The organism is Empedobacter sp. UBA3475 (assembly GCF_002378465.1).
GTDB classification, from domain to species: Bacteria; Bacteroidota; Bacteroidia; order Flavobacteriales; family Weeksellaceae; genus Empedobacter; species Empedobacter falsenii_B.
The window spans coordinates 7804-53875 of record NZ_DFRA01000001.1 but is presented as its reverse complement, the minus strand read 5'-3'; the positions used below and the strand labels follow the sequence as shown (position 1 = coordinate 53875).

The following is a 46072-nucleotide window of genomic DNA, read 5'->3' as shown; positions in this document are numbered from 1 at the left end:
ATCCACTCAATTGAGTGGATTTTTTTGTTATATCTAATCGATGATTATTTACCTTGTTGTGCTTGAGCTTCGAATTGTTTTTGTAATTCTTTAATTTGCTCTTCAGATAAACCTTGTCCTCCTTGCGCACCTGGTTGACCTTGTGGCGCTGGTTGACCTTCTTTAAAGTCTACTAATTCTACTTCGAACTCTAATGCTTGGTTTGGTCCAATTTGTCCTCCAGGAGCTCCCATTTCACCGTAACCTAAGTTAGCTGGAATATAGAATTTGTATTTAGATCCTTTAGACATTAATTGTAAACCTTCTGACCATCCTGGAATAACTTGGTTCAAAGGAAATTCTACACCTCCTTTAGCTTCAGGGTTTTTATCTGTACTGTCAAAAGTTTTACCAGTAGCTAAAATTTTACCAGTATATTTTACTTTAACAATACTATTAATGTTTGGTTTAGCACCTGTTCCTTCTTTTTCTACAACATAAACTAATCCAGAAGCAGTTGTTTTAGCACCAGAAGTTTTTTTCTTCTCGTCTACTAATTTTTTAGACTCGTCTGCATTTTTCTTAACCAAGTTTTGTTGGTGATTTTTTGCATACGTATCTAAAATTCCCATTCCCGCTTCTTGTGTAATCAACAATTTTTTGTGACGTACAACATCCATAATCCCTTGAACAATAATATCCTTGTCCATTTGATCTAATTGTTGTTGGTTAATAACCGTCTCAATTTGCTGACCAACTTGTTGACCAATCGCGTAAGATTCTCTACCTTCTTTACCTGCTTTTAAGTAATCGCGGATCCCTTTTTCTAATTGATCGTAGTTGATACTATCAGTTTCAACTAAACGTCCTCCAAGACCTTTGATTTGCTCACCAAGACCAGTTCCGAAAGCATAAGAAGCTTTTTGATCTTCGCTTTCTAATTTGTCTACAGATTTTCCTTTGTTACAAGACACTAACGACGCAACAACAAAAATCCCTAAAAGAACTTTTTTCATTATTTATAAAAATTTATTGCAAGTTTAATAAGAAACTTTCATTAATCATACAAATCTAAACCAAATTCTTCTTTTAATTTTAACAAAATCGGGTTTTTATCTGATAATTTCTCAAATTTTTCTTTGTTTGATAAGATATGATTCGTTGCTTCCTTCTCAGAAAACTTAATTTGAATACTAAAATAGTGATTCTTAAGGAATGCTCTCAAACTATTTCTGATTCGATCACGGTATTCCTCAAATTCTTGTTCCGATGAATGAGAAGTAAATTCGAAAATAATTTCATCACCTTCCAAGCCAAGTTCAGTTGTCATCAAAGCATTATAGGACGGAATATTATGTTCGATTTTTAATCGATCCAAAAATCTTTTCCAGCCTTCTTTTACTTGATCCAATGTAAACTTTTCTCGAGGCAAATCATTTCGTAAAATCTCCTCTTGATGTTCTTCTACTTTTGCTCCAGGCAAAGCCATCTTAAGACTAAACGACGAATTACCATTTGTTCTAATCGGTTTTGAAGCACGCGTATATTCTTTGACTTCTTCTGAAATCGAAGTTTTAACGTGTTGCGTATTTACCTGTTGTGAAGTTTGTCCATTTTGAGGAATAGAATTATTTTGCTGAATTTGAAGAACTTCAATTTTAGAAGTTTGTTGTTCAGAAAAATAAAACGTTGGCGGAACTATCCTATACTTTTTTTTTTAAGCCCGTTTTCTTCTGCCGTTAACGAAGCCAATTGCATCAATGCAATTTCAACTGTTAAACGAGGATTCTTACTCGATTTGTAGTTTAAATCGGCCTCATTACAAATTTCAATTGCTCCAAATAAAAACGTTGCTGAACATTTTTGTGCATGCTCCAAATATTTTGCTTTTATACGCTCACCAACTTCCAACAAACTTACTGTATTAGCTGTTTTCGCCATCAATAAATCTCGGAAATGAGCGCCCAAACCGCAAATAAATAAATGTGCATCAAAACCTTTGTTCAAAATATCATTCAATTGCAACATCGCTTGCGGAATATCATTTTCCAAACACGCGTCTGTCATCTTGAAGTAATAATCGTAATCTAATACATTCAAGTTTTCTGCTACTGAAGAATAGGTCAAATTTTTATTGGTAAAAGTTGACATTCTATCAAAGATTGATAAAGAATCGCGTAACGCACCATCTGCTTTTTGAGCAATCAAATGCAATGCATCATCTTCAAAAGTTACTTGTTCTTTTTCAGCAACATTTTTCAAATGCCCTTTGATGTCTTCAACTCCAATTCGTTTGAAATCATAAATCTGACAACGAGAAAGAATAGTAGGAATAATTTTATGTTTTTCTGTAGTTGCCAAAATGAAAATAGCGTGCGCTGGTGGCTCTTCTAAGGTTTTCAGAAACGCATTGAAAGCAGCTGTTGACAACATATGAACCTCATCAATAATGTAGACACGATATTTCCCAATTTGAGGAACAATACGTACTTGATCGATTAAATTTCTGATATCATCAACCGAATTATTAGATGCCGCATCCAACTCAAAAATATTGAAAGCAAAATCTTGATCGCCTTCTACTCCATTTTCTTCGTTGATTTTACGTGCTAAAATTCGAGCACATGTTGTTTTTCCAACACCTCTTGGTCCACAAAATAAAAGAGCTTGTGGCAATTGATTTGACTTTATCGCTTGCTCCAAAGTATTTGTAATAGACGCTTGTCCAACTACATCTTCAAAATTTAACGGGCGATATTTTCTGGCTGAAACAACAAAATTTTCCATACTATTGGCAAATATAATGGTTATAATTTTAAGAATTAAATCTATTCATTTTTTTTAATTTTTTTTCTGTCAAAACGAATGTTAAAAAACAAAAGGTAGTCATACAACCTAGTGAAATAATTGAAGCAAAGATGTAATTTATTTCAAATAAAAGTCCTGATAAGGCAATTAATAAAAAAATTACTCCAAAATAAAACATAATTTTTCTGGAATATTTTTGTGCAAAATTCCAATTCTCAATATTTTTCATTGATAAGTTTGACCTATAACCATATAATGGATTAATATTTTTTGCAGGAAAAATTAATTGTACAATTCCCATAATTATAAATATTAGACCAAATAATAAGGATAAAATAAAAAAAGGGCTTTCTGTATTCATCATAAAAAAAAATTAAATCATCTTAGTCTTTATCATTTTATATAAAATTAAATACTTTTCGTTAGATTCGTACTTTTAGATTTATTATTTTTGCTTCAATTATACTCAACCTTAAAATGGCTATAAAAAACACACAGGAAACACCAAAAACTCCTAAAAAACAAATCGTCAAAACAATTATAGGTATACTGTTTTTAGTAATCGGTTTATTACTATTAGCTTCGTTTATTTCTTATTTTTTTAATGGTTTTATGGATCAGAGCCAAATCTCTGATTTATTAGATAAAAGTCAAACCGCCGAAAATATTTTCGGGAAGTTTGGCGCATTATTAGGTGAAACATTCATTTTGCAAGGAATCGGAATTGTTTCATTTTTTGTCCCAGTCTTCTTTATTCTCTTAGGAGTTAAAGTTGCTACAAATTGGAAAAAAATTAAGCCTTTCACAACGCTTTATCAAAGCATTTTCTTCATGATTTGGTTGCCAATATTTTTTGGTTGTATTTTACCAACTCAACACATGTTTTCTGGCGTAATGGGATTTGAAATTAATGATTTCCTAAATAGCTTTATTGGTAAATGGGGTGTAATTTTATTGCTTTTCGTTAGTTTATTGATTTATTGTGTCATTCATTTCCGAATGACGTATCAATCTATCCAAGAAAAAATGGAAGAACGTGCGAAACAAAAAGAAATTGAGCGCATAGAAAAAGAGCAAGAAAAAATCAAGAGAGAACAGCTTGAATTAAGAAAACGTAAGGAAAAAGAAGAACAAGAAAAGATAAATAAATTCAATCAAGATGCTGAAAAGCAACAAGAAGATAGTTTATCGCAAGAATTAGAATTGATAGAACAACAAGAGAAAGAAGCAATTCAATCTCATAAAGTAAATCCAAACGAAGCATTTCATCAAGAATTTAAAATTAATCAACCAAAAGAGGAAGAAACAATCGAAGAAACTCCACTTAATATTACAGAATTAGTGGTTGAAGATTTGGCAGATGATGAGGAAGAAAATAATCAAGTAGATTTTTTATCAATTAATGATGAAGAAAATTTAGAAACAGAAATTCAACCAACTCAAAACTCTTCTGAAAATGGATTAGAATTAAAAGTTCAACACGTTGATGAAGAAGAAGAATTTGAAGCGACTTCTGCTCGATTGGTACAAGAGCAAGGTGAATACAATCAACGTTTAGATTTACCAAATTATCAATTTCCTCCTATTTCATTGTTAAAAAAATATGACAACGGAAATACCTTAATTGATCAAAAAGAATTAGAAACGAACAAAAATAGAATTGTCGAAACCTTAGGAAACTATGGAATCGGAATCGATGAAATTTCTGCAACAATCGGTCCTACAGTTACATTGTACGAAATTGTACCAAAAGCTGGTGTTCGTATTTCTAAAATCAAAAATCTTGAGGACGATATTGCCTTAAGTTTGGCTGCGCTTGGTATTCGTATTATTGCGCCGATTCCTGGAAAAGGAACAATTGGTATTGAGGTTCCAAATTCTAATCCTTCGATGGTTTCCATGCATTCGGTAATTGCTTCGCAAAAGTTCCAAAATGCTGATATGGAATTGCCAATTGCTTTCGGGAAAACAATTACGAACGAAACCTTTGTTGCCGATTTAGCAAAAATGCCTCATTTGTTGATGGCTGGTGCAACGGGACAAGGTAAATCGGTTGGTTTGAATGCAATTATCGCTTCGTTAATCTATAAAAAACATCCATCTGAATTAAAATTTGTGATGGTCGATCCAAAGAAAGTTGAGCTTACTTTATATTCTAAAATCGAGCGTCATTATTTAGCAAAATTACCAGATTCGGAAGAAGCAATTATCACAGATAATACAAAAGTAATTAACACGTTAAATTCACTTTGTATTGAAATGGATGATCGTTACGAATTATTGAAAAATGCTTTCGTTCGAAATATCAAAGAATATAACGCGAAGTTCAAACAACGTAAATTAAATCCAGAAGCTGGTCACAGATTCTTACCATATATTGTATTAATCGTGGATGAGTTTGCAGATTTGATTATGACAGCTGGTAAAGAAGTTGAATTACCGATTGCTCGTTTAGCTCAGTTGGCTCGTGCTGTTGGTATTCACTTGATTGTTGCAACTCAACGTCCGTCTGTAAATGTGATTACAGGAACAATTAAAGCCAATTTCCCAGGACGTGTCGCTTTCCGTGTAACGTCAAAAATCGATTCGAGAACGATTTTAGATTCGCAAGGAGCCGATCAATTAATTGGTAAAGGTGATATGTTGTACACCACTGGAAACGAATTAATTCGCTTACAATGTGCGTTTGTTGATACACCAGAAGTCGATAAAATCACCGAATTTATTGGTGAACAACGTGGTTATCCAGATGCAATGCATTTACCAGAATATGTTGGTGAAGAAGGTGGATCTAATTTAGATATTGATTTATCTGATCGTGATGTACTTTTTGAAGATGCTGCACGATTAATTGTAATGAATCAACAAGGTTCCGCGTCTTTATTACAACGAAAATTAAAATTAGGATATAATCGCGCCGGACGATTAATTGATCAATTGGAAGCTGCTGGAATTGTTGGTCCTTTCGAAGGAAGTAAAGCAAGACAGGTATTGATACAAGATGACATGAGTTTGGAACAGTTGTTGAATAATTTGAACTAAAATTTATTAAAAACAGATAGAAAATTAAATTGTATGAAAAAGATAATCTATTCTTTCATACTCTTATTAGTAGGGGTTGGAACATTAAACGCTCAATCAGCAAAACAAATCTTAGACAAAGTTTACGCTAAATATACCAACGCAAACTCGTATTACATCAAATTTGATTTTAGCCATAATGCAAATGGAAAATCAACAAGTCGTTCGGGAGAAGTTTTTGCAATGAAGCAAAAATTTAACTTGAATGTAGGCGATATCAACCAAATTTTTACAGGAACAAAATTATATACAATTGCAAAAGATGACAAAGAAGTAACTATTTCTGATGCATCTAACACAGATGATTTCTTAACACCAACTAAAGTTTTGAACACGTATCGTACTAATTTCACCTACGCTTTAACAGATAAAAAAACGGTTGGAGGAAAAACAATTCAGTATATAAAATTAACTCCAACTAAAACTTCAACAATCAAATATTCGGTTTTAGGAGTCAATACAGCGAATAATGAAATCTACGATTACAAGGAATATGGTAAAAATGGTGATACAACATCAATCATTGTAAAAGATTACGTTCAAAATTTACTTATTCACAAAAGTTACTTTAACTTTGACCAAAAGAAATATAAGTCGCAAGGCTATATGATTACTCAATTATAATCAATGTTAAAAAAACTTGACTGGTATATAATCAAGACCTTTTTAGGTCCATTTTTTTTCATATTTAGTGTTCTATTTTTCATCTTTATCGTGCAATTTGCATGGCAACAAATGGAAAAATTTGTTGGAAAAGGTTTAGAATGGTACACTATTACCGAATTACTTTTTTGGTTAGGAATTAACGTTATTCAGCTTGTATTACCGCTTACAATCCTTTTGGGGTCTATCATGACCATGGGAGGTTTTGGAGAACGATACGAATTAGCTGCAATGAAAGCGTCTGGAATTTCACTTACCAGAATCCTTGCACCATTGTTTACGTTAGTTGCTTTAATGTCTGTCGGATTGTATTTTTTCGGGGACAAAGTAATGCCTTATTCCCAACAAAAAGCGCGAACAATGTACTTCAATATCTTACAAACCAAACCAACGGTAAGTATGAAAGAAGGCGTTTTTATCGAAACCGTTCCAGGATTTCAAATGAAAATAAATAAAGTTTCGGGTGAAAATTCAGAAAAATTAGAAGATGTTTTTGTTCATCAAAATGCACCGTTTGGTGAAAATACGATGACAATTATTTCTAAAAGAGGAAATCTTGCGCCAGACAAAAACGATAATCATTATCTAAAAATGGAACTTTTTGATGGAATTGCTTATACCGATAATATCAAAAATAAAAACTTTGATCAACGCAAACGTCAAGAAAATCAATATACTAAATTTGATACATTAAACTATTATATTGACATTTCGGATATTTTAAATTCTGGTAAAGACGAAGACCCAGGAAACTCTTATAAATATTTGGACGGAAAAGGTTTAAGACATCTTATCGATTCATTAAACACAGATTATAAGAAGTATTACAAAGATTTGAAAACGAATATGTTTAATCAAAACTATTTCTATTCAATCAAAATAAAAGATATTGATACGGTAAAAACAAATATGATTTTTGACTTGAAAGAGCGAAATCGTCAAGAACAAGATCAAGTGCTTAATCAAGCTATACAAATGGTAAATCGTGATCAAGAAAATATGACGTTTTCTGAACAAGAAATTGTAAACAGAGAAAAGTTATATTCAAAAGTAAATATTCATTACCAACGAAATTTCTCGTATGCAGTAACATGTATTATTTTCTTTTTGATTGGATCATCATTAGGTGCAATCGTAAAAAAAGGAGGAATTGGAATGCCAGTTGTCATCTCAATTATCATTTTCGTTATTTATTTCATTCTTAATTTCTCGGCAGAAAATATGGCGAAAAACGGAAAATTAGATCCAACTTTTGCCGCTTGGGCAGCTAATATTATTGCGCTTCCGTTCTCTATTTTGTTTAGTTACAAAGCCAATCAAGATTCTGGATTATTTGATATCAGTATTTACGTTGATCCAATTGTAAAATACTTTAATAAGTTTAAGAAAACAAACAAAAACGAGGAGCATTCTCGTTATCAATAACATAAAACAATGGAAAATAGATCATCTCAATTAAACACAATTGAAGAAGCTTTAGAAGATTTAAAACAAGGAAAAGTTATCATTGTAGTTGACGATGAAGATCGTGAAAATGAAGGAGATTTCCTATGTATCGCCGAATTTGCAACGCCAGAAGTTATTAACTTTATGGTTACGCACGGACGCGGATTAGTTTGTACACCACTTACACAACAAAGATGTAAAGCATTAGGTTTGGACCTTATGGTTGGGCACAATACTGCAATTTACGAAACTAATTTTACGGTTTCTGTGGATCTACAAGGTCACGGATGTACGACAGGAATTTCGGCTTCTGATCGTTCTAAAACTATTCAAGCTTTAATTGACGAAAATACAAATCCAGATGATTTAGGAAAACCAGGACATATTTTCCCATTAATTGCAAAAGATGGTGGAGTTTTGGTTCGAATGGGACATACAGAAGCTGCTGTTGATTTGGCACGCATGGCAGGATATTATCCTGCTGGATGTATTGTCGAAATCTTGAAAGAAGATGGAGAAATGGCTCGCTTGCCAGAATTGTTAGAGATTGCAAAGAAATTTGATCTTAAAATTGTTTCGATTGAAGATTTGATTGCTTACCGATTAGAAAATGAATCCTTGGTAAAACGTATCGAGCAATTTCCTGCAAAAACAAGATTCGGAGAATATGAATTAATCGCTTATCAACAAACAACAAATAATCAAGTTCACTTCGCTTTGAAAAAAGGAAAATGGACAAAAGATGATGTAGTTCCAGTTCGTGTAAAATCGACAAATAGCTACTATGATTTGTTTAGCGCTTTACAAAACGGCGAAACACCATTGTTAGAAAAAACAATGAACATCATCAATGAAGAAGAAAAAGGTGTTGTAATTTTTATTAATAACATTCAAAGTTCTGAGTTGATTGAACAAAAATTAGAGATTTTCAAAAGTTTTTCTGAAGGAAAATCTAAATCAGGTGTTTTACCAGCCGATGAAAAAGATCACGGAATTGGCTCTCAAATCATCAAAGATTTAGGCATCCAAAAAATGAATTTGATTACACGCACTTTAGAAGAACCACATACGACGCAATACGGTTTGGAAATTGTAAAATGTACTAAATTGTAAGAAATAATTCATCACAATATACAAAAGCAGTTCTGAGAAGAGCTGCTTTTTTTTTTGAATCATTTTGTAACTTTTTGATTAAATTGACATCTCATATAAAAACACAATATGCAAAATAAAACTTTAGCTTTAATATTTTTTATTCTTACGAGTATTTCATTTGGACAAAATTCAATAGCTAATAAAATTTACACTTCTGATATAGATAATTTCTGGATAGCTTTTGATAGTATTCAAACTACAAATAATTATTCACAAAAAATAAAATTCATTAATACTTTATACATTGATAAAGGGACAAAAGGTTTAAAATCCTTTATGAAAGTAAGAGATTATAATGATACTCTTTATATTAAACTTATTGATAATTATCCTAAGTTTTGGAATTCTATTAGACCTAATACACTTACCATAAAAAATAAAACAAAAGAATTAACTAAAGCTGTAAAAAAACTAAAAAAACTATATCCTGAGCTAAAAGAAGGAGAAATGTATTTTACAATTGGTGGCTTGCGTTCAGGTGGAACTTTATATGAAAATATGGTTTTAGTTGGTTCTGAAATCGCTACAGGAATTCCAAAAACAGATGTTTCAGAATTTGAAAATGATTGGCTAAAAAATGTTTTTGCGAAGCAATCACTTGATAATATTATTTCACTAAATATTCATGAATATGTACACACACAACAAAAACCAAATGAAAACAACTCATTATTACACCATACCCTAAAAGAAGGTTCGTGCGATTTTATTACAGAGCTTGTTTTAGGAGAACCAATTGAAAAACAATATATTTTTTATGGAAAACAGCACTTCGATGATTTGAAAAAACAATTTAAAGAAGAGATGTTTATAGATGATTTTTCAAATTGGTTATACAATGGAGGACAAAAGGGTGAAGCTGCTGATCTGGGATATTTTATTGGATATGAAATATGTAAATCATATTACAATCAAGCTAAAAATAAAAAACAAGCGATAAAAGATATTATTGAACTGAATTATCAAGATGAAAAAGAAGTTGAAAATTTTCTAAGAAAATCTGGTTTTTACGAAGAAGGTTTTGATAAAGATCAATTAATAAAAGAATACGAAAAAAAACAACCTTATATCATAAAAATTGAGCCTTTCGAAAATGGTTCAACAAATATAGATTCATCTATCAAAGAATTTAAAATTATATTTTCTAAACCAATGAATCCAAAAGAATATTCAATAAGATTCTCAAAAAAAGGAAAAGAGTATAGTCCTAAGTTTACAAAAATCAATTTCTCTAATGATAACACTACATTCGTAATAACTATGGAATTAACTCCAACTAAAGAATATGAATTTGTAATTTCAAATGGTTTCAAATCAGAAGATGGCTACCCATTAAAATTAGACAACAATGAATTAATTATTAATTTTAAAACTCAATAATACAAAAAAAGCTTCTCGAAATCGAGAAGCTTTCTTATTAATAATCATCATAATATTTAATGCGCATAATGTTTACGAGAAACAAAATGCAGAATTTTTTGAACTAATTTCGTGTTTTTATAAAGATTCCAGTTCATTAATAAAACACTGAACAAAATTACTGCCAAACCGTAAATTTGCAAATGAGTTACGACATCATCTGTAAAAAAATAACTCAATGCAACGGCTACAATAGGGTTTACATACGCATAAGTAGAAACTTCCACAGCTGGTCGATATTGCAACAACCAAACGTAAGAACCAAAAGCAAGAATAGAGCCAAAAGTTGTTAAATAAGCCATTGCCAACCAATCTTCTATCGCAACATTCGCAAAATTGAAATTAGCATATTCTCCATTGAAGATTGCAACTGTATTAAACAAAACACCAGCAGTAATCATTTGCCAAGCCGTTTTGACCATGATGTTCAAATCTTCTTTTGGCTTTGTAACTTCTTTTTTCTGCTTTTCTGTTACATATTTTGAATACAAAGAACCTAACGTCCAAGCAATCGAACAAAAGATCAGAACAATCAACCCAATCATATTTAAGAACTGCTGATCTGCATCTGCGTGCACAGTGGTTGTTTGTTCATAGAATAACATCAGAACTCCAACAAAACCTAACAAAACACCTAAAATCGTAGGAATACTTGAAAAATTTTGTTTCCATTTCGGTTTATCTAAGACAATAAACCAAATTGCTGCCGATGCTGCCATAATTGCAACAATTCCACTTGGTAAAAATTGTTCGGACCAAATAATCCCAGCCATATCAATAAACAACAACATAAAACCTGTAAACATACATTGTTTCACAATTTGTTTATCCCACAGCTTGTAACCTTTCAACTTACAATATCCCATCAACATTGTGCTCGCCGCAATAAAGCGAAACGAACCCAAAATAAACGGACTAAAACCATGCAAAGCCTTATCTATAAAAAAATAAGTTGATCCCCAAACTACATAAACCACGAAATATGCTGCAATAATCAGCCACTTACTTGGTTGATTCCCTTTCATTCAATCTCTATTTTTTAAATCGTTGGTATAACGATATTTTGTTCTTCTTTTATTGTTTGTAAAACTATAGTTGTACGCGTAGAAGTGATTCCGCCAATTTTACTCAAATGTTTGCGCATCAATTCCACCAAACCTTCGTTATCAGAAGTTCTCACTTTGATTAGATAACCATCTTCTCCAGCAATATCATGAACCTCTAAAACTTCTGGAATTTCGGCAAGTTGTCTTCCTACTGTTTCATCACCGATAATATCTACGGTTTTGATAAACATATACGAAAGTAATTTTTGTCCAACTGCCACTGGATTTATTTTTGCGTGATAAGCCAAAATAACTTGTTTATTTTCAAGCTTTTTCACACGTTCTAATATTCCAGAAGGTGCCATTCTCAATTCTCTTGCGATATCTGCATTGTTAATACGTGCATTATCTTGCATTAATCGCATGATTTTCAAATCAGTAGCATCTAAATTAAATTCTATCTTTTCCATTTCGACTGCAAAATTAAGACTATTTTGAATAATATTCAAAAAATACATCAAAAATTGTACGTTATTCTTGATATGATTTTAAACCATAAATTAAATTCATTTTTATACTAAATATATTTAATCATTATTCATAAAAAAAGCTGCCCATTACTGGACAGCTTATGTTATTTAAAAATTTCGGTTAGAGAATTAGTTTCCTCCTTCTTCCATTTTCTTTTTCAATGCAGCTAATGAATCAATATCTCCTAATGTAGAAGTTTCGATCGTGTTAGATGAATTGTTGTTGTTGTTATTGTTGTTAGATGATCTCTCAGCTTTAACTTCTTCCTCACGGAAAGTTGCTGTGTGAGAAACTACTACACGACGGAATTCTTTGTTAAACTCGATAACTTTGAAAGATGTTTCTTCACCTTTTTTGATACGAGATCCGTCTTCTTTCTCTAATGTACGAGCTGGAGCGAAAGCTTCAACGTCAGCATCTTCAAATTGAACTGTAGCACCTTTGTCAAATACATCAACTGCAACTCCTGTGTGAACTGTACCTACTGCATATTTAGCTTCGTACTGATCCCATGGATTTTCAGTTAATTGTTTGTGACCTAAAGATAAACGACGAGCTTCTACGTCTAATTCTAAAACTACTACGTCTAAGATATCATCAACTGCACAGAATTCTGATGGGTGTTTGATTTTCTTAGTCCAAGATAAGTCAGAGATGTAGATTAATCCGTCAACACCTTCTTCTAATTCTACGAATACACCGAAGTTAGTGAAGTTACGAACTTTACCTTTGTGAGTAGAACCTACTGGGTATTTAGTTGTAATATCTGTCCAAGGATCTGGAGTTAATTGTTTGATACCTAAAGACATTTTTCTTTCTTCTCTATCTAAAGTTAAAACTACTGCTTCAACCTCATCACCTACTTTTACGAAATCTTGAGCAGAACGTAAGTGAGTAGACCATGACATTTCAGAAACGTGGATTAAACCTTCTACACCTGGAGCAACCTCAACGAATGCACCGTAGTCAGCTAAAACAACTACTTTTCCTTTAACTTTATCACCAACTTTGATATCAGCATCTAAAGCATCCCATGGATGAGCTTCTAATTGCTTAATACCTAATTGGATACGAGATTTATCTTCGTCGAAATCTAAGATTACAACGTTGATTTTTTGTCCATCTTCTAAGATTTCAGATGGGTGATTGATACGAGACCAAGATAAGTCAGTAATGTGGATTAAACCGTCAACACCTCCTAAGTCTACGAATACACCGTAAGATGTGATGTTTTTAACTTCACCTTCTAATACTTGTCCTTTCTCTAATTGAGCAACGATTTCTTTTTTCTGAACTTCGATATCAGCCTCGATTAACGCTTTGTGAGAAACTACTACGTTTTTGAATTCTGGGTTGATTTTAACAACTTTGAACTCCATAGTTTTTCCTACGAATTGTTCGTAATCACGGATTGGTTTAACATCGATTTGAGAACCTGGTAAGAAAGCTTCAATTCCGAATACGTCAACGATCATACCACCTTTAGTACGAGCTTTGATGTAACCGTTAACGATTTCTTGAGAATCGTGTGCTTTATTAACAGCATCCCATGCATTTAATGTACGAGCTTTTTTGTGAGATAAAATTAATTGACCATTTTTATCTTCACGTTGATCAACCATTACTTCAACAATATCCCCAACTTTCAAGTCTGAGTTGTAACGGAATTCGTTTAATGAAATAACACCTTCTGATTTGAAGTTGATATCTACGATAGCTTCTTTATCTGTAATACGTACAACTTGTCCTTTGAATACTTCATTCTCATGTAAGTCTTCTAAAGTTGTATCGTACATTTGCTCTAATTCAGCTTTTTCTTTACGATCTTCTTCGTTTAATCCTGATTCGAAAGATTCCCAATCAAATGATTCTGGCGCTACGTTTGCATTAGCAGACGCATCTAATACTGGAGTGTTTAATACAACTTCTTGTACCTCCTCTTGTTTTGTTTCTTTAGACATAATTCTAAAAATTTGTATCTCAATCTATTTTATTTCGGAATCTTCAAATGCAAATAAATGACCGAGAGATGTTTAACTTAATAATTAATCGCTTGATTCCTAAACCATTTTAGCGAGTGCAAAGATAAACAATTATATTTTAATATTTGGAATAATTTTAGATTCAACTCAAAGAAATTTAAGATTTTATAAAGAAATTACACACTTGTTTATTCGTAACTTGTAATCGAATCTCAACTTTATGGATAGTCTAAAGAAAATAAAACGATTTTCTAAAATCGTAAAAGTCGTTTCTAAATATGGTTTTGAAGAAATTCTTTCTCGCGGAAACGATTTATTTCATTCTGACCAAAACAACGAATTTTTCAACCAATCATTCAATCAACGTTTCCGAATGGCTTTGGAAGAACTTGGTCCGACCTATATAAAATTTGGACAATTATTGAGTAATCGAAAAGATTTGGTTCCCGAATCTTTGGTTGAAGAACTAAAAAAATTACAAGATAATGTTCCGCCAGAAGAAATTGACATCAAACAAAAAATTAGAGACGAATTTGGAATAGAACCTGACGAACATTTTCTTTTTATAGAAGAACAACCTTTTGCTGCAGCAAGTATTTCGCAAGTTTATCGCGCAACTTTATTAAATGGTGAAAAAGTTGTTTTCAAAGTAAAACGATCTAATATTCAGAAAATAATTGAATCTGATTTAGCCCTGATTCGAGATATTGTTCATTTTTTGGAAAAAAAATATGAGAAACTTCAAAAATTATTCATTTCTGAAATCGAAAAATCATTTGAAAATTCAATTCTGAAAGAACTTTCATTAACTAATGAATTTCAAAATATTGAACGATTCAGGAAAAACTTCGAGAATAGTAAAGATGTTTATGTGCCAAAAACGTACGAAGATTATTCGAACAACAATTTTCTTTGCATGGAATTCATAGAAGGTTTCAAGGTAAATGATGTTGAACAGTTAGAAGCTTTAGGAGTTGACCCGAAAAAAATCGTACAGAAAGGTTTTGATATTTATTTGAAACAATTACTTGATGATGGATTTTTTCATGCTGATCCACATCCCGGAAATATTTTTATTTTAAAAGATGGACGTTTAGCTTTTATAGATTTTGGTTCGATGGGAATTTTAGCCATCAACGAAAAAGAAGCTTTAGAAAATGTAGTGATTGATTTTGGATTAAAAAATCCGAAACGAATTGTTCGTTCACTCAAAAAAATGGCAATTAAACATTATATCGAAAACGAAAAACAATTAGAACGTGATATTGCAGATATTTTCGATTATTTAGAATACAATACTGTTGATACGATAGAAGTTCAAATCATCATCAAAAAATTCAATCATATTCTGCAACGAAATCATGTTTTATTACCCGAATATGTTTACATTTTACTACGCGGAATTGCACTTATAGAAGGAATTGGACAACAATTACATGCTGATCTTAATGTACAACGTTCAATGCGTCCGTATGCGGTAAAATTGGCTCGACAAAAATTTCATCCAAAATATTTGAGTAAAAAAGCAATTGATAATTTCAAAGATATTCAAGATTTAATCAACGATTTACCAGAAGACACCTTAAAATTAATTGAAAAAGTAAACAATGATAAATTGGCTTTAAACTTCAAGATTGACCAAATAGATAATATTCAGAAATTAATAAAAGATAGTATCAATAAACTTGTTTTAGCTATTCTTACTTTAGCTTTTGGAATTGGAGCAAGTATGCTTGCGAATACGACTGTTCGTCCCATAGTTTTGGATATGCCGTTACTTTCTTGGATTGGCTATTTGTTATCTATTTTTACAGCTGGTTGCATCATTATATTGGTTTTTAGAAAGAAATAATTTTAATCCTAATTTCATAAAAATAAAATAGCCACCTCAATGAGGTGGCTATTTCTATTGTAAGCTATTCAAGAATTATTTTTTCTTTTTTGTAGCTGGTTTTACAACTTTAGTTTCTGTAACTACCGCTGTTTTTGGTAATACCTCAACACGTCTGTTTTTTTGGTAACACTCTTCAGTGTTTTCAGTACATAATAATTGAGATTTTCCTAATCCACGAGGAGTTAAACGAGCTTTATCAACTCCACCTCTTTCAGCTAAAATATTAACTAACGCTTGAGCACGTTTTAAAGATAATGTTTTGTTGTAAGCATCTTTACCTCTTTGATCAGCATGTCCGTCAATGTAGAAGTTTTTCGCTTTTAAATCATCAGAATTTAAAATTTGAGCTGCTACACGTACGTCTTCGTAAGAAGAAGGAACAATTTTATCAGAGTTGTACTCGAATAAGATGTTAGATAAACGTTTTGCTACGTGAACTTCTGTCCATGGACATCCGTTATTTTCTTTTGGTCCTTTTTCTGTTGGACAAGCATCATCTTTATCAGGAATACCATCTCCGTCTGTATCAGGACAACCTTGGAATTCAGCTAAACCTGGTTCGTTTGGACAAGCATCATCTTTATCTAAGATTCCATCACCATCTGTATCTGGCCAAGGACATCCGTTATTTTCTACTGGACCAGCAACTTCTGGACAAGCATCATCTTTATCTGGAACTCCGTCACCATCTGTATCTGGACAACCTTGGAATTCAGCTAAACCTGGTTCGTTTGGACAAGCATCATCTTTATCAAAGATTCCGTCTCCATCTGTATCTGGACATCCGTTTGTAGCAGGATCTCCTGTAGCGATACCTGGAGTATCTGGACATGCATCTTCGTCATCAGGAATACCATCATTATCTCTATCTTGTTTTCCGAAACGAAAAGTAACACCTACTGTGTGTTGGAAGAAATCGAAATAATTGTTTCCTCCGTAAGCTGGTAACCAGTTGTAATCAGAAGCAACATTTAAACCGAAGTTCTTAGTAAACCAAAAGTTAATACCACCTCCTAAAGAAGCTACAAAGTGATTTTTCTCTAAATCTTCTGCTTCAGTAATTTGGTATGTACCTCCATTTTCGTTACCGTAGTAAGCTGTCAATGGAAATTGTAATCCTGTGTAATCGTATCTGTGGTAACCAGCTCCTACACGGATATATGGATCAAACCAAGAATCTTCTTTTAAGATATAACCATTAGCTAACTTATAACGTAAACCTAAACCAGCGTTGATGAATAATTCATCTTTAATAGCTAATCTGTTGTTATCAACTTCACCTACAGAAGCAGTTAAATCAACGTCAAAAGATCTGTTTAAGTTACGGATGATAGATAATTTAGATAAAGGAGGAACGATATCCCAATTATCTGTTTTGAAATACTGGTTGAATGGTCCAGTGATCGAGTTGTGATCAACTGCGTGAGCACCAACTGTAATTGCCCAAGGATTCTTAGAATTCTGAGCATCTACAAAAGAATTACCCGCTAGGAATAATACTACTGCAGATAATAATAGATTAAACTTTTTCATTATCAAATATTTAGCGTTTTAAATATATTAAATTTTACTTAATTTTTATACAATTATAAGACAAATTTAAGAATTCTTTATCATTCTATCCAAATCTCTTTTCAAATCTTTTCCTTTTATTGTGTTTCTTTTGTCAAAAAGTTTCTTCCCTTTTGCCAAATATATCTTCAATTTTGCCAACCCTTTATTGTTTATAAACAGCGTGGTTGCTACAATCGTCAATCCAGTCTCTTTCGTTTTGCGTTCTAATTTTCGCAACTCAGATTTTTGTAATAAAAGTTTTCTGTCTCGTCTCGTTTTATGATTAAAGTATGTTCCCCAATCATATTCATCAATAAACATATTAACAATATAGAGTTCTCCATCCTTCATTTGACAAAAACTTTCGGTAATCGAAGCTTTTCCCATTCGGATAGATTTTATTTCAGTCCCAAATAATTGGATGCCGGCTTCGTAAGAATCTAATAATTCATACTCAAACCTTGCACGTTTATTCTTAATCGTAACTTCTTTCTGCACTTTATTTTATTCCAATTAAAATTTGTAACTTTGCCGGAAGGTCAAACAAACATCATACCAAAAATTATGTTAAATGTTTCTAATTTATCGCTTCAATTCGGCAAGCGTGTACTTTTCGACGAAGTTAATATAAAATTTACAAATGGCAACTGTTACGGGATAATTGGTGCTAATGGAGCAGGAAAATCTACTTTCTTAAAAATATTATCAGGTGAAATCGATCCAACTTCAGGACAAGTTAGTCTTGAAAAAGGAAAACGTATGTCTGTCTTAGAACAGAATCATTTCAAATATGACGAATATACAGTATTGGATACTGTTTTACGTGGAAATAAAGTATTATACGATATTAAAGAACGTATGGATGCTTTATATGCTAAACCAGATTTTTCTGAAGAAGATGGTATCAAAGCAGGAGAATTAGGTGTCGTTTATGAAGAAATGAACGGATGGAATGCAGAATCTGATGCTGCTACATTATTATCTAATGTAGGAATCGATTCGGATATGCATTATACGTTAATGGGAGATTTAGATAATAAAGCAAAAGTTCGTATTTTGATTGCGCAAGCTTTATTTGGAAATCCTGACGTGTTAATCTTAGATGAGCCTACCAACGAATTGGACGTTAATACAATTCAATGGTTAGAGGATTTCTTAGGTAATTTCGAGAATACTGTAATCGTTGTATCGCACGACCGTCACTTCTTAGACGCGGTTTGTACGCATATTTGTGATTTAGATTTCTCTAAATTAAACCTATATTCTGGTAACTACACGTTCTGGTACGAATCTTCTCAGTTAGCTGCAAAACAACGTGCACAACAAAACAAAAAAGCAGAGGAAAAGAAAAAGGAATTACAAGATTTCATTGCTCGTTTCTCTTCTAACGTTGCTAAAGCAAAACAAACGACTTCTCGTAAAAAAATGATCGAGAAATTAAATATCGAAGATATCAAACCTTCTTCTCGTCGATATCCAGCACTTATCTGGGAACAATCGCGTGAGGCTGGTGATCAAATCTTAGAAGTAAACAATTTATCTGCTTCTGTAGATGGAGAAGTTTTATTTAAAGATGCGAACATCAACTTGAAAAAAGGTGATAAAATTGGTATTTTCTCTCGCAACTCGAAAGCGGTTTCTCAATTTTTTGAGATTCTTTCAGGAAAAGCTCAGCCAGATTCTGGAGATTTTACTTGGGGAATTACAACAACGCAAGCGTATTTACCTTTAGATAATACAGATTTCTTCAAAGAAGATATCAACTTGGTTGATTGGTTACGTCAGTATACAGAATCAGACGATGAGCGTCACGAAGAATTTATGCGTGGTTTCTTAGGAAAAATGTTATTCTCAGGAGACGAAGCACTTAAAAAATCTTCTGTTTTATCAGGAGGTGAAAAAATGCGTTGTATGTTCTCTCGTATGATGTTATTACGCGCAAACGTATTATTGTTAGACGAACCAACAGGTCACTTAGACTTAGAATCGATTACAGCATTAAATAACTCTTTGGTTAATTTCAAAGGAACAATTTTAATGGGTTCTCATGACCACGAATTGATTCAAACAACTTGTAACCGTATTATCGAGTTAACTCCAAATGGAATCATCGATCGTTATATGACGTATGATGAATTCTTAGATGATCCAAAAGTAAAAGAATTAAAAGCAAAATATTACGCTTAATAATTTCTTTCACAATATTTCTAAAAATCCAGAAGGTTCTACTTTCTGGATTTTTTTGTTCATAAATTATTTTATCTTTGAGTTAGAATTTTTCGCATGATTCAACTTCCTACAATATTACTTTATCTCATTATTGCATTGATTATTTTTCTAATCATTATGATTACATATTTAATCCATTCATTAAAATCTGAGAAAAAAATAAGTCATGAGCAAACGCAACGTTTAGACAATTTATCTACAAAAGTTGATGAGTTAAAATTGGAGTCATACGAAGCAAAATTGAATCCACATTTGTTCAAAATATTCTCAATTCGATTCAATCCAATGCGTACCAAACCTATTATACGATTGATAAATTAGCTAATGTATTGGATTATATTTTGTACGAAAGCAAAGACAATTTTGTGACGATAAAAGATGAAATAGATTTCACTAAAAACTTTATTGAAATTAATAAAGTAAAAGTTTCGCCTTTGTTTGATTTTCAAGTTAAAACGAAAATTGATGAAACTTCACCTTACTATCAAGAAAAAATTATTTTACCTTTATTAAGTATTGATTTTATTGAAAATGCTTTCAAACATACCGATTTTCAACAAGCCAATTCATTTATAAAAATTATACTTGAACTGAATAATAAATCATTTCAAATTCAAGTAATGAATAAAATTTCTCCAAAAAATAGTTTGAAAAAAGAAACTGGCGGACATGGAAGTCAATCATTAGAACACCGCTTGAAAATGGTTTACGACGACGATTTTTCACTTTCTAAAACTATTGAACAGGATATTTTTGTAGCCAACTTAAAAATAAATCTACATGAGTTTTACACTAAAATGCATACTAATTGACGACGAAATTCTTGGATTAAAGTACCTGAAAATGTTGTGTGAACAAATGGAAGACATAGAAGTTGTGAAAGCTTATGTTGATCCTGAATTATTCATTAACGAAATCGAAAATATCGATTTTGACTTTTGTATTTTAGATATTGAAATGCCTAAAATTAATGGTTTACAGATCGCTAATTTATTAAAAGAAAAACCGTTTATTTTTTCCACTGCTTATAAGGAATATGCTGTTGATGCTTTTGATTTAGACGCGACAGATTATATTCAAAAACCAATTAAAAAAGAACGTTTACAACAAGCTGTTGACAAAGTAAAAAAACGTTTACAAAATAATTTTTCGACACCAAATAATTTTGTACAATTAAATTCAGACAAAGGAAAAATTTTGTTGCAGTTTAATCAAATTTTGTACATTACAACTTCTAGTGTTGACAGCCGTGATAAAGTGGTTTATTATCAAGATTTATCGTTCTTAATTTTGAAAAATATCACACTCGATGCATTATCAGAAATGTTACCCGAAAAAGATTTTGTCCGCATCAATAAACGAGAAATAATTAGCTTGCATCATATTAAATATTTTCACTCAGACAATGTTACTTTAGATGTTTTATCAAAAGAAAATAAAGAAATTAATTTGGTGTTAAGTGAAGTTTACAAAGCTAATTTTATTGCTCAAATTTCAATTTGATTACAAAAAAAATCCATTTCATTACATTTTACTCAAGTTTAAAAAATATTGATATTTTTCTGTAAATTAATTTCTGACTTTTGTTAAAAATTAACGCCATGAAAAAATCGACAAGAAATTCTATTTTTTATATAATAACCATTCTACTTTGTTCAATCATGATGTATTTTATTGTGATTAAAGCAGAAGAAATGGAAGCTGGGAAACATGTTGTTCATGCTGCAAATGGAAGCAATTACTTCAATGATTTCATCAACAGTATTACACATAATATTGGACACCCTCTTGCTATTTTATTAGCACAAATTGTGACCATTATATTTACCGCAAGAGTTTTTGGATGGATATTTAATAAAATTGGACAACCAACTGTAATTGGAGAAATTATTGCAGGTATTTTCCTTGGTCCTTCTTTCATTGGAATGCATTTCCCAGAATTTTTCGGAGATCTTTTCCCAAAAGAATCATTAGGAAACTTAGAATTTATCAGTCAAATCGGTTTGATTCTATTCATGTATGTCATCGGAATGGAATTAGACCTTAAAGTGCTAAAGAAAAATGCACAAGACGCCATAGTTATTAGTCACGCGAGTATCATTATTCCATTTACACTTGGTTTAGCTCTAGCTGGATTAATTTATATGGAATTTGCTCCAGAAGGAATTAACTTTCTATCATTTGCCCTTTTTATCGGAATTTCGATGAGTATTACAGCCTTTCCCGTTCTGGCTCGTATTGTACAAGAACGCGGGATTAGCAAAACTCGTTTAGGTTCTATTGTAATTACTTGCGCTGCTGCCGACGATATCACGGCTTGGTGTTTATTAGCCGCGGTTATCGCAATTGTAAAAGCTGGCTCATTCATCAGTTCATTGTATGTTATTTTACTAGCAATTGTTTACGTTATCGCGATGGTTCGTTTCGTTCGTCCTTTCCTAAAGAGAATTGCAGACGTACATTCGAGCAAAACAACGCTTACAAAACCTATCATTGGAATCTTTTTCTTGGTCTTAATTATTTCTTCATACTTAAGTGAAATCATAGGAATTCATGCATTATTTGGAGCTTTTTTAGCTGGAACAATTATGCCTGAAAATGTGAAATTTAGAAATTTATTCATCGAAAAAATAGAAGATGTTTCATTGGTTTTATTACTTCCGCTGTTCTTTGTTTTTACAGGTTTAAGAACACAAATTGGATTATTAGATAGTCCACATTTATGGCAAACTGCGGGAATGATTATTTTGGTAGCTGTAACAGGAAAATTTGTTGGAAGTGCAGTAGCCGCTAAATTTGTTGGGCAAAACTGGAGAGACAGTTTGACCATTGGTGCCTTAATGAATACACGAGGTTTGATGGAATTAGTCGTGTTAAACATTGGATATGATTTAGGTGTCTTAACACCAGAAGTTTTCGCTATGATGGTGATAATGGCTTTGGTCACAACTTTTATGACAGGTCCAGCTTTAGATTTAATCAATTGGATTTTTCGAAAACAAAAGACAGAAAATGAACTTTCTGAAATTAGTCAAAGTCAGAAATATAAAATATTAATTGATTTTCAAACACCTGAAAAAGGTGCTGAATTGTTACGAATAGCTAATAGCTTTATCAAAAAACAAGACGAAAACTCACTTGTTTCCGCAATTCATGTGATGAAAAGTAGCGAAGTGCAACATTTCAATCTTGAAGATAGAGAAGCAGAAATTTTTGAACCGATTATTGAGGTTTCCGAAGAATTACATCAAGATGTAACAACCATGTTCAAAGTTTCTACAGATATGGTTTTTGAGACAATTGATATTGCACAAAAAGGTGATTACGATTTGATGTTGATGGGTGTTAGAAATTCTATTTATTCAGGTTCGTTATTAGGAAATATTTTAGGATTTACGACAAAAATTATCGATCCAGATATTTTGATTGGTCAAGTTACTGGAAAAGAAAACATGTTTGATCATTCAATTTTCAACGAAAGAACGAAACAATTATTGAACAAATCAACAGTTCCTGTTGGTGTTGTTTTGGATAAAAATTTCACAAAAGCTGAAAAAGTTTTTCTTCCTTTTTCGGAAATAAAGATGCCGATTTACTGAAATATGCACAACGTTTAATCTCGAATAGCGAATCTCAAATTATTATTGTAGACGTGAGCGGTTACACAAAACGTCATTCAGAAGTAAAAGAAATTATTCGTAGTATCGAAAATATTGCTCCAAATCATATTAGTCTTTCGTACAAACAACAACTGGATAAAGAGTTTTTAGATGAAATGGATTTGATGATGATTAGTATGAAAAGTTGGAAAAACTTAATCGAAACAAAAAGTATTTGGATTTCCAATGTACCAACAACATTGATTATTTCGGAGTAAATCTTCTTCATTCAAGATTTATATATTCAATTACAAAAAATAAATCCAGCTTAAAAGCTGGATTTATTACTTTATATTATTCAAATCGATTAAACATCAATTTTTGCATAGTGTGCATTTTTCTCGATAAACTCACGACGAGGCGGTACATCATCACCCATCAACATAGAGAACACGCGATCTGCTTCTGTTGCATTGTCAATCGTTACTTTACGCAACGTTCTGTGCTCTGGATTAAGAGTTGTATCCCATAATTGCTCTGCGTTCATTTCCCCAAGACCTTTGTATCGTTGAATTGTAACTCCTTTACCAGAACCATCTGTAGAAAATTCTGCAGTTAAACGTTCACGATCTTTTTCATCCCAAGCATATTCTGCTTTCGCTCCTTTTTTGATTAAATATAAAGGTGGCGTTGCAATGTAAATATGTCCTTGCTCAATCAATTCTTTCATGTAACGGAAGAAGAATGTCAAAATTAATGTCGCGATGTGAGAACCGTCGACATCGGCATCGGTCATAATTACAACCTTGTGGTAACGTAATTTTGAAATATTAAGTGCTTTCGAATCTTCTTCAGTTCCGATTGTTACACCTAAAGCTGTATAAATATTTTTAATCTCTTCGTTATCCAAAACTTTGTGCGCCATCGCTTTCTCTACATTCAAAATCTTACCACGCAATGGTAAAATTGCTTGAAAATGACGATCACGACCTTGTTTTGCCGTTCCTCCGGCAGAATCTCCCTCGACTAAGAATAACTCAGATTCTTCTGGCTTACGAGAAGAACAATCCGCTAATTTCCCTGGCAATCCGCTTCCTCCCATAGGATTTTTGCGTTGTACCATTTCACGAGCTTTCTTCGCTGCCTGACGAGCTTTTGCTGCTAAAATTACTTTATCAACAATTTGTTTTGCTTCTGTTGGATTCTCTTCTAAGAAATTCGTTAACATTTCTGCCACGATTTTATCAACCGCAGGAGAAACCTCAGAGTTTCCTAATTTCGTTTTCGTTTGACCTTCGAATTGAGGCTCCATTACTTTTACCGAAATCACTGCTGTTAATCCTTCACGGAAGTCATCTCCAACGATTTCAACTTTTTCTTTTGCAAGATTAAAGTTTTCTTCAGCATATTTTTTCAATGTACGTGTCAATGCACGACGGAAACCAGATAAATGTGTTCCACCTTCGTGTGTATTGATGTTATTTACATACGAATGTACATTTTCGTTATACGATGTATTGTATCGCATTGCAACCTCAACTGGAATTCCATCGCGTTCACCTTCCATGAAGATTACTTTGTCCATAATAGATTCGCGGCTACCGTCGATAAACTCAACAAATTCTTTTAATCCTTCTTCAGAATGAAAAGTTTCTGTTACAGGATTTCCATCAGCATCTTTTTCGCGTTCATCAACCAATACAATATTGATTCCTTTGTTCAAGAAAGCTAACTCACGCAAACGATTTGCTAAAGTAGAATAGTTATATGTTTGTACTTCTTGGAAAATTGTATCATCTGGCGTAAAAGTTACTGTTGTACCACTTTTATCAGTCGTTCCAACTTCTTTTACATCGTACAAAGGTTTCCCTTTCGAATATTCCTGAATATATTGTTTTCCGTTCTTGAAAACTTCTGCCGATAAATGGTTAGAAAGTGCATTAACACACGAAACTCCAACACCGTGCAAACCTCCAGAAACTTTGTACGTATCTTTATCAAACTTACCACCTGCACCAATTTTCGTCATTACAACTTCTAATGCAGATTTTCCTTCTTTTTTATGTAAGTCGACAGGAATACCACGTCCGTTATCTTCGACACGAATCGAGTTTCCTTCTAAAATTGTTACCTTGATTGTATCACAGTATCCTGCTAAAGCTTCATCAATAGAGTTATCAACAACCTCGTAAACTAAGTGGTGTAATCCTCTAACTCCGACGTCTCCAATGTACATCGATGGACGAAGACGTACGTGCTCCATTCCTTCTAACGCTTGGATATTATCCGCCGTATATGTGTTATTACTCATAATATGTCTCTAACTTTTTAAAACAAACAAATATAGTGAATTTTGACGAGAAAACCTCTTAAAAAGAACTTAAAGTATTGGATAAAATAACGTTTTAAAATTTAATTTTTGGATTAATTCAATAATTATTGTGTTTAAACTTTTTTACTAAGCAAAACGTGATATAACTCTTTAATCTCTTTTTATTTTCATTTTTTTCTTGATAAAAAAACGAAACAAAAAAATCAAGGTTATAAATCTTTGACTAAAAATTATCAACACTTCGATAATGATTTAAAAATTCACATACGTTCATTAAATCATTTATAACCTACGCTTATTCAATTTTATTAACGTCAAAGCTTTAAATACCATTATTTTTAAACCTTAAAAAAAAGAAAAATAGCTGAATAATTAAAAATCACTATTTGAAAGTTTAAACAAGATTATTGTTAAAATAAAAAACCGAAATCAAATTGATTTCGGTTTTCAAGTATATAATTTCTATAAATTAAATATCTTTCTTTTCTAAATAAACGACTTTCTTCGTTTCGAAGAAATCTTCGTCAAAAAAGTTTTGAATATCAAACAAAACAGCATTTGGAAAACCTGCTAATTCTTCTGTCAAATCACCTCCTTTTAGATATAATAAGCCATTAGGAAAAGGATTAATCGCTTCTTTTTTAAATTTTCCTCGAATCCATTCTGCGAATCTTGGCATTGCTGTCACCGCACGAGAAACCACAAAATCGTATTTATCTGTTAATTCTTCGGCACGTTTTTGTTCTGCTTTTACGTTCGTCAAACCTAAACCGTCAGCCACACCTTTTACAACCTTGATTTTTTTTCCGATAGAATCTACCAAATGAAACTGAACATTCGGAAACAAAATTGCCAACGGAATTCCTGGTAAACCACCTCCAGTTCCTACATCCAGAACAGAAGAACCATCTGCAAATTCCATCACTTTTGCAATCGCTAAAGAATGTAAAATATGGTTCGTATAAATTTCATCAATATCTTTTCGAGAAACAACATTGATTTGATCGTTCCATTCTTTGTACAAATCACCAACTTTCGAAAATTGTTCGATTTGTTTTTCCGTTAAATCAGGAAAATATTTTAAAATTAAATCAATCATTGCTTAAATAATTTCTGAAACTCGCTGACAAACGTAATCTAACAACTTTGTATCGTCTTCTGTAAACGGATTAATTTTATGCGAATCGATATCAATTTGACCAATATTTTCTCCATTTTTGAAAATTGGAACAACAATTTCAGCTTTCGTTTCAATTGAACAAGCCAAATAATTATCTTGTGCATAAACGTCTGGCACAACAAAAGTTTCGTTAGATTCTGCCACTTGCCCACAAATTCCTTTACCATAAGGAATTATTGTATGATCGGTAGCTGCACCAACATAAGGTCCAAGTTTTAGTTCATTTTTATCTCCATTCTTGAAATAAAATCCCACCCAATTATAGTATTCAACTTCGTCACTCAACAATTGACAAATCTTTTGTAATCTATCTTCCGTAGAAATTGCGCTATCAATTATGACATCCACGCGTTTATGTAAATCTTGCATTTTGTTACTTCTAAAAAAGCAAATTTATTGATTAATCATAACTTAATCAAAAGTTGACGTTTTTCATTTATATTTGTTCAAGATTTTTTAACCAAATGAAAGAATTTAAACCTTTATTGTTATTCCTTGCACGTTTTTTAGGAACTTACATTATTTTAAGTTTAGCTTATAAATTGTATTTGGATCAATATTTACCGCACAATACCCCTGATCCATTTACAAAATTAACATCTGATGTAACAGCTTTTGGTTTGAACAAATGTGGTTTTTTTACTTTTTCTAATATTGCAGAAAATCAGCCTTGGATGCGTTTGGTAATGGACGGACAAGTGGCGTCTATTGTAAATGAAGGTTGTAATGCGATTTCTATTCTGATAATTTTCGTAGCGTTTATCGTTGCTTTTTACACGAATTTCAAACAAACTTTTTTGTTTATTTTATCTGGTTTAGCAATTCTTTTTGTGATGAATATTTCGAGAATTATGTTGTTAAATTATATTTTTAGATACCACGCAGAATATGGTAAAATGGCACACGATTATCTGTTTCCTGCAATTATTTATGGTTCAATCGTGATTCTTTGGATTGTTTGGATCAAATTTTTTGTAACAAAATACAATAAGCAAAATGCTAAATAAATATTTACGTTACGCAATTGCAGTTTTACTTGTTTTTGGATTAATATTAGTCCGAAAATTTGAAGATGTTTTATTTTATGATCCTTTCCTAAAATACTTTCATTTTGTTGGTCATTCAAAATTCCCTGAAATTGATTTACCAAAATTGAACGCAAGTCTGATGGTTCGCTATCTAATCAATACATTATTAACGGTATTAATTGTTTGGTTTATTTTCTGGAAAAAAAGTTACGTTAAATTCTCTATCATTATTATGATTATTGGATTAATCGTTCTTTTACCAATCTATAATTATTTGATTTCAACACATTTTTCATCAGGCGAAATGGTTTTCTTTTATGTGAGAAGATTTCTCATTCAGCCCATGTTTTTATTAATTTTAGTTCCTTGTTTTTATTACCAAGAAATACAACATAAAAAAACGGTCGAAAATTAATTTTCGACCGTTTTTTATTTTTTATTTTGACTTTGAAAAATATCTTCCAAAAATTTTATTTTTTCTTCTTCAGACATCGGTTTTTCTCCATTATCATTTAAAGTAATCCCTGTTAATTTATTATTACGAACCGAAAATAATAAATATGAATTTAAATCTATATTTCCTTTTACTTTCTCCTTAAATATTCTCCAAATTATATAATTAGAGTTTCTCTTTAATTCTGATACTAATACTTTTTCTCCGGTTTTCCAATAATCAGTCTCCCATTTATAATATTTCTCTAAAAGTTCACTTTCAGACAAACCTGTTTCATAAAATTCATATTTTTCTGGTTTCGCTACGACAATCATTAAGCTAACATCGGTTTTCTTATTAACAAAATGATATTGACTTGAACTTTTAAGTTGTCCTTTATGTTCCCATTTTCCAGGGAATTCAAAATATTCTTCATTAATGATATAATGAGAAACTTTTTGAGCATTAACAAAATTTGAAAAAAATAATATTACAAAAAGAAATGTAATTTTTAAAAAACTATTTGCTTTCATAATTACAATCCCGATTCTTCTTTTTCTTGTTGCGCATCTAACTTTGCTTGCTCTTTTGCAGCTGCTTCTTGTGCTTTTTGTTCTGCAACTTTACGTTTTTCTTCGTTTGCAATTTCTGCATTCGCTTTGTTCACTGCTTTGTATTTGTACAACCAACCTAAGAATCCACCAAGTATAAATCCAACTCCAGCACCTCCTGTTATTCCGACTAAAAATTCTTTGTCCGCAAATAATCTTGAGATATCTAAATTTGTAAAATAGTACATTGCAACGCTAATCGCAATCAACAAAAATCCAATAAAAGTAGAATAGGTCATCGTTATATGTTTTTAAAATAAATCTTGTAACATTCTTTGGCGAACAGCTTCGTACAAAATCGCTCCAGCCGCAACCGAAACATTCAGTGAAGCAGTTTGTCCAGCCATAGGCAATTTAATAATTTTATCCGAAATTTTAATAATAGAATCCGAAACTCCATCTTCCTCACTTCCCATCACAATAGCTGCAGGAACAGAGAAATCTGCATCATAAATAAATTCTGCTGATTTTTCAGAAGCACTAAAAATTGAGATTCCAGCCGATTGTAAATATTTAATAACATTCACTAAATTTCCTTCTTTACAAACCGGAATATTGTACAACGCTCCTGTCGAAGTTTTGATCGCATCTGCATTTACAGAAGCCGAACCTTTTGCTGGAATAATAATTGCATCAACACCAACACATTCTGCTGTACGAGCGATTGCACCAAAATTACGAACATCAGAAACACGATCTAAAATCAAGATAAAAGGTGTTTTTCCTTGTTCCCAAATTTGAGGTAATACATTTTCGATTGAATCAAATTCGATTGGCGAAATAAATGCATAGACTCCTTGGTGATTTTTTCCTGTAAAACGATTTAGTTTTTCTACAGGTACATAACTTACAGGAATTTCATATTCAGTGATTAATTTTCTCAATTCAGAAAAAATTTCACCTTGTAAACCTTTTTGAATAAAAATTTTGTCGATTGTTTTCCCTGCTTCAATCGCTTCTATTACTGGTCTTAAACCAAAAATTCCCGCTTCGTTTTTCATAAGTGCAAAGATAAAAAATTATACGTAACTATTTACCTATCCTTCTCTTCAATTGTTGTAAATAATTTGGAAAGCTCATATACAACATGCAACCAATAACAATTAGCGAAATCATTGAGATTAAATTTAGTTTGATATGAACAATTTTTGACACAAAAACAACCACCAAAACAACATTAAATAAAGTTTGGAAATAAAAATGTTGCGCAATTTTTCGTCCAAAATCTGATTTGCTATACGAAGCAAAAAACATAAAAAGCACTAAAATTGTAAAAATTAAACTAATTTTCATTCTAAAAAAAATCACTAAATTTGAAAGGTTAAATATACTCAAAATGCAACAATATCACGATTTATGTAAAAAGGTTTTAGCAGAAGGCGCTTTTAAAGAAGACAGAACGGGAACAGGAACTAAAAGTATTTTTGGTTACCAAATGCGTTTCGATTTGTCGAAAGGTTTCCCTTTGGTGACGACTAAAAAATTACATTTAAAATCGATTATCTACGAATTGTTGTGGTTTTTGAAAGGTGATACGAATATCAAATATTTAACAGATAATGGTGTAAGAATATGGAACGAATGGGCTGACGAAAATGGTGATTTAGGTCCTATTTATGGTCATCAATGGCGTTCATGGGGGAAACCAAATGGAGAAGTTGTTGACCAAATTAAAGTTGCGATTGATCAAATAAAAAATAATCCTGATTCACGTAGAATTATAGTTTCTGCTTGGAATGTTGGAGAATTAGATCAAATGGCTTTAGCTCCATGTCATGCATTTTTTCAGTTTTATGTGAATGATGGAAAATTATCGTTGCAATTGTATCAACGTAGTGCAGATATTTTCTTAGGTGTTCCATTCAATATTGCGTCATATGCGTTATTACAAATGATGGTTGCACAAGTTTGTGATTTAGAAGTCGGCGATTTTGTGCATACTTTTGGAGATGCACATATTTACAAAAATCATTTTGAACAAGTTGAACTACAATTAACACGCGAAGCTTTTCCTCTTCCAACAATGAAAATCAATCCGAATGTAAAGGATATTTTTGATTTTACATACGAAGATTTCGAATTAGAAAATTATCAAGCTCATCCTCACATCAAAGGAATTGTAGCAGTTTAATCATAAAAAAACACTTAAAGTCTCCAAATTGGAGGCTTTTTTTGTAACTTTTCGAGAAAATTATCAACCAATAGAAATAAATTTTTACGATGAAAAAACGAATCCTTTGGCTTTCATCAGCCTTTATTATATCAAGTCTTACTTATGCGCAAGTAATGACGCCACCGCCGAGTTATAACGAAAACCAAACGAACAAATTAGATATTTATCGTGCAGAAGCAGAACGAATTAATAATCTTGTTCATACCAAATTGGATCTTAAATTTGATTATGCAAAAGAGCACGTTTTAGGTGAAGCTTGGGTAACATTGAAACCACATTTCTATGCTACAAACAAAGTTACATTAGACGCAAAAGCAATGTTGATTAGCGAAGTCGCTTTGGTAAATGGTGCTACAAAAAAAAAATTAAATTATAAATACGATGATTTACAATTAGTCATCGATTTGGATAAAGAATACAAAAAAGATCAAGAATATACACTTTACATCAAGTATACAGCGCGTCCAAACGAAGTAAAACAAGAAGGAAGTGCGGCCATAAACGATGCAAAAGGTGTTTATTTTATCAATGCAAAAGGTGAACGACCAAATTATCCAACTCAAATTTGGACACAAGGCGAAACTGAATCTTCTTCTTGTTGGTTCCCGACAATTGATAAAACGAATCAAAAAACTTCACAAGAAATCACGTTAACATATCCTGATAAATATGTTTCATTATCAAATGGAACAATGAAATCTTCGAAGAAAAATTCGGACGGAACAAAAACTGATTATTGGAAATTTGATAAAAAACATGCGCCATATTTATTCTTTTTCGGGATTGGAGATTACGCAGTCATCAATGATAAATGGAAAAATATCAATGTTGATTATTACGTAGAACCAGAATATAAAGATGTTGCAAAGCAAATTTTTGGTAATACACCAGAAATGATTCAGTTCTTTTCTGATAGATTAAACTATCCTTATCCTTGGGATAAATATGCACAAATGACGGCTCGCGAATATGTTTCTGGAGCTATGGAAAATACAACAGCTTCTTTATTTCATGATGGTGTTCAGCAAAAAGCTGGTCAATTAGTCGATGAAAACACTGCTGAATATGTTATTGCGCACGAATTATTTCACCATTGGTTTGGAGATTTAGTTACGGCTGAAAGTTGGGGAAATTTAACAGTGAATGAATCGTTTGCTAATTATTCTGAATATTTATGGTTTGAATATAAATACGGAAAAGAGAAAGCGGATGAGCATCGTTACAACGAAATGTTTGGTTATAAACAAGGCGATGGACCAACGAAAAATTTGGTTCGAGTTCATTACAATTCTCGCGAAGACATGTTTGATGGTGTTTCGTACAACAAAGGTGGAATTATCTTACATATGTTGAGAAACTTCTTAGGAGATGATGCTTTCTTCAAAGGTTTGAACAAATATTTGAAAGATAATGAATACGGAAAAGCTGAATCTACTCAATTACGATTGGCTTTGGAAGAAGTTTCTGGTCGTGACTTAAATTGGTTTTTCAATCAATGGTATTACGAAAATGGTCATCCAAAATTAACAGTTGTTTCAGATTATTCTTCAGCAAATAAAAAAATAAAAGTTGTTGTTCGTCAAGATGCTTCAAAATTATTTGAATTTCCTTTTGCGATTGATATTGTCGAAAATGGAAAAACAACGCGTCAACAAGTTTGGGTTCCAAAACAAGCCGAAACTGTTTTCGAATTTGCAGCAAACCAAAAACCTGATGTCGTTATTCCAAATGCGGATCAAGTTTTATTAGCAGATATCGACGATAAAAAACCTGTTGAAGATTTTATTGCGCAATACAAAGCTGGAAAAGGAAATTACACGACACGTTTATTAGCGATTGAAGCAATGGCAAATGCGCAAGCAACTAATCCAAAAGCGGCTGATGCCTTGGTTAATGCTTTAGATGATTCATTTGATGGATTAAGAATTTATGCGATTCATAAATTGGACACAAAATCAAAAACGATTGTTGATAAAGCTTCATCAAAATTAAAACAATTGGCTTCTAATGATCCTAAAACATTGGTTCAAGCGGCTGCTTTAAGTGCTTTGAATGATGCCAATATTTATGATGTAGCAATTTTCGAGAAAGCTTCAAAAAGCCCTTCATTTAGTGTTCAAGGAGCCTCGTTAACTGGAATCTTAAAAAATAATCCTTCAAAAATTAATGATTTAACAACTAATCTTGATAATGAAGTGATTAAAGGTTCACCAGATTTAGCAATGGCATTAGTTCCGACTTGGATCAAAAATAATCAATTGGATAAAGCTGCTTTAATTTCGGAATCTGCTGCGATGTATGAATTCGTAAAATTCCAAGATCCAGAAAAAGGAAAAATTGCTGAACAAGCTTTCAATTGGATTATGAACAATGACACACCAGATGCAACGGCTGAAATTGCTAAAACATATTCGCGTTATTATCCATATTTGAAAGAACAAAATCCACAAGCAGGACAAGCTGTGAAAATGATGGCTGAAAAAGCATTGCAAGTAAAAACGAATGCTGCAAAAACAATTAAATCAGCAACTATTGCAAAACAAGTGGAGCAATTACAAGATGCTATAAATAAAATGAAATAATTCACTAAAATTATTATATTTGTTAAGCTATCCTTGCAAGAGGATAGCTTTTTTTACCTTATAACTTATGATAAACATTGTAGTAGCAAAAGCAAGCAACAACGTAATTGGTGCAAAAAATGATTTGATTTGGCATTTACCAAATGATCTGAAACATTTCAAAAGTATAACTTCTGGGCATCCTATTATTATGGGACGAAAAACGTTCGAATCATTGGGTAGACCTTTACCAAATCGTACCAATATTGTTGTGACAAGAGATCAGAATTGGAATACAGAAGGTATCGAAATTGCGTCTTCTTTACCAAAAGCAATAGAAGTTGCGAAAAAAATTGACGATGATATTTACATTATCGGTGGTGGAAATATTTACAAACAAGCGATGGAATTTACTGATATTTTGTACATCACAGAAGTTCATCACGAATTTGATGGAGACACTTATTTCCCAGAAATAGACTTGGACGAATGGGAAGAAGTAGAACGAGAAGATTTCAAAAAAGATGAAAAACATCCATATGCTTACTCGTTTGTGACGTATAAAAGAATAGATTAGAAACTTTCGTGCATAAAAAAAGCAAGAATTTTGATTCTTGCTTTTATATTTTTTACACCTTAATGTTTTACATCTTGTACTTCGTCTGGATTGTGTTTGTATTTGAACACAATTGCGAACAATACCGTAACAACTAATGCGTAGCCTGCGAAAATAAACCAAGAATGTCTCCATCCTTCTAGCTGCAATGTCAAATCAGTTTGACTATACACTAAATGATTCACGATGTATTGTGCAATTAACATTCCGATTGTTGCTCCAAAACCATTGGTCATCATCATAAAAACTCCTTGTGCAGAAGAACGAATTTCTTCGTTTGTTTCTTTGTCTACATACAACGAACCTGATACATTGAAAAAATCGAAAGCGATTCCGTAAACAATCATTGATAAGATAAACATCCAAACGCCAGATCCTGGATCTCCTAATCCAAATAATCCGAAACGTAAGACCCAACCTACCATTGCCATCAACATCACGATTTTGATTCCGAATCGTTTTAGCACGAAAGGAATTAATAAAATACACAATGTTTCAGAAACTTGAGACAACGAAATTAAAGCATTTGCATTACTTGCTCCCCACGTATTGGCATAATCTGGAATATCCTTAAACGTTGTGATAAATGGATTTGCATATCCATTTGTAATTTGCAAAGAAACGCCTAAAAGCATTGAAAAGATAAAGAAAATTGCCATTTTTCTATCTTTAAATAATGCAAAAGCTTTTAAACCAAATGCATCAGAAATAGATTGTTTTTCAGAACTTTTGTTAACTGGGCAATTAGGTAATAAGAAACTGTATAAAAACAATATAACTCCTAAAAATCCAGATACAAAGAACTGATAATAATTGGATTGAAAACTTACGAATGTTGGATCACTTGAAAAGTTAAATCCAAAAACACCATCTTTAAATCCAGAGAAATTAACAAATAACATCGCTACAATAAAACCAACTGTTCCAAACGTTCTGATTGGAGGAAAGGATTTGATTGTGTCTAAATTATTTTGTTTTAAAATTGTGTAGGCTGTTGAGTTAGAAAGGGCGATTGTTGGCATAAAGAACGCCACACTAACCGAATAAAGTGCGAAGATTGTTGTAAAATCTACATCGTTTCCAGCTGTCATTCCGTAATAACCTGCTGCAAACATAAAAATCGCAGCTAATAAATGATTCAATCCCAACAAACGTTGTACAGGAATCCATCTATCCGCTACAATACCCATTATTGCGGGCATAAAAATCGACACAATACCTTGCATCGCGTAAAAAAGACCAATTTTTGGACCTAAGCCAACTGATCCTAAGTAATTTCCCATAGAGGTTAGGTATGCTCCCCATACCGCAAACTCAAGGAAACTCATGATTGTAAGTCTAAGCTTTACAGACATAATTATTTGAAATAGTTATTAGTTTCCCATGTTATCGATTTGATCACGAAGGCGAGCTGCCAATTCATAATCTTCATTCTTCACAGCTTTTTCCATCTCAGTTTCAAGTTCAGATTTTGTCCAACCTTCATATTCGTTGATATCAGACAAATCATTTTCCAAACCAGCCAAGATATCCAAATCATCTTCGAAGTTATTTGCTGCGCGACGTATATTTTCTTCTTCTTCAATAACGTCCAAATGAATTCCAGCTTTTTCTACAACATTATCATAGGCATAGATAGGTGCATTGAAACGAACAGCCAATGCAATTGCATCAGAAGTTCTCGAATCAATCTCGGCACGTTGTCCATCATCATTCACAAAAACAATATTCGAATAAAAAACACCATCTTCTAATTTATAAATATAAATAGAATCAACATTCAATTGAAATTCTTTTCCTAATGAAATAAACAAATCGTGTGTTAATGGACGAGGTGGATTAATATCTTTCTCTAAAGCTAATGCGATTGATTGTGCCTCAAAGCTCCCAATAATAATTGGCAACTTTCTTCCTCCTACATTTTCCTCTAGAATCAACGCATATGCGCCAGTCTGAGTTTGACTGTAAGATATTCCTTTAATATTTAATCTAATTAAATTGTCCATTTGGGCGTAAATCTATGAAAAACTGATGAATATTTAATCTTTTTTTAATGAATAAAAAAAATCCGAACCACCTAAATGATTCGGATTGAATTTATAATCTTAAAATGATTAAGCTTGACCTTTATATTTTTTTAACTCTTCAGTTAATTTAGGAACAATCTCAAAAGCATCTCCTACGATTCCGTAATCAGCCGCTTTAAAGAAAGGCGCTTCTGGATCATTGTTGATGACAACAATTGTTTTAGATCCATTAACTCCAGCTAAGTGCTGAATAGCTCCTGAAATACCAACTGCGATATATAAATTTGGCGCAATTGCTTTTCCTGTTTGTCCTACGTGCTCAGCATGCGGTCTCCAACCAATATCAGCAACTGGTTTAGATGATGCTGTAGCAGCTCCTAAAACTTTTGCTAAATCTTCGATCATTCCCCAGTTTTCAGGACCTTTCATTCCACGACCTGCAGAAACAACAATATCCGCTTCTTTCAAATCGATTTTATCAGAAGAAGCCATTTCTGTTGAAACAACTTTTACTTTTGCATCTGCATCAGAAACTGATACTGAAGCTGATTCTTCTGAACCTGAAACTGCATTTTCTTTTGCTCCGAATGCGTTTTGTAGAACTGTAACTACAACTTTTCCTGAAACTGCAACAGTTTCTACTCCTTTTCCAGAGAATGCTTTACGTGCAACTGTGAATGGAGAAACTGCTGTTGGAGATTTTTCTACATTTGTTACTAAAGATGCTCCTGTTTTGTATGCTAAAACTGGTGCTATAGTCGCTCCTTCGTTTGTTGATGGTAAAACCACAACATCTCCTTGAGCAACTTCAGCCAAAGCTTTTGCGTAAGAATTTGCATCAAATTTTGCTAAAGCTGCATTATCAACTTTAACTACTTTAGATGCTCCATATTTATATAATTCGTCAGCAGTAGCATTTCCAAAAACGATTGCTGTAACAGTATCTCCAGCAACATCAGCTGTAGCTTTTGCGTAAGAAACTGCTTCTAATCCTGCTTTTTTATATTTTCCGTCGTGTGACTCTGCGTATACAAAAATTGCCATTTTTTAATTTCTTTTTAGGTGAATAATTAGATTACTTTAGCTTCTTCGTGTAATAATCTTACCAATTCTGCTACATTGTCTTTGTCGATTAATGTTACATTACCTCTTTCAGCAGGTTTTACATAACCAACAACTTCAACTTTAGTTTCTGTCGCTTCTGGTGCAACAACTGCGATTTGTTTTGTACGCGCTTGCATAATTCCACGCATATTAGGAATTCTTAATGCAGCCTCGTCAACCAATCCTTTTTGTCCTGCGATAACAGCTGGTAAAGTAACTTCTACAGTTTCTTTTCCTCCGTCAATTTCACGAACAGCTTTTGCAGAAGAACCTTCTACATCAAGACCGATACATCCGTTTACAAAACCATAATCTAACATTGCAGCAACTAATCCTGGTACAGAACCTCCATTATAATCAATTGATTCTTTTCCTGTCAATACTAAATCAAAACCACCATCTTTAGCAGCTTTTGCGATTTGTGTAGCAACAAAGAAATCATCGCGAGCATCAGCATCAATACGAATTCCATCATTCGCACCAATCGCTAAAGCTTTACGCATAACTGGATCTACAGTTGCATCTCCAACAGTTAAAATTGTAACAGTAGCTCCTTGTTTTTCTTGTAACTCTACTGCTTTATTTAAACTAAATTCGTCGTGCGGGTTAATAACGAACTGAACACCATTTTTATCAAATGATTTTCCGTCAGCTGTGAAGTTGATTTTTGCTGTAGTATCTGGTACACTACTAATACAAACTAATATCTTCATAATTTTGTGTTTACTTTTTCTTTTATGTAAAAATAACTAATTTATTTTATTATGCAAGCATAACATTGTTAATTCTTTACTAAGTCGTTACTTTTCGCTTTCAATTGTTTTTTATAAACTGAATTTGAAACCAATACACTTAGTTCGTACAATAACCAAAGAGGAATTGTAACTAAAATCATACTGTACACATCGTTTGGTGTAATTGCAGCTGCAATCACTAATACAACAATAAATGCGTGTTTACGGTATTCTTTCAAAAATTTTGGTGTTAAGATTCCAATACTCGTTAAGAAGTAAACGAAAACAGGCATCAAAAACATAACTCCCATCGATAATAATAATTGAACAAATAAATCGATATAACTTGGCAACGTCCATGTATTTCCTACACCAAAAGGATCGTAAGTGAATAAAAATTGTGTACACAATGGTAGCAACATATAGTAACTAAATAAGACTCCTGTTACAAAGAAAAACGAAACAGCGAAAATGGTAAATCCTGCATATTTTCGTTCAGCTTCTTTTAATGCTGGTTTTACAAATCGCCAAATTTCAAAAATAATATAAGGAATTGCGATAATTACACCACACACAATTACTGCAAAAAATTGTGAAGTGATCTGTCCTGATGGATTAAGATTGGTCAATTCTTTCGAAATATCAAATGATTCGGTATAAATTTTTCCGAAACCTGTTAATTCACCAAATTGATTAAAAATATCAAACGTTGGAAAAGTTGATTTTAATGGAGCCATAATCACATGTTCCACCAATTCGTCCCAATAAATAGCGACTGCAATAGATGTAATCACAATTGATAAAATAGAACGAACCAAATGTCCTCTCAACTCACCAATATGAGCCAAAAATGACATACTCGATTTTGTATTATCTGCCATACGCTTATTCGATTCCTTCGTTTAAAATTGAGTGAATATCCAAAATTCCATAATAATGATTTTCTTCATCAACCACCACCAATTGTCCAATACTGTTGTGACGAAGAATCGCTAAAGCTTCTCTTGCTTTTTCAGCTTTTTTGATTGTTTTCGGATTCATTGAAGCAATATCTTTCGCAGTTAAATGTGCAAAAGTTTCATTATTTAATAACATTCGGCGCAAATCTCCATCTGTTATCACACCAACAATTTTATCATTATCAATCACAACTGTAATTCCATGACGACCTGATGTTAATGAATTAATGACTTCTGTAATCGAAGAATCTGGATGCACAGAAGGTTTTCTTTCTGGATCAACAATATTTTCTACTGTCCACAATAATCGTTTTCCTAAAGCTCCACCTGGATGATATTTTGCAAAATCGTTTTGTGTAAACGCTCTCAATTTCATCAAAGCTACCGCCAATGCATCACCCATTACCAATTGAGCCGTTGTAGAAGTTGTTGGTGCCAAATTTACGGGACAAGCTTCTTTATCAATATTAACATCCAAAACAATGTCTGAATTTTTTGCTAATTCTGATTTCAAATTTGATGTTAAACCAATCAAAACTGATGCATATTGTTTAAGAATCGGAGCCAAATATGTAATCTCTGGCGTATTTCCACTTTTCGAAATACAAATCACCACATCTTCTGGTCGTACAAGACCCAAATCGCCATGAATAGCTTCCGTCGCATGTAAAAATTGACTTGGAGTTCCGGTAGAATTTAAGGTTGCTACAATTTTATTTGCAATGTGTGCACTCTTTCCTACTCCAACAACTACCAACTTTCCTTTCGTGTTATATATCGCATTTACCGCATCAACAAAAGACTCGCTAATACGAGAAGCTATTGCTTCCAGCGCTTGAATTTCTTCTCGAAATACCCCTTGCGCTATTTGTATTAATTCTGAATTTTCCACAATAAAATTTCTATTGTCTATTTTTAAAATTTTTCGTACTTTTACTCTCCTTTTTTATTTACACTCAATTATATATAAATCATATAAAATTTATGTGTATATTTAAGAGTTATCAAATATAGGAACTATTTAATTTATAATATTAATTTTAGTCTTTTGTGTAGATGGAAGCCACTTCGAAAAACTTAACATCTTACCTAAAAAAATATTTTGGTTTCGACCAATTTAAAGGACAGCAGCACGAAATCATTACAAGCTTACTAAATAAAGAAGATGTATTTGTTTTGATGCCAACTGGAGGAGGTAAGTCTTTATGTTATCAATTACCGGCATTAATGTCAGATGGAGTCGCGATTATTGTGTCCCCTTTAATCGCGCTGATGAAGAATCAAGTAGACGCTATACGTGGAATTTCTGAAAATGATGGAATTGCCCACGTATTAAACTCATCTTTAAACAAGTCAGAAACGAAAACAGTTATGACAGATATTAAAGATGGAGTAACTAAAATGTTGTACGTTGCACCCGAATCTTTGACAAAAGAAGAATACATCGATTTCTTTAAATCGGTAAAAATTTCTTTTTTTGCTATTGATGAAGCGCACTGTATTTCTGAATGGGGACACGATTTTCGACCAGAATATCGTAATCTAAAAGCGATTATCAACAAAATTGGTGATGCGCCAATTATTGCTTTAACTGCAACAGCAACACCAAAAGTACAAGAAGATATTCAGAAAACTTTGGGAATGCAAAGCGCTAAAGTTTTTAAAGATTCTTTTAATCGTACGAATTTATTTTACGAAATCCGCCCAAAGGTTGATCAAGACAAACAAATCATCAAATTTATCAAACAAAACGATGGTAAATCTGGTGTCATTTATTGCTTGAGTCGTAAAAAAGTTGAAGAAATTACGCAACTTTTACAAGTAAACGGAATCAATGCCATTCCTTACCATGCAGGTTTAGACGCCAAAACACGTAGCAAACATCAAGATATGTTTTTGATGGAAGATGCAAGTGTCGTTGTCGCTACAATTGCTTTCGGAATGGGAATTGACAAGCCAGATGTACGTTTTGTGATGCATTACGATATGCCAAAATCGTTAGAAAGTTATTACCAAGAAACTGGTCGTGCAGGTCGCGATGGTGGTGAAGGTGTTTGTATTGCTTTCTATGATTATAAAGATATCGAAAAGTTAGAAAAATTCTTAGCAAGTAAACCTGTTGCAGAACGCGAAGTTGGAATGCAATTACTTTCTGAGGTTGTAGCATATGCCGAAACTTCGATGTCGCGTCGTAAATTTTTGTTACATTATTTTGGAGAAGAATTCGACGACAAAAACGGCGAAGGGGCAAATATGGACGACAATATGCGCAATCCTAAAAAAATGATTGAAGCAAAAGATGATGCAGTAATTGCATTAGATGTTGTTCAGAAAACAAATCAAAAATTAAAATTAAATGATGTTGTAAATGTTATAGTTGGTAAAGAAACTTCTATTACAAAATCATATAATTTGAGCTCTGAAGATTTCTTCGGAATTGGAAAAGCAAAAGAAGATTATTATTGGAAATCTATTTTACGCCAATTAATTGTACGTAATTTATTAGAGAAAGAAATCGAATCATATGGTATTTTAAAAATTACCAAATCTGGAAAAGATTTCATTAGTAAGCCAACTTCTTTTGAAATTGCCGAAGATATTGATTTCAAAAAATTATTATCAGAAGGTAGCTTTGAAAAAGAAGAAACATCTTCTGCACCTATTGCTTTTGATGATGTTTTATTGAAACAATTGAAAGATTTACGTAAAAAAATCTCTAAAAAACATCAAATTCCACCTTTTGCAGTTTTCCAAGATTCGAGTTTAGATGATATGACAATGCAATATCCAACAACAGTTAAGGAGTTAACAAATGTGTTTGGTGTTGGAGAAGGGAAAGCTCAGAAATTCGGAAAAGAATTTGTAGATTTTATTGCGCAATATGTTAAAGACAACGACGTTATTCGACCTGAAGATATGGTGATTAAACAAGTTGCTGACAAATCGAGTCACAAAGTTTATATCATTCAATCGACAGACAGAAAGTTAAATCTTGAAGATGTTGCGGAAGCAAAAAATATGACGATGAGCGATTTACTTTCAGAAATGGAAAGTATCGTTTATCAAGGAACAAAATTAAATATCAATTATTATATTGACGAAGTTTTGGACGAAGATCAACAAGAGGAAATTTATGAATTCTTGATGGACGCAGATTCTGACTCAATGTCATCATTATTAGATGAATTTGGTGACGATTATGATGAAGAAGAATTACGTTTAATGCGTATCAAATTCATCAGTGAAGTCGCAAATTAAACCATACAAAAAATAAACTTTCAGCCCAAGGAATGCTTATCTTTGGGCTTAATTATTACAAGAAAAATGAACAATAAAGCAATATTAATGATTTTGGACGGATGGGGAATTGGACCAAACCCTGCTGTTTCTGCAATCGCGCAAGCAAATACACCTTTTGTAGATAGCTGTTTCGAGAAATTTCCACATTCTACGTTGGATACGTTTGGTTTAGCCGTTGGTTTACCAGAAGGACAAATGGGGAATTCGGAAGTTGGACATATGAATTTGGGTGCTGGACGCGTAGTTTTCCAAAACTTAGTTCGAATCAATATGGCGGTTGAAAACGGAACGTTACAAAACGAACCTATCTTAAAAGATGCTTTTCAATATGCTTTAGAGTATAACAAAAAAGTACATTTCATTGGTTTAGTTTCTGATGGTGGTGTACACTCACATATCAATCATTTGAAAGGTTTGTTAGATGCAGCAAATCAATCAGGTTTACAACAAAATGTTTTTGTACATGCTTTCACAGATGGTCGTGACACCGATCCAAAATCTGGCGAAGGATTTATCACAGAATTGATGAATCACATGACAAAATCAACAGGAGAAATCGCTTCGATTACTGGTCGTTATTATGCAATGGATCGTGATAAACGTTGGGAACGTGTGAAATTAGCATTCGATGCAATGGTAAATACAGTTGGTAAAACAACAACAAATCCATTAGAAGCAATTCGTGCATCTTATAATGAAGGCGTAACAGATGAATTCATCAAACCGATTATTGTAACGGATGGAAATGGTCAACCAAAAGCTAAAATCGAGAATGATGATGTAGTGATTTGTTTCAATTTTAGAACTGATCGTGGACGTGAAATCACAGAAGTTTTAACGCAACATGATTTTCCAGAATTTGGAATGCATAAATTAAATCTAAAATATATCACTCTTACAGAATATGATGCTACATATACTGGAGTTGCGGTAATTTTTGATGAGAAAAATATTGTAAATACGTTAGGAGAAGTTATTTCTAATGCTGGTCGTAAGCAAATTCGTATTGCTGAAACTGAAAAATATCCACACGTAACATTTTTCTTCAATGGTGGTCGCGAAGAACCTTTCGTTGGTGAATCTCGTGTTTTATGTGCTTCGCCAAGAGATGTTGCTACTTACGATTTGAAACCAGAAATGGCTGCATATGATATTACAAATGCAATTGTACCAGAAATCGAAAAAGAATCAGCGGATTTCATTTGTCTTAACTTCGCTAATACAGATATGGTTGGACATACAGGTGTTATGTCTGCGGCAATAAAAGCTGCTGAAGTAGTAGATTCTTGTGCGGAGAAAATTGTAAATGCAGCTTTAGAACATGGTTACAATGTGGTGATTTTGGCTGATCACGGAAATTCAGATTTTATGATGAACGAAGATGGATCACCGAATACGCAACATACAACGAATCCTGTTCCATTTATTTTGGCTCAGAAAAATATCGAATGGAATGTTGAGCATGGTAAACTTGGAGATATTGCACCAACTATCTTAACTTTGATGGGAATTGAAATTCCAACTGAAATGACTGGAAACATTATTGTTCAAAAAAAATAACCTAAATAACTTTAAATACTTACAAACATGATTAATAAAATTATTGCTGTTGACTTTGATGGAACTGTGGTAGATGATAAATATCCAGAAATTGGAAAAGCTAAAATCTTCGCTTTCGAAACATTGAAACAATTACAAAACGACGGATATCGCCTTACTTTATGGACTTATCGTAGTGGTAAATATTTAGACGAAGCTGTTGAGTTTTGCAAACAAAATGGTATAGAGTTTTATGCCATCAACAATAGTTTTGACGGAGAGGATTTTGATAAAAATACGCAAAGTCGAAAAATAAATGCCGATATCTTTATCGACGATAGAAATTTAGGAGGTTTCCCAGGTTGGAGTGACGTTTATCAAATCATTACAAAAAAGATTGAATTAAGTGTTCACGCAAACGGGCAAAAAGCTCCTGAGAAGAAAAAGAAAAGAGGATTTTTCGGATTATGATACATTTAAAAAGTAAAGAAGAATTAGAACTAATGTACCTAAGCGCTCAATTGGTTTCAAAAACCTTGGGTATGTTAGCCAAAGAAGTAGTGCCTGGTGTTACAACCAATCATTTAGATAAATTAGGAGGCGAATTTATTCGCGACAATGGTGGATATCCTGCATTTTTAGGAATGTACGATTTCCCTAAAAACCTTTGTATTTCTCCAAATCAACAAGTTGTTCATGGAATTCCAAACGATGAACCACTTAACGAAGGAGATATTGTTTCGGTAGATTGTGGTGTTTATATGAATGATTTTTACGGAGATCACGCTTATACATTTGCAGTTGGTGAAGTAGATGCTGAAACTGAAAAATTATTACGCATTACAAAAGAATCTATGTTCAAAGGAATAGAACAAATGAAAAAAGGTAATCGCGTAGGTGATATTGGTTTTGCAATTCAACAATATTGTGAAAAAGAAGGTTACGGAATCGTTCGTGAATTAGTTGGACACGGATTAGGTCGTAAAATGCACGAAGAACCACAAGTTCCGAATTATGGACGTCGTGGATCTGGTAAAAAAATTGAAGAAGGAATGGTGTTAGCCATCGAACCAATGGTAAATATGGGAACTGAAAAAGTCTTCTTTCATCCAGATGGTTGGACGGTTACAACGCGCGATGATAAATATTCGGCTCACTTCGAACACGATGTTTGTGTAGTGGATGGCGAACCAAAATTATTGTCAACTTATCAGTTTATTTACGATGCTTTAGGAATCGTATCTGACGAAGAAAAACCATTTTTATTCAAACCTTAAGAAAACTTTTGTGAAAAAGCTTTTAAAAAAAATCATGAATATTCTACCTCGTCCTTTATTAATACAAGGTAGTTATATTATTCGTCCTGTTTTAGTTTGGTTTATGAAAGGAAATCGCTTCGTAGACCCAATTGATGGACAAGGTTATTATAGTTTGTTGCCTTATGGTTACGAAAAACAGCGTGATAATGTACTTTCACCCGGAACTTTTTCATTAGAAAGACATCGCTTGATGTGGTTGTACCTAAAAAATGAAACGTCTTTCTTTACTGAAAAAGCTAAAGTTTTGCACATTGCTCCAGAGCAATCTTTTATCAAGCGTTTTCGTGCGATGAAGAATTTAGAATACATCACAAGTGATATAGAATCGCCTTTGGCAGATGTAAAAGCAGATATCTGCGATTTACCTTTTGGTGATGATACATTTGATATCATTTTTTGTAATCACGTTTTGGAACATATTCCTGACGATCACAAAGCGATGAGCGAATTATTTCGTGTCATGAAACCAGGAGGTTGGGGAATTCTGCAAGTTCCAATTTCGTATCAACGTGATGTAACGTACGAAGATCCAACGGTTACAACAAAAGAAGAACGTAAAGAAAAATTTGGACAATATGATCACGTTCGTGTTTATGGTTTAGATTATTACAAACGTTTGGAAGATGTAGGATTTATTGTAGAAAAAGCAGATTACACCAAACAAATTCCTTCGGAAGATGTACTAAAATATTGTTTAGAAAAAGGTGAAATTTTACCAGTTGTTCGCAAACCAGCGGTATAATTCATTTAAAAATAGTCAAAATAAAAGC

Annotated in this window: 42 protein-coding genes and 1 pseudogene; 21 read left to right on the top strand and 22 right to left on the bottom strand. The window is 32.6% G+C overall.

Annotation, left to right across the window (positions count from 1 at the left end; all coding sequences use genetic code 11):
• Positions 1-44: 44 nt before the first annotated feature.
• The 4 genes from B3I31_RS00250 to B3I31_RS00235 form a co-directional block, all read right to left on the bottom strand.
• On the bottom strand, positions 45-995 hold the full coding sequence (locus B3I31_RS00250; RefSeq protein ID WP_125349774.1) for an FKBP-type peptidyl-prolyl cis-trans isomerase: 951 nt from the start codon (positions 993-995) through the stop codon (positions 45-47).
• A gap of 41 nt (positions 996-1036) precedes the next feature.
• The gene (locus B3I31_RS00245; protein WP_115001825.1) at positions 1037-1468 is read right to left on the bottom strand and encodes a hypothetical protein; all 432 of its coding nucleotides are present in this window, start codon (positions 1466-1468) and stop codon (positions 1037-1039) included.
• 209 nt (positions 1469-1677) lie between these two features.
• A complete protein-coding gene (dnaX, locus tag B3I31_RS00240; RefSeq protein WP_115001827.1) occupies positions 1678-2766 on the bottom strand; it encodes a DNA polymerase III subunit gamma/tau in 1089 nt (362 codons plus the stop codon).
• Positions 2767-2794: 28 nt separating this feature from the next.
• Positions 2795-3151 (bottom strand): SdpI family protein, encoded by a 357-nt coding sequence (locus tag B3I31_RS00235; RefSeq protein WP_286495544.1) that lies wholly within the window; start codon positions 3149-3151, stop codon positions 2795-2797.
• 113 nt (positions 3152-3264) lie between these two features.
• Here B3I31_RS00235 and B3I31_RS00230 point away from each other — a divergent pair, with 113 nt between their 5' ends.
• The 5 genes from B3I31_RS00230 (at position 3265) to B3I31_RS00210 (ending at position 10512) form a co-directional block, all read left to right on the top strand.
• Positions 3265-5829, top strand: a complete 2565-nt coding sequence (locus tag B3I31_RS00230; protein WP_291047234.1) for an FtsK/SpoIIIE family DNA translocase — start codon at positions 3265-3267, stop codon at positions 5827-5829.
• Between the two features lie 33 nt (positions 5830-5862).
• Positions 5863-6492 (top strand): LolA family protein, encoded by a 630-nt coding sequence (locus B3I31_RS00225; RefSeq protein ID WP_221854525.1) that lies wholly within the window; start codon positions 5863-5865, stop codon positions 6490-6492.
• Positions 6493-6495: 3 nt separating this feature from the next.
• Positions 6496-7956, top strand: coding sequence for an LptF/LptG family permease (locus B3I31_RS00220; RefSeq protein WP_291047232.1), 1461 nt, complete (start codon positions 6496-6498; stop codon positions 7954-7956).
• 9 nt (positions 7957-7965) lie between these two features.
• Entirely contained in the window at positions 7966-9090 is a 1125-nt protein-coding gene (ribB, locus tag B3I31_RS00215; protein ID WP_291047230.1) for a 3,4-dihydroxy-2-butanone-4-phosphate synthase, read from the top strand.
• A gap of 108 nt (positions 9091-9198) precedes the next feature.
• Positions 9199-10512, top strand: coding sequence for an Ig-like domain-containing protein (locus tag B3I31_RS00210; RefSeq protein ID WP_219034404.1), 1314 nt, complete (start codon positions 9199-9201; stop codon positions 10510-10512).
• A 56-nt stretch (positions 10513-10568) separates the two neighbouring features.
• On the opposite strand, the gene B3I31_RS00205 is transcribed toward B3I31_RS00210, so the two are convergent.
• From B3I31_RS00205 to rpsA, 3 genes are all read right to left on the bottom strand, one after another.
• On the bottom strand, positions 10569-11576 hold the full coding sequence (locus tag B3I31_RS00205) for an EamA family transporter (RefSeq protein ID WP_221854523.1): 1008 nt from the start codon (positions 11574-11576) through the stop codon (positions 10569-10571).
• A 14-nt stretch (positions 11577-11590) separates the two neighbouring features.
• Complete coding sequence (locus B3I31_RS00200; RefSeq protein ID WP_291060256.1) at positions 11591-12067, bottom strand: Lrp/AsnC family transcriptional regulator; 477 nt, start codon at positions 12065-12067, stop codon at positions 11591-11593.
• A gap of 189 nt (positions 12068-12256) precedes the next feature.
• Entirely contained in the window at positions 12257-14089 is a 1833-nt protein-coding gene (rpsA, locus tag B3I31_RS00195; protein WP_291060254.1) for a 30S ribosomal protein S1, read from the bottom strand.
• Between the two features lie 241 nt (positions 14090-14330).
• On the opposite strand from rpsA, the gene B3I31_RS00190 reads away from it, so the two are divergent.
• Positions 14331-15962: an ABC1 kinase family protein gene (locus tag B3I31_RS00190; protein ID WP_221854521.1), complete on the top strand. Its 1632-nt coding sequence runs from the start codon at positions 14331-14333 to the stop codon at positions 15960-15962.
• A 75-nt stretch (positions 15963-16037) separates the two neighbouring features.
• On the opposite strand, the gene B3I31_RS00185 is transcribed toward B3I31_RS00190, so the two are convergent.
• Complete coding sequence (locus tag B3I31_RS00185; protein ID WP_291087353.1) at positions 16038-17537, bottom strand: OmpA family protein; 1500 nt, start codon at positions 17535-17537, stop codon at positions 16038-16040.
• A 66-nt stretch (positions 17538-17603) separates the two neighbouring features.
• Positions 17604-18056 (bottom strand): SsrA-binding protein SmpB, encoded by a 453-nt coding sequence (gene smpB, locus B3I31_RS00180; protein WP_038332657.1) that lies wholly within the window; start codon positions 18054-18056, stop codon positions 17604-17606.
• Between the two features lie 66 nt (positions 18057-18122).
• Here smpB and B3I31_RS00175 point away from each other — a divergent pair, with 66 nt between their 5' ends.
• The 5 genes and pseudogenes from B3I31_RS00175 to B3I31_RS00155 all read left to right on the top strand — a co-directional run bounded on the left by B3I31_RS00175 (position 18123) and on the right by B3I31_RS00155 (position 23664).
• The gene (locus B3I31_RS00175) at positions 18123-19745 is read left to right on the top strand and encodes an ABC-F family ATP-binding cassette domain-containing protein (RefSeq protein WP_038332655.1); all 1623 of its coding nucleotides are present in this window, start codon (positions 18123-18125) and stop codon (positions 19743-19745) included.
• A 96-nt stretch (positions 19746-19841) separates the two neighbouring features.
• The gene (locus B3I31_RS00170) at positions 19842-20108 is read left to right on the top strand and encodes a hypothetical protein (protein WP_286475685.1); all 267 of its coding nucleotides are present in this window, start codon (positions 19842-19844) and stop codon (positions 20106-20108) included.
• Entirely contained in the window at positions 20006-20599 is a 594-nt protein-coding gene (locus B3I31_RS00165; RefSeq protein ID WP_349678965.1) for a histidine kinase, read from the top strand. Before B3I31_RS00170 ends, B3I31_RS00165 begins: the two co-directional genes overlap by 103 nt.
• Before the next feature lie 46 nt (positions 20600-20645).
• On the top strand, positions 20646-21290 hold the full coding sequence (locus B3I31_RS00160; RefSeq protein WP_291087350.1) for a LytR/AlgR family response regulator transcription factor: 645 nt from the start codon (positions 20646-20648) through the stop codon (positions 21288-21290).
• Between the two features lie 158 nt (positions 21291-21448).
• Positions 21449-23664 (top strand): annotated as a pseudogene (locus tag B3I31_RS00155) (cation:proton antiporter).
• An 89-nt stretch (positions 23665-23753) separates the two neighbouring features.
• Here B3I31_RS00155 and gyrB read toward each other — a convergent pair.
• The 3 genes from gyrB to B3I31_RS00140 form a co-directional block, all read right to left on the bottom strand.
• Positions 23754-25697 (bottom strand): DNA topoisomerase (ATP-hydrolyzing) subunit B, encoded by a 1944-nt coding sequence (gene gyrB / locus B3I31_RS00150; RefSeq protein WP_125349786.1) that lies wholly within the window; start codon positions 25695-25697, stop codon positions 23754-23756.
• A gap of 490 nt (positions 25698-26187) precedes the next feature.
• Positions 26188-26814: a 16S rRNA (guanine(527)-N(7))-methyltransferase RsmG gene (gene rsmG, locus B3I31_RS00145; RefSeq protein ID WP_125349806.1), complete on the bottom strand. Its 627-nt coding sequence runs from the start codon at positions 26812-26814 to the stop codon at positions 26188-26190.
• Positions 26815-26820: 6 nt separating this feature from the next.
• Positions 26821-27267, bottom strand: coding sequence for a GAF domain-containing protein (locus B3I31_RS00140; protein WP_038332644.1), 447 nt, complete (start codon positions 27265-27267; stop codon positions 26821-26823).
• A 95-nt stretch (positions 27268-27362) separates the two neighbouring features.
• Here B3I31_RS00140 and xrtF point away from each other — a divergent pair, with 95 nt between their 5' ends.
• A complete protein-coding gene (gene xrtF, locus B3I31_RS00135) occupies positions 27363-27905 on the top strand; it encodes an exosortase family protein XrtF (RefSeq protein ID WP_286495528.1) in 543 nt (180 codons plus the stop codon).
• A complete protein-coding gene (locus B3I31_RS00130; RefSeq protein ID WP_286495527.1) occupies positions 27895-28341 on the top strand; it encodes an exosortase F system-associated membrane protein in 447 nt (148 codons plus the stop codon). The genes xrtF and B3I31_RS00130 overlap by 11 nt, the downstream gene beginning before the upstream one ends.
• Before the next feature lie 14 nt (positions 28342-28355).
• On the opposite strand, the gene B3I31_RS00125 is transcribed toward B3I31_RS00130, so the two are convergent.
• Genes B3I31_RS00125 through B3I31_RS00110 form a run of 4 tightly spaced genes read right to left on the bottom strand, consistent with a single transcriptional unit; the run spans position 28356 to position 30263 of the window.
• On the bottom strand, positions 28356-28892 hold the full coding sequence (locus B3I31_RS00125) for a hypothetical protein (RefSeq protein ID WP_286495525.1): 537 nt from the start codon (positions 28890-28892) through the stop codon (positions 28356-28358).
• Positions 28893-28894: 2 nt separating this feature from the next.
• A complete protein-coding gene (locus tag B3I31_RS00120; protein WP_219034412.1) occupies positions 28895-29209 on the bottom strand; it encodes a hypothetical protein in 315 nt (104 codons plus the stop codon).
• A gap of 12 nt (positions 29210-29221) precedes the next feature.
• Positions 29222-29971: a 23S rRNA (guanosine(2251)-2'-O)-methyltransferase RlmB gene (gene rlmB / locus B3I31_RS00115; protein ID WP_219034413.1), complete on the bottom strand. Its 750-nt coding sequence runs from the start codon at positions 29969-29971 to the stop codon at positions 29222-29224.
• 28 nt (positions 29972-29999) lie between these two features.
• Positions 30000-30263 (bottom strand): hypothetical protein, encoded by a 264-nt coding sequence (locus tag B3I31_RS00110; protein ID WP_221854513.1) that lies wholly within the window; start codon positions 30261-30263, stop codon positions 30000-30002.
• A 43-nt stretch (positions 30264-30306) separates the two neighbouring features.
• Between B3I31_RS00110 and B3I31_RS00105 the strand changes: the two genes are divergently transcribed.
• The 3 genes from B3I31_RS00105 (at position 30307) to B3I31_RS00095 (ending at position 34281) form a co-directional block, all read left to right on the top strand.
• Positions 30307-31101 carry a thymidylate synthase gene (locus B3I31_RS00105; RefSeq protein ID WP_286495524.1) on the top strand — a complete coding sequence of 265 codons (795 nt, stop codon included), beginning with the start codon at positions 30307-30309 and terminating at the stop codon, positions 31099-31101.
• Positions 31102-31190: 89 nt separating this feature from the next.
• Complete coding sequence (locus tag B3I31_RS00100) at positions 31191-33725, top strand: M1 family metallopeptidase (RefSeq protein ID WP_286495522.1); 2535 nt, start codon at positions 31191-31193, stop codon at positions 33723-33725.
• A 67-nt stretch (positions 33726-33792) separates the two neighbouring features.
• Positions 33793-34281, top strand: coding sequence for a dihydrofolate reductase (locus tag B3I31_RS00095; RefSeq protein WP_115001867.1), 489 nt, complete (start codon positions 33793-33795; stop codon positions 34279-34281).
• Positions 34282-34340: 59 nt separating this feature from the next.
• On the opposite strand, the gene B3I31_RS00090 is transcribed toward B3I31_RS00095, so the two are convergent.
• The 6 genes from B3I31_RS00090 to B3I31_RS00065 form a co-directional block, all read right to left on the bottom strand.
• Positions 34341-35675, bottom strand: a complete 1335-nt coding sequence (locus B3I31_RS00090; protein WP_180905208.1) for an MFS transporter — start codon at positions 35673-35675, stop codon at positions 34341-34343.
• Between the two features lie 18 nt (positions 35676-35693).
• Positions 35694-36326 (bottom strand): bifunctional nuclease family protein, encoded by a 633-nt coding sequence (locus B3I31_RS00085; RefSeq protein WP_038332620.1) that lies wholly within the window; start codon positions 36324-36326, stop codon positions 35694-35696.
• 108 nt (positions 36327-36434) lie between these two features.
• Positions 36435-37391 carry an electron transfer flavoprotein subunit alpha/FixB family protein gene (locus B3I31_RS00080; RefSeq protein WP_115001872.1) on the bottom strand — a complete coding sequence of 319 codons (957 nt, stop codon included), beginning with the start codon at positions 37389-37391 and terminating at the stop codon, positions 36435-36437.
• A 26-nt stretch (positions 37392-37417) separates the two neighbouring features.
• The gene (locus B3I31_RS00075) at positions 37418-38164 is read right to left on the bottom strand and encodes an electron transfer flavoprotein subunit beta/FixA family protein (RefSeq protein ID WP_115001874.1); all 747 of its coding nucleotides are present in this window, start codon (positions 38162-38164) and stop codon (positions 37418-37420) included.
• A gap of 68 nt (positions 38165-38232) precedes the next feature.
• Positions 38233-39066: a twin-arginine translocase subunit TatC gene (gene tatC, locus B3I31_RS00070; protein ID WP_115001876.1), complete on the bottom strand. Its 834-nt coding sequence runs from the start codon at positions 39064-39066 to the stop codon at positions 38233-38235.
• Positions 39067-39070: 4 nt separating this feature from the next.
• Positions 39071-40036, bottom strand: coding sequence for a KpsF/GutQ family sugar-phosphate isomerase (locus tag B3I31_RS00065; protein ID WP_125349795.1), 966 nt, complete (start codon positions 40034-40036; stop codon positions 39071-39073).
• A 164-nt stretch (positions 40037-40200) separates the two neighbouring features.
• On the opposite strand from B3I31_RS00065, the gene recQ reads away from it, so the two are divergent.
• The 5 genes from recQ to B3I31_RS00040 all read left to right on the top strand — a co-directional run bounded on the left by recQ (position 40201) and on the right by B3I31_RS00040 (position 46044).
• Positions 40201-42402, top strand: coding sequence for a DNA helicase RecQ (gene recQ / locus B3I31_RS00060; RefSeq protein ID WP_291051262.1), 2202 nt, complete (start codon positions 40201-40203; stop codon positions 42400-42402).
• A 66-nt stretch (positions 42403-42468) separates the two neighbouring features.
• A complete protein-coding gene (gene gpmI, locus B3I31_RS00055) occupies positions 42469-44004 on the top strand; it encodes a 2,3-bisphosphoglycerate-independent phosphoglycerate mutase (RefSeq protein WP_291047204.1) in 1536 nt (511 codons plus the stop codon).
• Between the two features lie 27 nt (positions 44005-44031).
• The gene (locus tag B3I31_RS00050) at positions 44032-44454 is read left to right on the top strand and encodes a BT0820 family HAD-type phosphatase (protein WP_280045217.1); all 423 of its coding nucleotides are present in this window, start codon (positions 44032-44034) and stop codon (positions 44452-44454) included.
• Positions 44451-45260 (top strand): type I methionyl aminopeptidase, encoded by an 810-nt coding sequence (map, locus tag B3I31_RS00045; protein ID WP_115001887.1) that lies wholly within the window; start codon positions 44451-44453, stop codon positions 45258-45260. The genes B3I31_RS00050 and map overlap by 4 nt, the downstream gene beginning before the upstream one ends.
• Positions 45261-45294: 34 nt before the next feature.
• Positions 45295-46044 (top strand): class I SAM-dependent methyltransferase, encoded by a 750-nt coding sequence (locus B3I31_RS00040; protein ID WP_257468107.1) that lies wholly within the window; start codon positions 45295-45297, stop codon positions 46042-46044.
• The last annotated feature ends 28 nt before the right edge of the window (positions 46045-46072 follow it).

Bases quoted from the DNA above. Each gene is read 5' to 3' on its own strand.
- B3I31_RS00250 (WP_125349774.1), bottom strand. From the start codon at position 995: ATGAAAAAAGTTCTTTTAGGGATTTTTGTTGTTGCGTCGTTAGTGTCT.
- B3I31_RS00245 (WP_115001825.1), bottom strand. From the start codon at position 1,468: ATGGCTTTGCCTGGAGCAAAAGTAGAAGAACATCAAGAGGAGATTTTA.
- dnaX (WP_115001827.1), bottom strand. From the start codon at position 2,766: ATGGAAAATTTTGTTGTTTCAGCCAGAAAATATCGCCCGTTAAATTTT.
- B3I31_RS00235 (WP_286495544.1), bottom strand. From the start codon at position 3,151: ATGATGAATACAGAAAGCCCTTTTTTTATTTTATCCTTATTATTTGGT.
- B3I31_RS00230 (WP_291047234.1), top strand. From the start codon at position 3,265: ATGGCTATAAAAAACACACAGGAAACACCAAAAACTCCTAAAAAACAA.
- B3I31_RS00225 (WP_221854525.1), top strand. From the start codon at position 5,863: ATGAAAAAGATAATCTATTCTTTCATACTCTTATTAGTAGGGGTTGGA.
- B3I31_RS00220 (WP_291047232.1), top strand. From the start codon at position 6,496: ATGTTAAAAAAACTTGACTGGTATATAATCAAGACCTTTTTAGGTCCA.
- ribB (WP_291047230.1), top strand. From the start codon at position 7,966: ATGGAAAATAGATCATCTCAATTAAACACAATTGAAGAAGCTTTAGAA.
- B3I31_RS00210 (WP_219034404.1), top strand. From the start codon at position 9,199: ATGCAAAATAAAACTTTAGCTTTAATATTTTTTATTCTTACGAGTATT.
- B3I31_RS00205 (WP_221854523.1), bottom strand. From the start codon at position 11,576: ATGAAAGGGAATCAACCAAGTAAGTGGCTGATTATTGCAGCATATTTC.
- B3I31_RS00200 (WP_291060256.1), bottom strand. From the start codon at position 12,067: ATGGAAAAGATAGAATTTAATTTAGATGCTACTGATTTGAAAATCATG.
- rpsA (WP_291060254.1), bottom strand. From the start codon at position 14,089: ATGTCTAAAGAAACAAAACAAGAGGAGGTACAAGAAGTTGTATTAAAC.
- B3I31_RS00190 (WP_221854521.1), top strand. From the start codon at position 14,331: ATGGATAGTCTAAAGAAAATAAAACGATTTTCTAAAATCGTAAAAGTC.
- B3I31_RS00185 (WP_291087353.1), bottom strand. From the start codon at position 17,537: ATGAAAAAGTTTAATCTATTATTATCTGCAGTAGTATTATTCCTAGCG.
- B3I31_RS00175 (WP_038332655.1), top strand. From the start codon at position 18,123: ATGTTAAATGTTTCTAATTTATCGCTTCAATTCGGCAAGCGTGTACTT.
- B3I31_RS00170 (WP_286475685.1), top strand. From the start codon at position 19,842: ATGATTCAACTTCCTACAATATTACTTTATCTCATTATTGCATTGATT.
- B3I31_RS00160 (WP_291087350.1), top strand. From the start codon at position 20,646: ATGGAAGACATAGAAGTTGTGAAAGCTTATGTTGATCCTGAATTATTC.
- gyrB (WP_125349786.1), bottom strand. From the start codon at position 25,697: ATGAGTAATAACACATATACGGCGGATAATATCCAAGCGTTAGAAGGA.
- B3I31_RS00140 (WP_038332644.1), bottom strand. From the start codon at position 27,267: ATGCAAGATTTACATAAACGCGTGGATGTCATAATTGATAGCGCAATT.
- xrtF (WP_286495528.1), top strand. From the start codon at position 27,363: ATGAAAGAATTTAAACCTTTATTGTTATTCCTTGCACGTTTTTTAGGA.
- B3I31_RS00130 (WP_286495527.1), top strand. From the start codon at position 27,895: ATGCTAAATAAATATTTACGTTACGCAATTGCAGTTTTACTTGTTTTT.
- B3I31_RS00125 (WP_286495525.1), bottom strand. From the start codon at position 28,892: ATGAAAGCAAATAGTTTTTTAAAAATTACATTTCTTTTTGTAATATTA.
- B3I31_RS00120 (WP_219034412.1), bottom strand. From the start codon at position 29,209: ATGACCTATTCTACTTTTATTGGATTTTTGTTGATTGCGATTAGCGTT.
- rlmB (WP_219034413.1), bottom strand. From the start codon at position 29,971: ATGAAAAACGAAGCGGGAATTTTTGGTTTAAGACCAGTAATAGAAGCG.
- B3I31_RS00110 (WP_221854513.1), bottom strand. From the start codon at position 30,263: ATGAAAATTAGTTTAATTTTTACAATTTTAGTGCTTTTTATGTTTTTT.
- B3I31_RS00105 (WP_286495524.1), top strand. From the start codon at position 30,307: ATGCAACAATATCACGATTTATGTAAAAAGGTTTTAGCAGAAGGCGCT.
- B3I31_RS00100 (WP_286495522.1), top strand. From the start codon at position 31,191: ATGAAAAAACGAATCCTTTGGCTTTCATCAGCCTTTATTATATCAAGT.
- B3I31_RS00095 (WP_115001867.1), top strand. From the start codon at position 33,793: ATGATAAACATTGTAGTAGCAAAAGCAAGCAACAACGTAATTGGTGCA.
- B3I31_RS00090 (WP_180905208.1), bottom strand. From the start codon at position 35,675: ATGTCTGTAAAGCTTAGACTTACAATCATGAGTTTCCTTGAGTTTGCG.
- B3I31_RS00085 (WP_038332620.1), bottom strand. From the start codon at position 36,326: ATGGACAATTTAATTAGATTAAATATTAAAGGAATATCTTACAGTCAA.
- B3I31_RS00080 (WP_115001872.1), bottom strand. From the start codon at position 37,391: ATGGCAATTTTTGTATACGCAGAGTCACACGACGGAAAATATAAAAAA.
- B3I31_RS00075 (WP_115001874.1), bottom strand. From the start codon at position 38,164: ATGAAGATATTAGTTTGTATTAGTAGTGTACCAGATACTACAGCAAAA.
- tatC (WP_115001876.1), bottom strand. From the start codon at position 39,066: ATGGCAGATAATACAAAATCGAGTATGTCATTTTTGGCTCATATTGGT.
- recQ (WP_291051262.1), top strand. From the start codon at position 40,201: ATGGAAGCCACTTCGAAAAACTTAACATCTTACCTAAAAAAATATTTT.
- gpmI (WP_291047204.1), top strand. From the start codon at position 42,469: ATGAACAATAAAGCAATATTAATGATTTTGGACGGATGGGGAATTGGA.
- B3I31_RS00050 (WP_280045217.1), top strand. From the start codon at position 44,032: ATGATTAATAAAATTATTGCTGTTGACTTTGATGGAACTGTGGTAGAT.
- map (WP_115001887.1), top strand. From the start codon at position 44,451: ATGATACATTTAAAAAGTAAAGAAGAATTAGAACTAATGTACCTAAGC.
- B3I31_RS00040 (WP_257468107.1), top strand. From the start codon at position 45,295: ATGAATATTCTACCTCGTCCTTTATTAATACAAGGTAGTTATATTATT.